Genomic DNA, 54,850 nt, shown 5'->3' on the forward strand with positions numbered 1-54,850 from the left:
CGGATTGAATGGGCTGCTGAGGGGTTCCTGGAAATAGCCCTCCACAAGACCGTACCCTAAACCGACACAGGTGGACTGGTAGAGAATACCAAGGCGCTTGAGAGAACCACATTTAAGGAACTCGGCAAAATACCTCCGTAAGTTCGCGAGAAGGAGGCCCCGTTTGTAGGCAACTATAGGCGGGGGGCACAAATCAGGGGGTGGCGACTGTTTACTAAAAACACAGGGCTCTGCGAAGTCGTAAGACGACGTATAGGGTCTGACGCCTGCCCGGTGCCGGAAGGTTAAAAGGAGGAGTGCAAGCTCTGAATTGAAGCCCCGGTAAACGGCGGCCGTAACTATAACGGTCCTAAGGTAGCGAAATTCCTTGTCGGGTAAGTTCCGACCTGCACGAATGGCGTAACGACTTCCCCGCTGTCTCAAATGTGGACTCAGCGAAATTGAATTGTCTGTGAAGATGCAGACTTCCCGCGGTTAGACGGAAAGACCCCATGCACCTTTACTATAGCTTCGCACTGGCATCAGGATTGTGATGTGCAGGATAGGTGGTAGGCGCTGAAACCGGGACGCCAGTTCCGGTGGAGCCATCCTTGAGATACCACCCTTCGCACTCTTGATGTCTAACCGCGGTCCGTTATCCGGATCCGGGACCCTGCGTGGTGGGTAGTTTGACTGGGGCGGTCGCCTCCCAAAGAGTAACGGAGGCGCGCGAAGGTTGGCTCAGAGCGGTCGGAAATCGCTCGTTGAGTGCAATGGCAGAAGCCAGCCTGACTGCAAGACTGACAAGTCGAGCAGAGACGAAAGTCGGCCATAGTGATCCGGTGGTCCCGAGTGGAAGGGCCATCGCTCAACGGATAAAAGGTACGCTGGGGATAACAGGCTGATGATGCCCAAGAGTCCATATCGACGGCATCGTTTGGCACCTCGATGTCGGCTCATCTCATCCTGGGGCTGGAGCAGGTCCCAAGGGTACGGCTGTTCGCCGTTTAAAGAGGTACGTGAGCTGGGTTTAGAACGTCGTGAGACAGTTCGGTCCCTATCTGCCGTGGGTGTAGGATACTTGAGAGGAGTTGCCCCTAGTACGAGAGGACCGGGGTGAACGTTCCACTGGTGGACCAGTTGTCGTGCCAACGGCAGTGCTGGGTAGCTATGAACGGACAGGATAAACGCTGAAGGCATCTAAGCGTGAAGCCCCCCTCAAAACAAGGTATCCCTTGAGAGCCGTGGAAGACCACCACGTCGATAGGCCAGAGGTGTAAGCGCAGCAATGCGTTCAGCTGACTGGTACTAATGGCTCGATAGGCTTGATTTGATCCGGAAGAAGACAGACCTGTCTAAACTTCCAAAAGCATCAATACTTGGACAAACCGATCCCGAAAGGGAAACGCCGATTGCTTCTTTCCTGGTCTGGTGGCCAAAGCACGAGCGAAACACCCGATCCCATCCCGAACTCGGCAGTTAAGCGCCGTCGCGCCAATGGTACTGCGTCCTAAGACGTGGGAGAGTAGGTCACCGCCAGACCTGGTAAGAAGCAAACATATCTCTCATAAACGATGATAAAAAAAAGCGCCGCAAAACCAGCAGCGCAACCGGCGCGGGGTAGAGCAGCCCGGTAGCTCGTCAGGCTCATAACCTGAAGGTCACAGGTTCAAATCCTGTCCCCGCAACCAAATCCAAATATAGATACAGAACAACCTCGCTCCGCGGGGATGTCCGCGTTCGTGGTTGCGCAGATGAGAAAACGCTCCCCAGGAGCGACGATCTCCGCGTAGCCAAGCAAAGACCCCCGCAACACAATCCCATCGGGATGCGTGACAGCCAGATCCTCCCCCTCAGCACATCCACGAAAAAGACGCCCATCCACCCGGACGGGCGCCCTCAAGGCATAGAGCACAGCCTCACACCGCCGTCAGACCATAACGCTCCCGGATCGTCTCGCCCGACCTATAGGCATCACGGAAAACGCCGCGCGACTGAAGGATCGGAATCACTTTCTCCACGAAGATCTGGGTGTCTTCCCGAATACGCGGCGGTTGGACCGTATAGCCGTCCACCGTGCCGTCCTGCCACAGATCAATGATCGCCTCGGCGACCTCTTCCGGCGTGCCGATCACCGCGCGATGGTGACCGGCCGAGCGGCGGATCGCCTGACGCGGGGTCAGCTCTTCATGGCGCAAAAGCTCGACCATGCCGAGCAGGAAACCAAGCGCGCCGCCCTGTTCTGGGTCGGGCATGACCTCCTCGGCGGTCAACACCTTATCCGGGTCGATCCGCGCCGGATCGAGGCCGAATTGACGCAGGAACTGGGCCAGAAGTTCCTCTTCATTCGCCGCGCCATGCAGCCGTTCATGCAGGCGCAAAGCTTCCTCGCGGGTGTCGGCGACAAAGGGAACCAGCCCCGGCACCAGCAGGATCTCGGCGGGATCGCGACCGAATTCCACGGCCTTCGCGTTCAGTTTTGCCCGGAACGCCTGCCCCGCCTGCCGCGACAGCACATTGGCATAGATGATCTCGCCATGACGCGCGGCGAAGGCAATGCCGCTCTCCGAGCCGCCCGCCTGCGCGATCACCGGATGGCGCTGCGGGCTGACCGGCACATTGAGCGGGCCCTTGATCGAGAAATATTCACCTTTGAAATCAATGGGCGCGCCGGTCGAGGCCTCCCAGAACTGTCCGTCGGGCGCGGGTTTTGCACCGGGCGTCCAGCTCGTCCAAAGCTGCTTGACCACATCGAGAAACTCATTCGCGCGATCATAGCGCGCCTTGCGCGGCGGCAGCGGCTCGGCGCCGAAATTGGCCGCGACATCGGGGTTGAACGAGCTGACCATATTCACGATCAGCCGCCCGCCGGACATGACATCGACGCTTTGGGCGCGGCGCGCGAGGTTATAGGGCGAGTTATAGGTGGTCGACATCGTTGCCACCAAGCCGATATCGGGCACTTGCGCCGCAAGATGGGTCAGCAGGATCAGCGGGTCGATCGTGTGGAAGGGACGGGTGTTCGCCCCGGTGCGCAGCGCCGGATGGTCTGACAGGAACAGCGCGTCAAACCGGCCCTGATGGGCCAGCCGTGCAATCTCGAGATAGAAGTTCGGGTCGTTGATATCCTCGAGCCGGGTCGCGCCGTGACGCCAGGCGGGCTCGATATAGCCCGTGGTGTTCAGGCCGATATTGAGATGGAGTTCGCGTTGGGCGCGCGCCATGGGAAGTGCCTCATTCGAAAAGTGTCGGGAAAGATCGGCGGGCCTCAGGCCCGGTGGGGCTGACAGGCCGCGCGCGACAGGGTTTGCCACGGGTTCTCGCCCTGAGCCGCGACCAGCGGCGCGCTGCCCCAAAGCTCGAGCTTGCGGCGCAACCGGGGCTGGCCGGGGCTGGTGGTGAAGCTCGGGAAGGGCAGGGGCGCGCTGCCAAGCGTCAGCCGCTCGCGCCCGTCCGAGACCTCGAGGACCGGCTGGTGGAACACCGCCGAGCCGATGCAGAGATGCAGATAGCGGGTCGAGAGATCGACCAGAACCGGCACCCAACGCCCCGCCGCGACGATATGGACCCAGGGCAGCATCTCGATCTGAGCGCGCAGCTGGTCGCTGTGAAAGCCGAGGCTGCGGCTTGGGTCGAAGAAAAGCGCCTCGTCGGCAAGGTCGAAAAGCCCCGGCTCTGGCTGATCGCAGAGCGGGTCCCAGATGATGAATCGGGGACGTGCGCAGCTCTTGTCTTGGATCGGGTCCGGCATCGGAAGCTCTTTCTGGTCTGTGGGTAACTCTACTTTTCCAATATATGAATGTCTATTTTCTACTCGGGCGCGGGCGGGGAAGATGCTTCTCGCGAGCTTCCGTGAAACACAAGGAATTTGCTCTTTTTGTGCTGAAACCGGCACGCGCGGCAAAAACTCCGAAAGATCTGTGGCATCTCTATGTGTCAAACATCTATAAACGGAGTATATATTGAAATGGTGATTCCATGGCTCTGCACGCCCAACTTCTCCCCGAGCCCATTCCGACGGCGCCGACCCTTCAGTCGATCTATGCGGCTCTTCCCGATCTGGTTCTGCGCATCCGCGAAGACGCTGCCCGGCGCGACCGCGAGCGCATTCTGCCCTTCGAGCCCTTCGACTGGATCCGCGAGGCGCGCATCGGCACGCTGCTGGTTCCGGTCGAATATGGCGGCCCCGGCGGCAAGGTGACGGATTACATCGAGGTCATTCGCCAGCTTGGCGCGGGCGATAGCAATGTGGCCCACGCCCTCCGCAGCCATTTCAACTTTGCGGAATCGATCGTGCTGCGCTCCCTTCTGCAACCGGACGGGCTCGCCTTCGAGCGGCTGCTGTCGGGCGCGATCTTTGCCGGCGCGCATACCGAGAACCAGACCAAACATCCGATCGACATCGGCACGACCCTGACGCGCGCAGGCGATCACTACATCCTGCATGGCCGCAAGCATTATGCGACCGGCACGGCTTTTGCCGATTACGGCTCGTTCAGCGCGGTCAATGAAGAGGGCGAGGCGGTTTTCGTGATGATCCCGACCGACCGCGAGGGCGTCACTGTGCTCGATGACTGGGACGGCATGGGCCAGCGGCTGACCGCCTCGGGCGGCGTGGTTCTGGATCACGTCCGGGTCGAGCCCGAAGAGATCGGCACGCGCGATCTCAGCACGCTCATCGGGCGGCACACTTCGACTTTGCGCCAGCTGCACCTCGCGGCTTCGGCGGCGGGTGCGGTGGCCGGTGCCTTGGCGGATGCGCAGGACTATGTCCTCGAACATGCGCGGGCCGCGAACCACAGCCATGCCCGCTTTGCCCGCGACGATCTCTTCGTGCAGAAGGTGCTGGGCGATGTCTCGGCGCTGGCCTACGGCGTCGATGCCGCCATCCGCGCCGCGGCGCTCGAGCAGGAAGGCGTGGCCACGGCGATCCTCGAAGGGCGGCCGAATGACGAGGTCGAGCCTCTGGTCATTCAGGCGGCGCTGAATGGCGCGCGGGCCCAGCTGGTCTCGGGGCAGTTGGCGCTGGAAGCGGCGGGCAAGATCTTCGAGCTGGGCGGCGGCTCGGCGACCTCGTCGCGGTTCAACCTCGACCGGCACTGGCGCAATATCCGCACCGTGCTGAACCACAATCCGCTGAACCATAAGGCGCGGGTGATCGGGGATTATATGCTCAACGGCACCACGACCCATCTGGAGGAGGGCCGGGTTTTCTGACCCGCCCACCCCCAGCCAGACACCATAAATGAAAACGGCCCGCGCGATGCGGGCCGTTTGCTTTTGGGGGGCTTGCGGATGCGATCAGCTCCGCGCGCGCAGGAAGGCCGGTTGGGCGTCCGAGCTGCGGGCAACGCGGCCCTCGATCGGATGGCTCGGATCGTTGAAACCATGGGTCGAGGCATGGCCGGGCGTGACCAAACCATCGACGAAAGCGTCATCCTCGGCGGTCAGGCGGGTGTCGAGCGCCTGGATATAGCCGTCCCAATGCTCTTCGGTGCGCGGACCGGCGATGGTCGAGGTCACAAGCTGGTTTTCCAGAACCCAAGCCAGCGCGAATTGCGTCGGGGTCAAGCCGCGCGAGCGGGCGTAATCGGCCACTTTCTGTGCGATTTCGACCGATTCCGGGCGCCATTCGGTTTCGAGAATCCGTTTGTCGCCGCGGCCCGCACGGGTATCGGCACCCGGCGCTTCGCCCGGCACATATTTCCCGGTCAACACACCGCGCGCCAGCGGCGAATAGGTGACGGTGCCCAGACCGAAATAGGCGGCGGCGGGCAGTTCCTCGCGCTCGGCGGCGCGGGTGACGATGTTGTAAAGCGGCTGGCTGGCGACGGGGCGGTCAATGCCCAGCTTGTCGGCCAGATGTGCGACCTCGGCAATGCGCCAGGCGCGGAAGTTCGAGACGCCGTAATAGCGCAGCTTGCCCTGCTGGATCAGATCGCCAATGGCGCGCAGCGGCTCTTCGAGCGGCGCGTCGAAAATCGCGCGGTGGAAATAGAGGATGTCGATGTAATCGGTGCCCAGACGCTTCAGCTGGCCTTCGACGTTCTGGATGATCCATTTGCGCGACTGACCGCCCAAATTCGGGCCGACGGCGCGGGAGTTGGTGAATTTCGTCGCCAGAACCCAATGATCGCGCGATTTGGCAATGCCTTTGCCGACGGTGATCTCGGAGGCGCCATCATGGTAAACATCGGCGGTGTCGATGAAGTTGATGCCCTGATCCTTGGCCTGATCGATGATGCGGAAGGCGACATCATCCGGGGTCGGGCCGCCAAACATCATGGTGCCAAGCGTGATCGGCGAAACTTTGAGGGCGCTGCGGCCCAGATAGCGATATGCGACCATTGCGGTCTCCTTTCATGGCGCGCGAACGAGGCCTTGCTGATTCGTCGCGCGGTCTTTGATTTCCTTCGGCCCGGATCAGGGCGCTCAGAGGTCGTTCCTTCTGAGGGAGAGGGCACCGGCGCGGGTTTCCTTCCACACGAAACGAGGGTGAAAGAAGGTTCCTCCTTTATTTGCTCTATGACCCGGGAGCGCCTGCTTTGGCGGCTTTATTTATTGAGTTAGTTGGTAGACATTGTCAATGAAGCTAACCCGGTCGCCTCCGACGTGACCTTCAGGCGCGACCATCAAAGGCAAATCCATTCATCATGAGCACCTCCGCAAATCTTTCCCGTCGCGGTTTTCTGTATGGTTCGGCGGCACTTGGCGCATCGCTGGGACTGAGCGCCTTGCCGTTTTCCGCGGCGCTGGCGCAAGAGATCAAGCCCGGCGGCACCGCCGTCATCGCTTTGTCCTCCGAGCCGCCGGTGATCTCGGCGCTGGGGCATACGGCCTATTACACGGTCTTCGTCTCGGGCAAGACCAACGAGGGCCTGCTGGCCTATGATTTCGACCTGACGCCGAAGCCGCAGCTTGCGACCGAATGGAAGGTCAGCGACGACGGATTGCGCTATGATTTCACTTTGCGCGACGGGGTGAAATGGCATGACGGCACGCCCTTTACCTCGAAGGATGTCGCCTTCTCGCTCAAGACGATCAAAGAGGTTCATCCGCGCGGGCGCAACACCTTCGCCAATGTGACCGATGTTCAGACCCCGGACGATCAGCATGTGACGCTGATCCTCAGCGAGCCCGCGCCCTATCTGATCCGCGCGCTCGCGGCCTCGGAAACCCCGATCGTGCCGGTCCATCTCTATGGCACCGGCGAGCCGCTGGAAAACCCTGCCCAGAATGCGCCGGTCGGCACCGGGCCTTATGTTTTCAAGGAATGGGTGCGCGGCAGCCATATCATCTATGACCGCAATCCCGACTATTGGGATCAGCCGAAGCCCGCGATTGACCGGCTGGTGATCCGCTTCCTGCCCGATGCCGCCGCCCGCGTCGCCGCGATTGAATCCGGCGAGGTCCATATCGCGCCGGGCGAGCCGATCCCGATTGCCGATCTGTCGCGGATCGAGCAGAACCCCGAGCTCGGGCTCGAGTGGAACGGCTATCAATATGCCAATGGCGTGCGCCGGGTCGAATTCAACCTCGACCGCCCGATTTTCCAGGATGTCCGAGTGCGCAAGGCCTTCGCTCAGGTCATCGACCCCGAGGTTATTCTGAACCTCACGAATTTCGGCTATGGCCATGTGCTGAACGGGCCGATCCATCCCAATCTCAAGGACTTCTATTTCGCGGATCTACCGCGCCATGAGATCAATCCGACCAAGGCCGAGGCACTTCTCGACGAAGCGGGCCATCCGCGCGGCAGTGACGGCACCCGGTTCAGCGTCCATCTCGATTATGTGCCGGGCAGCGAAGGCACGCGGCGGGGCGCGGAATATATCCGGCAGGCGCTGCAACAGATCGGGGTCGACGCCCAGATCCGCGCGCAGGATTTCGCGACCTATACCAAGCGCGTCTACACCGACCGCGATTTCGACTTCCTTTATAACGGCATGTCGAACCTCTTTGACCCGACGGTGGGCGTGCAGCGGCTTTACTGGTCGAAGAACTTCAAGCCCGGCGTGCCCTTCTCGAATGGCTCGCATTACCACAACCCCGAGGTGGATCAACTTCTGGAGGCCTCGGCGGTCGAGAATGACCACCAGAAGCGCCGCCAGCAATGGCGCCGCATCCAAGAGATCCTCTTCGAGGATATTCCCTCGATCTATACCGTCACCAGCCCCGAACACACTGTCTTCAATCGCAAGATCGCGGGCCATACGCCCGATGCGGCGGGGCTTTTCGGCAATGGCTCGGACATCCATTTCATCGCGTAAACGGAGGCAGATATGACACTGCAGAACACGGCGACCCTTTGGTATACGCGCTGCCCGGTGCCGACCCCGGTCGGGCTGGCGGCCCAGTTGGGCTGGCTCGAAAAGGCCTTCACCGAGAAGGGCGTGAAGCTTGAATCGATCATCGACAGCAATGATCGCAACATCCGCCAGAGCCATTTCAATCACACGCTGAAATGGTCCTTCCGCCATGGCGGCAATGTGCCGCCGATCCGCGCCCGCTCAGAGGGGCGCGACACCCGGCTGATCGGCGTGACCTGGACCGATGAATATCAGGCGCTGGTCACGCTGCCGGGCTCGGGGATCAAGACAGCGGCCGATCTCAAGGGGCGGCGTCTGGGCGTGCCGAAGCGGCCGCAAGAGGATGTCTTCGTCGTCGATTTCTGGCGCGCGACCGCGCTCAAGGGCTTTGAATCGGCGCTTCAGCTTGCCGGGATCGCCAAGGAGGAGGTCGACTATACCGACATTCTCTTCGACGAGGGGATTCTCGCCGCAGCCGGTGCCGAGGCCGAGCTCTTCGGGCTCAAGCGCCGCGCGCCCTATGGGCCGGAAATCCGCGCGCTCTTCCGGGGCGAGGTTGATGCGATCTATGTCAAAGGCGCGCCGGGTCTGGCCGCGGCCAATCTGATCGGCGCGCATGAGGTGATTTCCTTCGGCTTCCACGAAGATCCGGCGATCCGCATCAATTCGGGCTCGCCCCGGCTGCTGACGGTCGATGGCGCGCTGCTCGATGAGCGCCCCGATCTGGTGGCGACGCTGATCACCACGATCCGCGCCGCCGGAGACTGGGCCGCCGCTCATCCCGAGGATACCGTGCGCTTTGCTGCCAGCGAAACCGCCGCGACCGAAGAGCAGATCCGCGCGGCCCATGGCCCCCAGCTTGCGACCAGCCTTGGCCTGTCGCTTGATCCGACGCTTCTGGCGGCGGTCGAAAGCTACAAGGATTTCCTGTTCCGCAACGGTTTTCTCGATCAGGATTTCAGCATTGCCGATTGGGTCGATCACCGCGCCTGGGACGCGGCGGCAGCGGCCTAGGCCTCAACCAGCTTGGGCGGCGGTTTCGCCCCCGCCCAAGCCTTCCGGCCCGCCCATGCTCAAGACATGCTGGGCGAGCGCGCCGGAATTGCTCAGATCGCGCAGGGTGCGGTGTTCGAGGATTTCGAGCATCGCATCGCGCACATCGAGCATCAGCAGCCGGATCTCGCAGGTGGTCTGGTTGCGGCAATCGAAACACTTCTGATAGGCGGTCTTGCTGACGCAAGAAATCGGCGAGATCGGCCCGTCGAGAATGCGCAGGATCTGCGCGACAGAGATGTTTTCGGCCGGCACGCGCAGCTGATAGCCGCCGCTGCGACCTTTGCGGGTGTGGATCAGCCCGGCATTGCGCAGCTCGGAAAGGATCGTGTCCAGAAACTTCTTGGGAATGCCGTTCGCCTCGGCGATGGCCGAGGATTGCTGCATCTCGTCAGAGCTCAGCCGCGCGAGATGGATCAAGGCTTTGATCCCGTATTTCCCTTTCATCGTCAGCATATCGGTTCCGGACATTGCAAATTGGCGGTCGGTGTAACACGACCGCTCCCCAGACGAAAGCGCCGCGCCACCTGAAGGGGAGCGGCGGATGAGGCGTCAGGCGGGCTTTGTGCGCGCCTTCGCGGCGAAGGGATCGGGCAGGCTTGCCCCGTCGAGAGGCCATGCGGCGACATCGACCGGGGCCGCGACAAAGCCAGGCGCGAATAGAAAGTGGGCCTGATCCTGCAAGGCTGTCAGGCGCGAGCGGGACAGATCAGCCATCAGGCCTCCTCGGCTACGGCAAGGGGGTGATGGCAGGCGAAGGCGTGGCCGGTCGCATCGGGCTGGATCAGCGGCTCGACGCTGCGGCAAAGATCTGTCGCGAAGGGGCAGCGCGGATGGAAGCGGCACCCGCCGGGCAGGTTCTGGACACCCGGCAGATCGCCCGACAGCGGCGCGGCACCCTCGCGCGAATGGCTGGCGTCGGGGACCGCATCGATCAGCGCGCGGGTATAGGGATGGCGCGGGCTGTCCCAGACCTCTTGCGTCGGACCGCTTTCGACGATCCGGCCCAGATACATCACCAGCACCCGGTCGGCGAAATAGCGCACCACCGAGAGGTCATGGCTGATGAAGAGGTAAGACAGCCCGAATTCGCGCTTGAGACGCACCAAGAGGTTGATGATCTGCGCCTGAATCGACAGATCCAGCGCCGAGACCGGCTCGTCACAGACGATGAGCTGCGGTTGCAGGATCAGCGCGCGGGCAATGCCGATGCGCTGACGCTGCCCGCCTGAAAACTCATGCGGAAACCGGTCGAGCGAATCCGCGGGCAGGCCAACCTCCAGCACGATCTCTTGCGCAATGCGCTCGCGCTCGGCCCGGCCCTTGACGCCATGGACCTTGAGCGGACCCGTCAGGATGCGGCGGATCGAATGGCGCGGGTTCAGCGAGGCGAAAGGGTCCTGAAAGATCATCTGGAGCTTGCGCCGCGCAGGCAAAAGCGCGCGCCCGCTCGCATGGGTGATGTCCTCGTCATCCAGCCGGATCTGGCCCTGAGAGGTCGGCACCAGACGCATCAGCGTCTTGCCAAGCGTCGATTTCCCGCAGCCCGACTCGCCCACCAACCCGACGGTTTCGCCTTGCGCGATGGTCAGGCTGACATCTTCGATGGCGCGAAAGGCGCCGGTCGGACTGCGGTAGGTGGTCGAGACGTTTTCAAGCGAAAGAAGGGACATGAGCTGGCTCTGATTGGGCGGGCGGGGCCAAGGCGGGCCCGGGGAAATGGCAGGCGACGCGACGGTCGCCCGGCTCGACGGTCGAGGCCGGGATCGCCTCGGCGCAGATCGGCGCGGCGCGTTGGCAGCGCGGGCGGAAGGGACAGCCGCGCTCGCCCTTGGCCGAGGTGATCGAGCCCGGAATCTCGGTCAAAGCGGCATCGCGATAGGTCTGCTTGCCATGGAGCCGGGGCGAGGCCGCCAGCAGCCCCGAGGTATAGGGATGCGCGGGCTGCGCGAAGACGGTGTCGGGCGGGCCTTCCTCGACGTGATGGCCCGCATACATCACCACCACGCGGTCGGCCCATTGCGAGACGATGCCGAGATCATGGGTGATCAGCACCACCGCCATATCCAGCTCACGCCGCAACTGGTCGAGCAGTTGCAGGATCTGCGCCTGAATGGTCACGTCGAGCGCGGTCGTCGCCTCATCGGCGATCAAGATGCGCGGACGGCAGGCGACGGCAATTGCGATCATCACGCGCTGGCGCATCCCGCCCGAGAGCTGATGCGGATAGTCGTCAATGCGCCGCTCAGCATCGGGGATGCGCACGAGGTTCAAAAGCTCGATCACCCGTGCGCGGCGCGCGGCCTTGCCGAGATTTTCATGCGCGATCAGCACTTCGCCGATCTGATGGCCGATCGTATGGACCGGGTTGAGCGAGGTCATTGGTTCCTGAAAGACCATCGCGACCTCGCTGCCCCGAAGGCGGCGGCGCTGCTTTTCGGGCAGGGACAGCATATCGGCGGGACCGGCGGGCGTTGCAATGCGGATCGCGCCGCTGGTTTTGGCATTGCCCGGCAAAAGCCCCATCATCGCGAGCGCGGTCAGGGATTTGCCCGAGCCGGATTCGCCGACGATGGCCAAGGTCTCGCGCGGATTGACCTTGAAGCTGACGCCTGCGACCGGGCGGGCCGGGCCAAAGGCGACCGAGAGGTTTTCGACCGACAGAACAGCACTCACAGGCGATCCTCCGAAAAGCGGGGGTTGAGCGCGTCATTCAGCCCGTCCCCGATCAGATTGAGCGAAAGCACGGTGATGACAATGGCGACGCCGGGCAGGGCGGTCAGATACCAGGCGGTGCGGATCATCTCGCGCCCGGCGCCGATCATCGAGCCCCAAGAGACGACGTTCGGATCGCCGAACCCCATGAAGGAGAGCGCCGCCTCCATCAGAATGGCGCCCGCGACCATGACCGAGCTGGTCACGATGATCGGCGGCAGCGCATTCGGCAGGATCTCGCGGAAGATGATATGGCCATGACCATAGCCAAGGCTTTTCGCCGCCATGACGAAATCCTTCTGGCGCAGGCTGCGGAACTCGGCTCGGGTCAGGCGGGCGACGGTGGGCCAGGTCACGATGGCGATGGCAATGGTGATCGTGGTCGCCGAAGGGTTGGTGATCGCCACCAGCACCACGACCAGCACGAAGGCGGGAAGCGTCTGGAAGACGACGATGATGCGCGAGAGCATCCGGTCGGCCAGCCCGCCGAAATAGCCCGCGACCGCGCCGATGGTGACGCCGATCCCCAGACCGATCGCCGTCGCGAGCAGCCCGACATAAAGCGAGATCCGCGCGCCATGCATCAGCCCGGCCAGCACATCGCGGCCCATGGAATCGGTGCCAAGCGGGAAGGCAGCATCCTGCCCCGGCCACAGAAGCGGGCGCCCGACCATGGCCAGCGGATCCTTGGGATAGAACCACGGCGCGGTCAGCGCGCAGCCCGCCATAAAGAGCAGCACCGCCATACCGAACAGCGCATTCGGGTTTTTGAGAAACAGCCAGAGCTCGCGGAAACTCCGCCGCCGCTCGATATCGGTGACGCGGGCCGAGCGCGCATCCGGGGCATGGATATTGCTCCAGCCATTGGCCGGGGGCGCGGTTTTGGCGGTCTCGGAACTGCTCTGGGTCGTGCTTTGCGCCGCGGTCTGGCCGGGATCGGTCTTGTGCGGTGCGGGGACGCCATAGCCGCCGTGCAGGGAATTGGTGTGCAGGGAACTGTCTGTCGGCATGATCAGGCTCCGATCCGGGGGTCGAGCCGGGTTTGCAGCAAATCGACCAGCGCATTGACGAAGATGACGACCAGCGAGGACAGCAGCAGGATGCCGAGCAGCACCTTGAAATCGCGCGCCATCACCGCCTCGAAGGCGAGACGGCCAAGGCCGGGCCAGCTGAAGACGGTTTCGACGACGACCGCGCCGCCAAGCATATTGCCGAAATGCAGCCCCGCCATGGTCGTGACCGGGATGAGCGCATTGCGCAGCACATGCGAGAAGGTGATGCGCAGCGGCGAAAGCCCCTTGGCGCGGGCGGTGCGCACGAAGTCCTGATTGCGCATCTCGAGCATCGCGGCGCGGGTCAGCCGGGCATAGATCGCGACATAGAAAAGCGACAGCGAGGTTGCGGGCAGGATCATATAGCGCAGCCGGTCAAGCAGCCCCGGCCAGAAGGCCAGATCCGCGCCAATCGTCCCCGACCCGCCCGAGGGCAGCCAGCCAAGCTTGACCGAGAAAAGCAAGATCAGCATCAGCCCGATCCAGAAGCCCGGGATCGAATAGAAAAGGAGCGAGAGGATCGACAGCGTGCGGTCTTTGACCGTGCCGGCAAAGCTCGACATGATCGCGCCCAGAAGGACGCCCAGACCGACCGCGATCACCAAAGCCGTGCCCATCAGTGCCAGCGTGCCGGGCAGGCGTTGCAGGATCAGGTCCAGCACCGGCGCCGAATAGCGCGGTGAATAGCCCAGGTCGAGATGGGCCAGCGAGGACAGGTAATCGCCCAGCTGGATCAGCATGGCGCGGTTCAGCCCCATGCTTTCGCGCAGCGCCGACATGGTCTCTTCGGTTGCTGAACCGGCTTCGGCGGCAATGACATCCGCGGCGTCGCCTGGTGCCAGCTGCAGTAGGAAAAAGTTCAGAATGACGATTATGAGAACCGTCGGAATGGCTTGAAGGACGATCTGTCCAGCCTTGCGCAGGGAGCGCCGTATGCTCTTCACGGGCGTACCTATCCGGGTGCGTTGCGATTTATATACACTAAGTCGATAGATATTATTTGAACCGCTGGGCCAAACTGCAAGCGCAATTCGGCGAAGAAACCCAAGCCCTGTCGTGATCGGTCGAAAAAGAGCAGGTTGCTCTCTGCGCGCTGTCTGTCGGGGAAATTTTGTTCTCGGGCGGTCTGACCGAAAATCCGCTGGGCCGATTCACTTTGGGGGAATCGCGCCGGGGGAATCGCCAGGGTCGGAGTTGCCTGGAGGTCGCCCTAAGAAGGGCGCGATGATTTTGCGTGACGTAGGGTTGGGAACTTGGCAAGCTCGCGCCGCGCACCACTCAAGGGCGAGCGCGCGCCGCAGCAGCCCGGCGAAATCCGAGTCGCAAAACCAAGGGCGGAAAAGATAAAGGGCTCAGGCATTGCTGCCTAAGCCCTTGAAGAAGAAGATGGTGAGCCCAACAGGATTCGAACCTGTGACCCACTGATTAAAAGTCAGTTGCTCTACCAACTGAGCTATGGGCCCGTCGTCTTCTTGAGGCGGTGAGTAGTTTCTGGCGCCGGGAGGGTCAAGGAGAAAACGACGGTCTGGTGAAATCTTTTTTGCAGTCCTATATCGCGATCATGGAAAACACCGGGAAAACGCGCCTCCCCTTCATGAAGATGCATGGGCTGGGCAATGACTTCGTCGTCATCGATCTGCGCGCGGGGGGCGAGATGCCTTCGGCCGGGGTCGTCACACGCATCGCCGACCGTCATCGCGGGGTGGGTTTCGACCAGCTCGCGGTGATCGAGACCGATCCCGAGGCCGATGCCCGGCTGACCTTCTTCAACGCGGATGGTTCGCTCTCGGCGGCTTGCGGCAATGCGACCCGCTGCATCGCGCGCTATCTGATCGACGAGACCGGCAAGACCCATCTGCGGTTGCGCACCGATCACGCCGTGCTTCTGGTCGAAGAGGCGGGCAATGGGCTGACGCGCGTGAATATGGGGCCGCCGGTGCTTGATTGGCGCACGATCCCGATTGCCGAGGATCTCGACACGCTGCATCTGCCGATCCCCGGCGATCCGGTCGCGACCGGCATGGGCAATCCGCATATCACCTTCTTCGTGGAGGATGCCGATGCCGTCGATTTGGCGACCTTCGGTCCCGCGCATGAACATCACCCGCTTTATCCCCAGCGCACCAATGTCGAGGTCGTGCAGGTGCTCTCGGACAGCGAGATCAAACTGCGCATCTGGGAGCGTGGCACCGGGCCGACCTTGGCTTCGGGCTCGTGCTCTTGCGCCGCGGCTGTGGCTGCGGCGAGACGCGGGCTGACGGGGCGGCGCGTCAAGGTCAACGTCCCCGAGGGCGGTTCGCTTGAAATCGACTGGCGCGAGGACGGGGTCTGGATGACCGGCCCGACCGCCTATGTCTTTGATGGAGTCTGGCGCGAATGAGCGCAAATCCCCCCATTTTCGCGACACTCGGCTGCCGCCTCAATGCCTATGAGACCGAAGCCATGCGCGAAATGGCGGAGGCTGCGGGCCTGCAAGGCGCGGTCGTGGTCAACACCTGCGCGGTGACCGCCGAGGCCGTGCGCAAGGCGCGCCAGGAAATCCGCCGCCTCGCCCGCGAAAATCCCGGCGTGCCGGTGATCGTGACCGGCTGCGCGGCGCAGACCGAGCCTGAGACCTTCGCGGCCATGCCCGAAGTGACCAAGGTCATCGGCAACCACGAAAAGATGCAGCCCGCCATGTGGGAGCAGTTGCGCGCTCCGAATATGGCCCCCGATCTGATCGGCGAGACCGAGAAAATCCGCGTCGATGACATCATGTCGGTCAAGGAAACCGCGGGCCATCTGATCGACGGTTTCGGCCGCCACCGCGCCTATGTGCAGGTCCAGAACGGCTGCGATCACCGCTGCACCTTCTGCATCATCCCCTTCGGTCGCGGCAATTCTCGCTCTGTTCCGGCGGGCGTGGTGGTCGAGCAGATCAAACGTCTGCGCGATCGCGGCTTCAACGAGGTCGTGCTGACCGGCGTTGATCTCACCTCTTGGGGCGCCGATCTGCCCGGCACGCCGCGTCTCGGCGATCTCGTGATGCGGATCCTGCGGCTCATCCCTGATCTGCCGCGCCTGCGCATCAGCTCGATCGATTCGATCGAGGCCGACGACAATCTGATGCTCGCCATCGCGACAGAGCCGCGTCTGATGCCGCATCTGCATCTGAGCCTTCAGGCAGGCGATGACATGATCCTCAAGCGGATGAAGCGCCGCCATCTGCGCGATGACGCGATCCGCTTCTGCGAAGAGGCGCGCAAGCTACGTCCGGGCATCGTCTTTGGCGCCGATATCATCGCCGGTTTCCCGACCGAGACCGAAGAGATGTTCCAGAATTCGCTGAAGCTGGTCGATGATTGCGGGCTGACCTTCCTGCATGTCTTCCCCTATTCGGCGCGCAAGGGCACGCCCGCCGCCCGGATGCCGCGCGTGCAGGGCGCTGCGATCAAGGACCGCGCCGCGCGTCTGCGGGCCAAGGGCGATCAGGCGTTGCTCCTGCATCTTGAGGGGCAACTGGGTCAGACCCGCAAGATCTTGACCGAAGGCCCGCGTCTCGGCCGGACCGAGCAATTCACCGAAGTCGCCTTTGACCGCGATATGCCTGAGGGCTCGCTGATGGAGGTCACGATTTTGGGCCATGACGGGCAGCGCCTGACGGCCTGATTGCGGGCGGCCTGATCCCGCACGCCTCACCTTGCCCGCATCCGTCGCGCGTCCTAGCCTGAGCGTGACGGGCGGGGAGGGCCTGTGGCCGGTTTCGGCCCGACCTTCGCCGCGCTGCCTGACGCCACGCAAGACGAAGCCGAGGACCGCATGACGCTGCTTTACACTCACCCCTCGGCCTGGGCGCATCTGACGCCCGAAGGTCATCCCGAGCAGGTCGCGCGGATGGATGCGGTGCGCGATGCGCTGGAAAGCGCCGTGCTGGAACGCCGCGAAGCCCCGCGCGCAGGCGATGCCGATCTGCTGCGCTGCCATCCGCAAGCCTATCTCGACCGCATCCGTGATAGCCTGCCCGATGAGGGCATACGGATGCTCGATGGCGATACCTATATCTCGCAAGGCGGGTTTCAGGCCGCGCGTCATGCGGTGGGCGGTGTCTGTCAGGCGGTCGATGACGTGCTGGCCGGACGCGCGCCCAATGCCTTTGTCGCCATGCGCCCGCCGGGGCACCACGCCGAACGCGAGACGCCGATGGGCTTTTGCATCTTCGGCTCGGTCGCGATTGCGGCCAAGCGGGCGCTCGATCATCACGGGCTCGACCGGGTGGCGGTGCTCGATTTCGATGTCCATCACGGCAATGGCACGCAGGATCTGCTCTGGGACGAAAAGCGCGCCTTCTTCGCCTCGACCCATCAGATGCCGCTGTTTCCGGGGACGGGAAAGGCCAGCGAGCGCGGCGAGTTCGGCCAGATAATGAACCTGCCGCTGGCCCCCGATACCGGCGGGGCCGAAGCGCGCGCGGCATGGCGCGCGATTGCGGGGCAGGTCGAGCGGTTCCGTCCGCAGCTTGTGCTGATCTCGGCAGGTTTTGACGCCCATCGCGACGACCCGTTGGCCAGCCTGAATTGGGACGAAAGCGACTTCACCGCGATCACCCGGATGATCTGCGATGCGGCAACGGCGCATTCGGCTCCGGTGGTATCCGCGCTCGAAGGCGGTTATGATCTTGGCGCTTTGGGCCGCTCGGTGCGCGCCCATGTCGATGTTCTGACAGAGGTGGCCTGATGACCGAGATCGAAACCATGTCCTTTGAAGAGGCGATGAAAGAGCTTGAGGCGACGGTCGGCAAGCTGGAACACGGCGATGCGACGCTGGAAGATTCGATCAAGCTTTACGAGCGCGGCGCGCTTTTGCGCGCGCATTGCGAAAAGCGTCTGCGCGAGGCCGAAGAGCGGGTCGAGAAGATCACTTTGGCCGCGAATGGTCAGCCCAATGGCACGGTCCCGGTCGAGGGCCTGTAAATGCAAGCTCGTCTGGACGCGGTGAAGGCCGAGGTCGCGCTTGCGCTCGAGCAGGCGATTCTGGCTTTCCCGGCGGGGGAATTGCGCGAGGCGATGGGTTACGCCTGCACGGGCGGCAAGCGCATCCGCGCCTTTCTGGTGATGGAATCGGCGCGGCTTCACAATGTCCCCGATAGTGCCGCCTTGCCGGTCGCCGCCGCCGTCGAGGCGCTTCATGCCTATAGCCTTGTCCATGACGATCTGCCCGCGATGGATGACGACGATCTGCGGCGCGGCCAGCCCACGACCCATATCCGCTTCAACGAGGCGACCGCGATTCTCGCGGGCGATGCGCTGCAAAGCATGGCCTTCGGGCTTTTGGCCTCTGACGCGGTCGGCTCGGCTGCGGTGCGCGTCGCTTTGGTGCAGGCCTTTGCCGATGCGGTCGGCGCGCGCGGCATGGTCTATGGCCAGATGCTCGACATCGCCGCCGAAAGCGCGGACCAGCCGCTGACGCTCGAGGAAATCACCCGGCTGCAAGACGGCAAGACCGGCGCGCTGATCGCTTTTTCGGCGATGGCGGGTGCGCTTCTGGCCGGGGCCGATCCTGCGCCTTTGGCGCAATATGCGCGCAATCTGGGCCTTGCGTTTCAGATTGCCGATGACATCCTTGACGTGACCGGCGACGAGGCCGCGACCGGCAAGCGCGTCGGCAAGGATGATGCGGCGGGCAAGGCCACCTTCGTGTCGCTGCTTGGCCTGGAAGGCGCCCGGGAGATGGAGCGGGATCTGATTGCGCGCGGCAATGCCGCACTTGTGCCCTATGCAGAACGGGCGGGAAACTTGCGGGAGCTTGCGCGTTTCGTTATCGAGCGACACGCCTGACATGCCACCCGAATGGGGAAGCCAATGACCGACGACAGCCAGCAGGACCGGCCCAAGACGCCGCTGCTCGATAGGGTGAATCTGCCCTCTGACCTCAAGAGCCTCTCGGATGGCGAGCTGCATCAGCTGGCCGATGAGTTGCGCGCCGAGACGATCAGCGCGGTTTCCGTCACCGGCGGTCATCTGGGCGCGGGCTTGGGCGTGGTCGAGCTGACCGTGGCGCTTCATGCCGTCTTTGACACGCCGCGCGACAAGATCATCTGGGACGTGGGCCATCAATGTTATCCCCACAAGATCCTGACCGGCCGCCGCGACCGCATCCGCACCCTGCGGATGGAGGGCGGGCTGTCGGGTTTCACCAAACGCTCGGAAAGCCCGTTTGACCCGTTCGGGGCCGGGCATAGCTCGACCTCGATCAGCGCCGGGCTTGGCTTTGCCATGGCGCGCGAGCTTGGCGGCGATGCGGGCGATGCGATTGCCGTGATCGGCGACGGCGCCATGTCGGCGGGCATGGCCTTCGAGGCGCTCAACCATGCGGGCGATCTGGGCAAAAGGCTGTTCGTTGTCCTCAATGACAACGAGATGTCGATTGCGCCCCCGGTCGGCGCGCTCTCGCGCCATTTGACCAAGCTTTATGCCGAAGGGCCGTTTCAGGATCTGAAATCGGTGGCCAAGGGCGCGGTCAGCTTCCTGCCCTCGCCGCTGCAGGAAGGGGCGCGCCGCGCGAAGGAAATGCTCAAGGGCATGGCGGTCGGCGGGACCTTGTTCGAGGCTCTGGGCTTTTCCTATATCGGGCCGGTCGATGGCCATGATCTCGACCAGCTCCTGCCGCTCTTGCGCACGCTCAAGACGCGCGCCTCGGGGCCGGTGCTGATCCATGTCGTGACGAAAAAGGGCAAGGGCTATGCCCCCGCCGAAGCCGCCGCCGACAAGGGCCATGCCACCGCGCGCTTCAATGTGCTGACCGGCGCGCAGGCCAAGGCCAAGTCGAATGCGCCGAGCTATACCTCGGTCTTTGCCCGCGCTCTGGTCGATCAGGCCAGCCGCGACGACAAGATTGCCGCCGTGACCGCCGCCATGCCGGATGGCACCGGGCTCAACCTCTTCGCCGAGCGTTTCCCGCGCCGCTGCTTTGACGTGGGCATTGCCGAGCAACATGCCGTGACCTTTGCCGCCGGGCTTGCGGCGGGGGGGATGAAACCCTTCTGCGCGCTTTATTCGACCTTCCTGCAACGCGGTTACGACCAGATCGTCCATGATGTCGCGATCCAGCGCTTGCCGGTGCGTTTCGCCATCGACCGCGCTGGTCTGGTCGGCGCGGATGGTGCGACCCATGCGGGCGCCTATGACATTGCCTTCCTGAGCAATCTGCCCGGCATGGTGGTCATGGCCGCCGCCGATGAGGCGGATCTCGTCCATATGGTCGCCACCGCCGCCGCGCATGATGAGGGTCCGATCGCCTTCCGCTACCCGCGCGGTGAAGGCACCGGCGTCGAAATGCCCGAGCGCGGCATTCCGCTGGAGATCGGCAAGGGCCGCATGATCTCTGAGGGGCGTCGCGTCGCGATCCTGTCCTTCGGCACGCGGCTCTCGGAAGTGCTGGTCGCGCGCGAGGCCCTGGCCGCGCGCGGGATCGAGCCGACGATTGCGGATGCGCGTTTCGCCAAGCCTCTGGACCGCGAGCTGATCCTGCGGCTCGCGCGTGAGCATGAAGCGCTGATCACCATCGAAGAGGGCGCGCTCGGCGGTTTCGGCAGCCATGTCGCACAGCTTTTGCTGGAAGAAGGCGCGCTCGACGGCGGGCTCAAATTCCGCCAGATGGTCCTGCCCGACACTTTCATCGACCATGCCGATGCCAAGGCGATGTATCGCGATGCCGGGATGAACGCCGCCGATATCGAGCGCAAAGTGCTTGAGGTCATGGGAGTCGCGCAGATCGGAGAGCGACGGGCGTGAGCGCGCAGGAGCTTCCCCGCTTCGAGGAGCTGATGCTTCCGGTGCTCGAACTCATTGCCGAGCATCGGAAAACCGTCGCTGACTGCCTACCCGAGATCCAGAAGCGCTTTCACCTGACGGCGGAGCAGATGGACGAGCTGTTACCCAGTGGCAAGCAGACGACGATCAGCAATCGCATCCATTGGGCGCGCAATTATATGAAGCACGCCGGGCTGGTCGAGCCGATCGCGCGCGGGCAATATAAGATCACGCCGCTTGGCCAGCAGCTTCTGGTGCAGAAGCCAGAGAAAATCGACAAGACCGTGCTCGAAGGCTACCCGCTCTATCAAGCATGGCGCTCACAGGATGCAGAGAAAGCGCCTGCCAGCGCATCGCATGGGGTGCCTCCGGTTGAGGTCGAGACCCCAGAGGAACGGATCGAAGCGTCTTTTCGGCAGTTGGACGAGGCGCTGACCGAGGATCTTCTGACGGCAGTCCTGTCACTGACGCCCGCGCGTTTCGAGCAGTTGATCGTCGAGTTGCTCTTGGCCATGGGATATGGTGACGGGCGTGCCGAGATGGGGCAGGCGATTGGCAAATCCGGCGATGGCGGGATCGACGGTGTCGTGAACGAGGATAAGCTCGGGCTCGATGCGGTTTATATTCAGGCCAAGCGCTATGCTCCTGAAAACACCGTTGGCCGTCCCGCACTTCAGGCCTTCATCGGTTCGATGACGGGCGAAAGCGCGACCAAGGGCGTCTTCGTGACGACTTCGAGTTTCTCGAAAGAGGCGCAGGATTACGTGCGCCGCGTCCAGCAAAGGGTCGTCCTGATCGACGGGCCGCGTTTGGCGCGGCTGATGATCGATCATGGGGTCGGCGTGAAAGTCGACCAGACCTATGTTCTGCGCTCGGTTGACGCGAATTTCTTTGATATCGTCTAGCAATGACGCTCAACACGCATCCCGATGCCCATCCCGACGACCCCCATTACATCAGCCGCGCGGGATGGTTGCGGGCGGCGGTGTTGGGGGCGAATGACGGGATTGTCTCGATTGGTTCGCTGCTGATCGGCGTCGCCGCGGTGACCGCCACGCCCGAGCCGGTTCTGGTCGCCGGGGTGGCCGGATTGGTCGCCGGGGCGATGTCGATGGCGGCGGGTGAATATGTTTCGGTCTCGTCGCAGGCCGATATCGAACATGCCGACATCCGGCGCGAAAGCCGCGCCCTTCACGCCGATCCCGAGATTGAGCTCGAAGAGCTCATCCGCATCTATGAGGCGCGGGGCCTTGCCCCGGATACCGCACGTTTGGTCGCGGTCGAGCTGACCGAACATGATGCACTTGGCGCCCATCTGCGCGACGAGCTGGGCCTCAGCGAGGTGCATTCCGCCAATCCGACGCTGGCCGCTGCGGCCTCGGGCGTGACCTTCACCGTGGCCGGGCTGGTGCCGCTTTTGGGCGCGGCTCTGGCGCCCGAGGGGCAGATCATTCCGGCGGTGCTGGTGATGACGCTGATCGCGCTTGCGGCGCTTGGCGTGATCGGCGCGAAGGCCGGAGGCGCGCCGCTGCGCCGGGCGGTGATCCGGGTGCTTGTCTGGGGCGTGGCGGCCATGGCCATCACCGCGCTGGTCAGCCGTCTCTTTGGTGTAGCCGCATGAAAGGAAATCCGATGCTGCGTTCCCTGAGCCTTGCGCTTGCGCTTTTTGCGGCGGTCCCGGCCTTTGCCGCGCCCGCCGCGGTTCTGCCCGGTCTGGCCGACGTCGCCGATGTTGCGGCCAATGACGTGCTGAATGTGCGCGCCAAGCCCGATGCCAAATCCGAGATCGTGACCACGCTTGCCCCGAATGCCAAGGGCGTCGAGGTGCTCGGCTTCGATCCGACCGGCAAATGGGCCAAGGTCAGCATTTCGGAAAGCACCGGCTGGGCCTCGGGGCGGTTTTTGCGGCTGCGCAAGGATCTCTGGCCCGCCGATGGCGTGCCCGCCAGCCTGATCTGCTCGGGCACCGAGCCGTTCTGGAGCCTGCGCCGCACGCCCGCGGGCATGGAGTTTTCGAGCCCGGACAGCCCAGTCCAGCGGCTTGAGCTGCGCAAGGTCATGGCGCGCGGCATTGACGGAGATGCGACGCGCGGACTGATCGCGGGCAACAGCGAGGGCCGGGTCACGGCGGTGATCCAGCCCGAAATCTGCTCGGATGGCATGTCGGATCGCAGCTTCGGTCTCAGCGCGACGCTGATTCTCGACGGCAGTGCGAAAAGCGCGCAGATGCTGTCGGGCTGCTGCTCGGTGGTGCCGCGCTGAGGTTTAGGTCTCGACCGACCCGTTGCTGACGGCGAGGTCGAGATTCTTGCGCAGGCTTTTGAGTTCTTGCACGAGCTCGCCGACCTGACCGCGCGTCATCTGGGTCGCGGCGCCCAGACATTGCATGACCTGACCGACCTGCGGCTGCACCGCGCGGCCCGATTCGGTCAGGGACACCAGCACCCGCCGCTCATCCTGAGGATCGCGGCGGCGCTCGACCATCTCCATCTTTTCGAGACGTTTCAGCATCGGCGTCAGCGTATTGGTTTCCAGCGCAAGTTGCTCGCCAATCTCGCCAATGGTCACATTGTCCCGGTCCCACAGCACCATCAGCACCAGACATTGCGGATAGGTCAGGCCAAGCGCGTCCAAAGGCGCGCGGTAGGCCCGGTTGAAAGACAGCGCCGCAGCATAGGTCGCAAAGCAGAGCTGATGCTCTAGCCCAAACACCGGCGGATCGTCGGCAGAGATGTAATCGTTATCGCTCATGAGCAGGATATTAAATCGCACGCGATTTAATCGCAAGGCTTGACATCTCTTTGTCATGGGAATATCGCTTCCGATTAGATCGTGCGCGATATGAATGAGTAACGGCGGTTGTACGGGCCGGGTGCCGTGGGTGGTTAACGAGTAAGCTGGTTTGTTGTGGTCAGCGGTGATTGGGTCGAAACGAGTAACCTGTTGAAAAAGCGGCCTGCCCGGGATGTTCCGGGCAGGCCGCTTGTGTTTTGGGGCGCGTGATCCGCCCGCATGTCAGGGCGGGCGGGATCATGGCATTGCCGCTTTAGGCTGCGGCATTGCCCTCGGATGCGGCCAAAGCGGCCAGCCCGGCGCGGTAATCGCCATAGCGCAGATGAACCCCAAGCTCGTCGAGGATCCGGCGATTCGAGACGCGCTTGCTGTCGGCATAGAAAGAGCGCGCCATCTCGGTCATCTCGGCCGTGTCAAAGGCCTCGAGCGGGGGCGGCGGCAGGCCGATCAGCCCTGCGGCATGGGCGATGACATCCTCGGGCGGAGCCGGGTCATTGTCGCAAACATTGTAGATCCGGCCCGGTGCGGCTGCGGGATGCTCGATCGAGGCCAGCAGCACCTGCGCGATATCCTCGACATGGATGCGCGAGAAGATCTGGCCCGGTTTGACGATCCGGCGCGCGGTGCCGTTTGTCAGCTTGGCGAAGGGCCCGCGACCGGGGCCATAGATTCCGGCCAGACGGAAGATATGCAGGGGCAGGTTATGGGCCTCGGCCAGAGCCTGCCATTCCGCCTCGGCGCGAACACGTTCCGCGCCCCGCTGCGTGCTGGGGGCGAGGGCGGTCTCTTCATCGACCCAATCGCCCTGACGATCACCATAAACCCCGGTGGTCGAAAGATAGCCGATCCAACGCGCCGGGCTTGCAGCGATGCGCCCGGCGAATTCGGCCAGAACCGGATCGCCCTCGGCGCCCGGCCCGGCCGATACGAGAATCGCATCAGCCTGTCCGATTGCCTGAGCGACGGCGTCATCCTCTCCGGGCCAGAGCAGCGGAACCGCGCCCCGAGCCGAAATCCGCGCCCGGTTCGAGCGCGTCGTTCCCGTCACCTGCCAGCCTTTGGCGAGCAGAAGCGGCGACAGATAGCCAGCGGTGTAACCGTGGCCGAGGATCAGCATCCGTCCTGTGATGGCGTTCATAGGTTTCCTTTCAAGATCTCCGCAGCCATTTCGAAAGATCGAACCCGGGCTGCGGGGTCGTGGATGTTCCCGACGAGAATGAGCTCGTCGGGCTTGTAGGTCTCCACCAGTTCCGCCAGTCGGGCACGCACCGTCTCGGGTGCGCCGACTGCGCTGACCGACAAAGCTGCCTCGACCGTACGCATGAAATGCGGCGGAATTTCGACAGCGATGTCTTCGACCGGGCGCGGCAAGAGGCCCGGCGTGCCCATGCGCAGCCGCGCGAATTGCAGCTGCTGGGAGGTGCGCAGGAAACGCGCTTCTGCATCGGTGTCAGCGATGATGACATTAACTGCCAGCATGAAATGCGGCTTGGTTCCGAAGGGCGTTTCCTGAAAACGCTGGCGATAGAGGCGCACGGCCTCGGACAGATCGCCCGGCGCGAAATGGCTCGCGAAAGAATAGGGCAGGCCGAGCGCCGCCGCAAGGCTTGCGCCATAAAGCGACGAGCCGAGGATCCAGACCTCGATCTCGCTGTCCTGACCGGGCCAGGCGTGAACAGCCGCCGCCGGGTTCGCCGGGCCGAAATAATTCAGCAGCTGGACCACGTCATCGGGGAAGTCGTCGTTGCGGCCCATGCCCCGGCGCAGCGCCTGCATCACCGCACCGTCGCCACCGGGCGCGCGGCCAAGGCCAAGGTCGATGCGCGGCCCGTGCAGCGCGTAAAGCGTGCCGAATTGCTCGGCAATCGCCAGAGGCGCGTGGTTGGGCAGCATGACGCCGCCCGCGCCGACGCGGATCGTCTTGGTGTGATTGGCAACATGGTTGAGCAGCACCGACGTCGCGGCCGAGGCGATGCCCGGCATATTGTGATGCTCGGCCATCCAATAGCGGTGATATCCTGCGGCTTCGGCAGCTTGCGCCAGCCGGACCGAGTTCTGAAGCGCTTGCGAGATATTGGAGCCTTCGCCCACCGGGGCGAGATCGAGAAGCGAATATTTCATCTGTCACTTTCCTGTCTTTGGCGATGAGATAGGGTCGCGAACCCGCGCTTGCCAGTTCTCGGACCTGCTGGCACTGTCCGGAGAAAGAAGAAGGAATGCGAAATGGAAGCCGAAGCCCGAGTCCTGCCGGTTGTGACCCCCGAGCTGACCACACGCGAGCAGTTCACTGATCCGGTGGCTGCGGTCGATCGTCTGACCGAGCTTTATGACCGCTCGACCGATTTTCTGATCACGCATTTTCTTGAGACCCTCGACGGCGGACGGCCGAAGAACCGCTACCGGGCGTTCTACCCAGAGCTGCGCCTGACCACGGCGCGCCATTCGGTGACGGATTCGCGTCTGGCCTTTGGACATGTTGCGATTCCGGGCAGTTACTCGACCTCGATCACCCGGCCCGATCTGTTCCGCGATTACCTGATCGAGCAGATTGGCCATCTCATCAAGAACCACAATGTCCCGGTGACGGTCGAATACAGCGACACGCCGATGCCGGTCCATTTCGCCGTCGCGATGCGCAGCGGGCTGGCCGTGCCGCAAGAGGGCGTGCTCGATTATTCGTTGCGCGATGTCTTTGACGTGCCCGATCTGGCGACGATGAATGACGATATCGTGAACGGCACCGCGGGCTCGAACCCCGACGGCAGCCGCCCGCTCGCGCCCTTCACGGCGCAGCGGATTGATTACTCGCTGGCGCGGATGTCGCATTACACCGCGACCCTGCCCGAGCATTTCCAGAATTTCGTGATGTTCACGAACTACCAGTTCTATGTCGACGAATTCGAGGCTTTCGCGCGTCAGGCTCTCGCCGATCCGAATTCGGGCTATACCGAATTCGTCGGCCCCGGGAACCAGATCCTGCGCGGGCCGGATGATGTGCTGACGCCGCTGGCGAAGATGCCGCAGATGCCGACCTATCACCTTAAGCGCGGCGATCACGACGGGATCACGCTGGTCAATATCGGCGTCGGCCCCTCGAACGCGAAAACCGCGACCGACCATATCGCGGTCCTGCGCCCCCATGCCTGGCTGATGGTCGGCCATTGCGCGGGGCTGAGAAACAGCCAGCAGCTTGGCGATTTCGTCCTCGCTCATGCCTATCTGCGCGAGGATCACGTCCTCGACGACGATCTGCCGATCTGGGTGCCGATCCCGCCTCTGGCCGAGGTGCAGGTCGCGCTGCAAGAGGCGGTGGCCGAAGTCACCCAGCTCGAGGGCTATGAGCTCAAGCGCATCATGCGCACCGGCACTGTCGCCACCATCGACAACCGCAACTGGGAGCTGCGCGACAACTCTGGCCCGGTCCAGCGGCTTTCGCAGTCGCGGGCGGTGGCGCTCGATATGGAAAGCGCGACGATCGCGGCCAATGGCTTCCGCTTCCGGGTGCCCTATGGCACGCTGCTTTGCGTCTCGGACAAGCCTTTGCATGGCGAGTTGAAGCTGCCCGGCATGGCAACCGAATTCTACCGCACGCAGGTCGCCAATCACCTGATGATCGGGATTCGGGCGATGGAGAAGCTGCGTCAGATGCCCTTGGATCGGATTCACTCGAGGAAGCTGCGCTCGTTTAACGAAACCGCCTTCCTCTAGGGGATTCCGTGACGAAATGCTGGGGAAAACACCGCTTTTCCGCGCAATGCTCTTGAAACTCCCAATAAAACCTTGTGTAGCGACGGGAGTGCCGCCAAGGTGGCGCCCGGAATTTCCCTTAAGGGATCAACGAGGAGACAGAGAATGGCTCAGGCCACTACGAAACCGATGACGAAGACCCAGCTCGTCGCCGCTCTGGCCGAAGAAATGGGCAGCGACAAGAAAACCGCAACCGCTGCTCTGGACGGTATCTCGGCGCTGGTCGCGCGCGTCGTCGCAGAAGGTGGCGCGGTCACGCTGCCGGGTATCGGTAAGGTCGCTTGCCGCGCTCGCCCCGAGCGTCAAGTTCGCAACCCGCAGACGCAAGAGATGATGACGAAGCCGGCCGACAAGGTCGTCAAGATCACCATCGCGAAGGCGCTGAAAGACAGCGTTAACGCCTGATCCGACAGATTTGATCTGTCAGAGATCGCGTTTGCGGGGGCCGTGCTGATCGCGCGGCCCTTTTGCTTTTCTGTCGATGCTTTTCTGGCCGCGCATTTGGGGCCGCACTCTCTGGCCCGTTCCGCCTGCGCCCGCGCCAGCTTTCCCCGCTTGACCTTTCCGCGCCAGAGGGCGACCTCTGGGGCAAGACGAAAGGGACTGACGATGGATTTCCGCGCGATTATCATGGGCGTGGCTTTTGCCCTCATGTGGGCCTCGGCCTTCACCACCACGCGGATCATCGTCACGGCGGCGCCGCCGCTGCTGGCCCTGGTGATCCGCTTTGCCTTGTCGGCGGGCGTCGCCATCGCTTTGGCCTTCGCACTTGGCCAGAGCTGGCGTCTGAGCCGCGCCGAGTGGCGCGCGGTCATCCTTTTCGGGATCTGCCAGAACGTGCTTTACCTCGGGCTGAACTGGGTCGCGATGCAATGGGTCGAGGCCTCGGCGGCGGCGATCATCGCCTCGATGATGCCGCTACTCGTCGCGGTCATGGGCTGGGCGCTGATGGGCGACCGGCTGAAACCGATGGCGGTCGCCGGGCTGGTCATCGGCATGGTCGGCGTCGCGATCATCATGGGCGTGCGCCTGCAACATGGCCTGAACATTCCCGGCACGATCCTGTGCCTGATCGGCGCGGTGGCTTTGGCCGCGGCGACGCTCAGCGCGCGCGGGGCCGGGGGCAGCCCGAATATGATGATGATCGTCGGGCTGCAGATGGCGGTCGGCGCGGTGGTGCTCGTCGTTCCGGCGCTGGCGCTTGAATGGGGCGAGCCGGTCCAGTGGAGCGCGCGCCTGCTTTGGACCTTCGCCTATACCGCGATCGTGCCGGGCATTCTCGCGACCTGGATCTGGTTCCAACTCGTGCACCGGGTCGGCGCGGTGCGGGCCGCCACCTATCACTTCCTGTCGCCCTTCTTCGGGGTGACCATTGCCGCGCTGATGCTGGGCGAGCGCTTCGGTTTCACCGATGTCGCTGGCGCCCTGATCATCGCGGCAGGGATCTTGATGGTGCAGCTCGCGCGGCTTCCCGCCCCAGATCAGGCGTCGAAATCGCGCGCCCAGAGCATCGCCGGCCGCGACTGAATCCGCGCGACCCAATCGGCGATGGCGGGCGTCTTGGGCATTGCCTCGCCAAAGAAGATGAAGGGCGAGGCGATCAGCAGATCGGCGGCCGAGAAGCTGTCACCCAGCAGATAGGGCTGACTGCGCAGCACCTCATCCAGACGTTGCACGGCGGTGTCGTAATCGCGGAAGGTCGCGGCCAACGCGGGATGGATGATCTCGCAGACATTGAAGACCATGACCGGCTCGAGAACGCCCTGATACCACGCGAGCCAGCCGAGATATTGCCCGCGCTTGGGCTGGCCGGGCAGGGGGCCAAGTCTGGCGGCGGGGAACATATCGGTGAGATAGAGCATGATCGCGCCACGCTCGCGGACGTGATCCTCGCCATTTGTCAGATAGGGCACCTTGCCCTCCGGGTGGGGGTTGGACGGGTCGCGGCGGCCAGAGCCATCTTGCCGCGGCACGTCGACCTTGCGGATCTCGACCTCCGTGTCGATCCCCAGCTCTTTGAGCAGGACAAGCACGCTTGAGGAGCGGCTTTGGGGGGCGTGATAAAAGGTCAGCATGTTGTCTCCTTGCGTCTTCTGTGGTCCCATCATACGAGGCTCTGCTGACAGATCGTGACAGGAGCACGCATGGCCCGCACCGACCGTCTCATGCGGCTGATGGACAGCCTGCGCCGCCTGCCTGCGCCGGTCACGGCGCAGCGGCTGGCCGAGGAAACCGGCGTGAGCCCGCGTCAGCTTTACCGCGACATTGCCACGCTCCGCGCCGGAGGGGCGCTGATCGACGGCGAGGCCGGGCTCGGCTATCGCCTGACCGAAGATACTGCTCTGCCACCGCAAAGCTTCTCGCGCCTGGAGATCGAGGCGTTGCAGCTTGCCGTCGGCATTCTCAGCCAGACCGGCGATGGCGATTTGGCTCGCGCCGGAGAAGGGGCGCTTGCCCGGATCATCGCGACGCTGCCCGAGCGGCAAAGCCAGCAGGCGATGCACGCGGTCACGCGCAGCTTTCGCCGTCCTTTGGGGATCGCGGCGCCGCTGATCGACATGGATAGCCTGCGCGCCGCCTGCTGGGACGAGCAAGAGATCCGCATCGCCTATTGCGATCTGCAGGGCCGGGTGACCACCCGGGAGATCTGGCCGCTTGGCCTCTCATATGGCGAGGCCGCACTGATCTTGCTGGCGCGCTGTCAGCTTCGGGGGGATTTCCGGATTTTTCACGTCAATCGCATTCAGACGCTGGCCCTGACCGGCAACAGCTTCCGCCCGCGCCGGGTCAGCCTGTTGCGAGACTATCAGCGTCGGTGGCGCGAGGATCGCGACGCGGCCTGCACCCAGCAGTCGGCAGCAGAGTGACCGGCAAGCCGCAAGGCGCCCAGAGGGCAGGCCGACGGCACGCAAGCGGGCGGGCATGAAAAAAGGGCCGCTTGCTGCGGCCCTTCCTGTCTCGTGTTTCTTGTTGGATCAGAACTGGAAGTTCAGACCGACGCGAACATTGTTGTATTTCGGGGTCGCTTTGGTGATCCCGGCACCGGTATCAAGCGTCTCTTTGCCGAAGTTGGCGTATTCATATTCGCCGGTCAGCGACATACGCTCGGTCAGTTTCTTTTCAACGCCCAGACCGACAACATAGCCGCTGCGGTTGAACGACGTGTCCATCGTGGTCGTCGGGGTGTCGACGGTGTAGTCAACTTTGGCGCGAGCTGCACCGGCCGAACCGTAGATCAGAAGGTCGGGCTGAACAGCGTAGCCAACTTTGGCGCGCAGAGCGAAGACGTTCTTGATTTTCGAGCTGGCGCTGTAGCCATCGTCGGTTGCAAGATCGTTCTTGATGTTGCCGCCTTCGAACGAAACTTCCGGGCCGAACACCCAGTTGCCGTTCTGCCAGCGGTAACCGCCGCGAACGCCGCCGTTGACGCCTTTGAGCTTCAGCTCGCCGAGGTCACGCATGCCGCCAGGGCCATCTTCGTTCAGGCCGACGCGGTCTTTGCCTTGGAAGGCATAGCCGAGCGTGACACCTGCATAGGCGCCCTGCCAGTCACCGACGACCGGAGCAACTTCGATCACCGGGGCAACGACCGGCTCGACGACCGGAGCGTTGTAGCCGCCTGCGTTGGCAGCAAAGCCCGCAACGAGCGCCAGCGGCGCGGAGAGGGCGAGGGTCTTAAGAACTTGGCCACGTTTCATAGTGTGCCTCCGTTTGTTTCTTGCCAGACAATTAGTCCGTTCACGATTTTCAGACAAGGATTCCCGATCTGAAGGGAAGAACCTAGCCGATTGCCGCGGCAAAAACGCAACAATAAACCATAGCGGTCGTCACAAAGAGGATACTCATTCGTCATTAAAATGTGAGCAATTAAATGTCGAGATTTTCGACACTTAGCGCATTTTGTTGAATGAACTCACGGCGCGGTTCAACCACATCCCCCATCAATTTGGTGAATATGTCGTCGGCGTCGCTTAAATCCTCAATACGAACTTGGAGCATGGTTCTTGCTGCGGGATCCAGAGTCGTTTCCCAGAGTTGTTCGGGATTCATTTCACCCAAACCTTTATAACGCTGAAGAGAAAGCCCCTTCTCTCCCTCAAGGAAGATCGCCTGCAAAAGCCCCAGCGGGCCAAAGATCGGCGTGTCGCGGTCCTTGCGGATCAGATGGGCGGGCTTGCTGTAGATCTCCTGCAGCGTCTCTGTCATCGCACCAAGGCGACGGCTTTCGGCGCTGCGCAGCATCTGCCCATCGAGCAGGCGCGATTCCTCGACCCCGCGCAGGATGCGCGACAGACGGATCCCGGCGTCCTGAGTCGGACGACCGCTCCAGCCGCGCTCATATTCCTCGGCAACCAGATCCAGACGGGCCGCGACATCCGAGGCGACGCGCTGCGCATCGGCATCGACGCGACCGGGCAGCAGCGCCCCGGCGATCGCCGCCTGTTCGGTGATCGAGACCGGGTAATGGGTCGGATAGGCGCGCAGGATGCGGCGCACCAGACGCGCCTCATCGACGACGCGGGCCAGATCCTGCCCGATGATCTCCTCGCCCGAGCCAAGCCGCAGCGAGGCGCCCTCGATGCCCTGCTGGATCAAGTAATCCTCCAGCGCGGCCTCGTCCTTCAGATAGACCTCAGACCGGCCCCGCGCGACTTTGTAGAGCGGCGGCTGGGCGATATAGAGATGGCCCGCCTCGATCAGCTGCGGCATCTGACGGAAGAAGAAGGTCAGAAGCAGCGTGCGGATATGCGCGCCGTCGACGTCGGCATCGGTCATGATGACGATCTTGTGGTAGCGCAGTTTGTTCAGATTGAACTCGTCGCGGCCAATGCCGGTGCCAAGCGCGGTGATCAGCGTGCCGATCATCTCTGACGACAGCATCCGGTCAAAGCGCGCGCGCTCGACGTTCAGGATTTTGCCGCGCAGGGGCAGCACGGCCTGATTCTGGCGCGAGCGGCCCTGTTTCGCCGAACCACCTGCCGAGTCACCCTCGACGATGAAAAGCTCGGACAGAGCCGGGTCTTTTTCCTGACAGTCGGCCAGCTTCCCGGGCAGCGAGGCCACGTCCATCGCGGTCTTGCGCCGCGTCAGCTCGCGCGCTTTGCGGGCGGCTTCGCGGGCCAGAGCGGCTTCGATGATCTTGCCGACGATCTGCTTGGCCTCGGTCGGGTTCTCTTCGAACCATTCCGAGAGCTTTTCGTTGACCAGCCCCTCGACCGCCGGACGCACCTCGGACGAGACCAGCTTGTCCTTGGTCTGCGACGAGAACTTCGGATCGGGCACTTTCACCGACAGCACGCAGGTCAGGCCTTCGCGCGCGTCATCGCCGGTAAAGTCGATCTTTTCCTTCTTCGCGATCCCCGAGGTCTGCGCGTAATTGTTGATGACGCGGGTCAGCGCGCCGCGGAAGCCGGCAAGGTGGGTGCCGCCGTCCCGCTGGGGGATGTTGTTGGTGAAGGGCAGCACGGTCTCGTGGTAGCTGTCGTTCCACCACATCGCGACTTCGACGCCGATGCCGCTTTTCTCGCCGGTGATGAAGATCGGGTCTTTCATCACCGCGGTTTTCGAGCGGTCGATGTAGCGCACGAATTCACGCACGCCGCCGTCGTAATGCAGCTCGGTGCGGATCGGCTCGGCGGGGCGCTCGTCTTCCAGAATGATGCGAACGCCCGAGTTCAGGAAGGCCAGCTCGCGCAGGCGGTTTTCCAGCGTCTTGAAGACGTAATCGAGGTTCGAGAAGGTACCGTCCTTGCCGTCTTCCTTGGTCGAGGCGAGAAAGCGCACCTCGGTCCCGGTCTCGCCGGGCTCGGAATCGCCGACGACGCGCAGATGCTCGACCGTATCGCCATGTTCAAAGCGAACGTAATGCTCTTTGCCGTTGCGCCAGATGCGCAGCTCCAGCCAATCCGAAAGCGCGTTCACGACCGAGACGCCGACCCCGTGCAGACCGCCCGAGACCTTATAGCTGTTCTGGTCAAATTTCCCGCCCGCGTGCAGCTGGGTCATGATGACCTCGGCTGCCGAGACGCCCTCGGACGGGTGCATGTCGACCGGGATGCCGCGACCGTTGTCGCGCACCGAAACCGAGCTGTCGGAATGGATTTTCACCCGCACGAAATCGGCGTGACCGGCCAGAGCTTCGTCGATGCCGTTATCGACGACCTCATAGACCATGTGGTGAAGGCCAGAGCCGTCATCGGTGTCGCCGATATACATGCCGGGCCGCTTGCGCACCGCCTCCAGGCCTTTGAGAACCTTGATGGAATCGGCGCCATATTCGGCCGGTGCAATGCTGTCGTCGCTCATGCGGAAATCATCCTGCCTTGGTCTGGCATCTTATAGGGGAAAGGCCCGGCAATGTCACGGGAGAGACCCAAGATTTGGTAATTCCCGGGCGTTTTTTCAAGGATTTGGCCTAAATCAGCCCGTCCTGATCCAGAAGCGTGCGCCCATCCCGGCTTTCGATCTCGATCACCCAGAGATCGGGGTCGAAACCGGCCTGCCGGGCGATGGCTTGATCGACCTCGCGCTCGGGGGCGTCGAGCTGCAAAACCCACGGACGGGTGTCGCTGTCCATATCCCATTCGCGCGACCATAGGCGCGCGCGCCCGTCGAGCGTCGCGCATTTCACCATGATCGCGCCCGCCGTCGCATCGCCCTTGCGCGCGATATAGGCGGGGATATTCGCGAGCCCCAGCCGGGTCAGATAGGCCGAGACCCAAATCCCGGCCGCCAGGCGCGCCTCGGTCAAGGCGCGCGCCGTTCGTGCGCGGTCGGTCTGTCGCGGCTCAGATCGAGATCAGGCATTGCCGTCTTTGAAGTCGAGGCCCATCTCGGTATAGCGCTCGGCCTCGTCCAGCCAGTTCTCGCGGACCTTGACGGTCAGGAAGAGATGGACCGGACGGCCCATGAATTCCTGCAACTCTTGGCGCGCGGCCTGACCGACGGATTTGATCGTCTCGCCGCCCTTGCCCAGCACGATGCCCTTGTGACCGGCGCGGGAGACATAGACGATCTGATCGACGCGGGCCGATCCGTCTTTCTTTTCTTCCCATTTCTCGGTCTCAACGGTGAGCTGATAGGGGATTTCCTCATGCAGCCGCAGCGTCAGCTTTTCGCGGGTGATTTCGGCGGCGATCATGCGCATCGGCAGATCGGCAACCTGATCCTCGGGATAAAGCCAGGCGCTTTCCGGCACGGTCTCCGCGAGCCAATCCAGCAGATCGTCGCAACCATAGCCCTTTTCGGCCGAGATCATGAAGGTGCGCAGGAAAGGGAAGGCCTCGTTTGCCTCATGCGACAGCGCCAGAAGCTGCTCGGCTTTGACGCGGTCGATCTTGTTGATCGCCAGCGCGACCGGGCGGCCCTCGGCCAAGCCCTTGAGCGACTCGATGATGCTTTTCGCGCCTTCGGTCAGGCCGCGATGGGCCTCGATCAGCAAGACGATGACATCGGCATCCGAAGCCCCGCCCCAAGCGGCGGCGACCATCGAGCGGTCGAGACGGCGGCGCGGGCGGAAGATGCCGGGGGTGTCGACGAAGACGACCTGACTGTCGCCCCGCATGGCAATGCCGCGGATGCGCGCGCGCGTCGTCTGGACCTTGTGGGTGACGATCGAGACCTTGGCCCCGACCATCCGGTTGAGCAAGGTCGATTTGCCGGCGTTCGGTTCCCCGATCAGGGCGACGAAACCGGCGCGGGTGTTGGCGGTGTCTGCGGTCATGCTTGAGACTCGATCTGGCCGAGCAGGACCGATGCGGCCGCTTGCTCGATGCTGCGTTTGGTTCCGGCGCCTTGGGCGATGGCGCTGCGGCCATCGTCAAGCTTGACGGTGATTTCGAATTCGGGCGCATGGTCAGGGCCACTGCGTCCGGTCTGGAGATATTGCGGCGGCTTCATCCCCTGCGCCTGCGCCCATTCCTGAAGCGCGGTTTTGGGGTCGCGGGCATCGTCGTCCACGGTTTCAAGGCGGCTTTCCCACAAGCGCAGGATCACGGCCTTGGCAGTCTCGAACCCGGCGTCGAGATAGATCGCGGCCAGAACCGCCTCCATCGCATCGGCCAGAAGCGCTTCTTTGCGCCGCCCGCCAGAGACCATTTCCGAGCGCCCGAGCTTCAGCACATCGCCAAGCCCGATTTCCCGCGCCACGGCGGCACAGGTCTCGCCGCGCACCAGCGCATTATAGCGCGGCGCAAGCTGGCCTTCGGTCGCCTTGCGGTCGGCCAGCACCAAAGCCTCGGCCATGGTCAGGCCCAGCACGCGGTCGCCCAGAAATTCAAGCCGTTGGTTGTCGGGCCGGGTCGGGCTGCCGACAGAGCCATGAGTCAGCGCCCGGATCAGCAGATCGGGGCGCTTGAAGTCATGGCCAAGCTTTGCCGAGAAGGCGCGAATGTCGTCCGAAATCTTCAATGAACCGCCTTGAGGAAACGGTCGGGCCGCCAGGTCCAGAAGGACAGGAGCGATTTCCCGGCCGAGGAGAAGAGGATAAGATCGGCGCGGCCGACCAGATATTCCGCCGGCACGAAACCCACCCCGCCCGAGGCTTGCGAGAAACGCGAATCCTCGGAATTGTCGCGGTTGTCGCCCATGAAGAAATACTGGCCCTCGGGGACCGAGAATTCGGGCGTGTTGTCGACGATCCAGCCATCGGTGATGTTGAGCACATCATGCTGGCGACCGTTCGGCAGGGTCTCGATATAGCGGTCGACCTTGCATTCGCCGCCCGGCGGGACCGGGTCGTTGGTGCAGGTCGGAACCAGACCTTGCGGGCCTTGCGGCTCTTTCTTTTCAATGAACTGGCCGTCGGGCTGCTGCGGCGCCGCGGTGCCGTTGATGTAAAGAATGCCGTCCTTCATCTGGATCGTGTCGCCGGGCAGGCCGACGAGACGCTTGATGAAATCGACGCCCTTGGTCGGGTGGCGGAAGACGACGACATCGCCGCGCTCGGGGTCAGAACCCAGGATGCGGCCCGAGATCGGGCAGGCCGAGAAGGGGCAGGAATGTTTCGAATAGCCATAGGCCATCTTGTTGACGAACAGGAAGTCGCCGATCAGCAGCGTGTCCTTCATCGAGCCCGAGGGAATCCAGAAGGGCTGGAAGAACAGCGTCCGGAACAGGGCCGCGATGACAAGCGCCCAGAAGATCGTCTTCACGGTTTCCCAGATACCGCCTTGCTTCTTCGCCGTGCTGTCGGCCATGTTCTGCGTTTCCTGTGTCAGGGTGTCCGGCTGTTCATGGTCCCGTGACAGGGGCAAAGTCAAGCGTGGCAGGGCACGCGCGCGCAGGCGTTACCCGGCAAAAGGGCTCTTTTCGCCCTCTCGCAGCGCCTCGATCACCACGAAAGCCTGCGCCCAAGGGTGGTCGTCGGTCAGGGTGACATGGATCACCGCGTGATGACCTTCCGGGGTCATGGCGGCCAGACGCTCGGCCGCCCAGCCGGTCAGATGCATCACCGGCTGTCCCGAATGCAGATTGCCGACCGCCATATCCTTCCACGAAATCCCCATCGCGAGCCCGGTGCCGAGCGCCTTCGAACAGGCCTCTTTCGCGGCCCATCGTTTCGCCAGAGTTCCGGCCTCGTCCTTGCGGCGCGCGGCCTTGGCCAGTTCGGTTTCGGTGAAGACGCGATTGCGGAAACGGTCGCCGTGGCGGGCAAGAACCCCGGCGATCCGCTCGATATTGGCCAGATCAGTGCCGATGCCAAGGATCATGGCGCGTCCTCAGTCCAGACTGCGCGCCAGATCCATGCGGCGGCGCATCTCGCGGATGGCCTCGCCAAGACCGGTGAACAGCGCCTCCGAGATCAGGAAATGGCCGATGTTCAGCTCTTTGATCTGCGGCATGATCGCGATCGGCCCCACGGTGTCGAAGGTCAGCCCATGGCCCGCGTGAACCTCGAGCCCCAGCTCATGCGCCAGTTCCGCCCCGCGCTTGAGGCCCTCAAGCTCGGCGTCACGTTCCGCAATGCGGCCCTCGGTGTCGAAATCGCAATAGGCGCCGGTGTGCAGCTCGACCACCGCCGCGCCGATCCGCGCAGCTGCCTCGATCTGGCGCGGCTCGTGGCCGATGAACAGCGACACCCGGCTGCCCGCCTCGCGCAAAGGCGCGATGTAATCGGCCAGCCGCGCTTCGTCCTTGGCGACATCAAGTCCGCCCTCGGTCGTGCGCTCTTCGCGCTTTTCCGGGACCAGACAGACCGCATGGGGCCGGTGGCGCAGCGCAATCGCCTGCATTTCGGCGGTCGCGGCCATTTCTAGGTTCAAGGGCAAGCGCAGATGCGCGACGAGATTGTCGATATCGGCATCGGTGATATGGCGGCGGTCTTCGCGCAGATGGGCGGTGATGCCGTCGGCCCCCGCGGCTTCGGCGATCTGAGCGGCGCGCAACGGATCGGGCCAAGGCGTGCCGCGCGCATTACGGACGGTTGCGACGTGATCGATATTGACGCCAAGGCGAAGCATGAGTTCCTCCGGAATTTCGGCGCAGTCTAGCCGATGGTTTGGGGGGAGGCGAGGGTGGTCGGCACCACCCACCAGCCCGGCCGGGCCAGCGCCTCGGCGGCCGTAGCTGCGGCCTCGGCATCGGGGAAAATCCCGAAACAGGTCGCGCCCGAGCCCGACATCCGCGCCAATTCGGCCCCCGCATCCCGTAGGGCGTTCAGGCAATCGGCGATCTCGGGCAGAAGCGAGATCGCGGGCGCCTCAAGATCGTTGCGGCAGGCGGCGACGAAGGCCAGAAGCCCGGCGCGATCGAAGAACTCGGGCAGGTCGGGCATGGCGGGATTGTCGCGCTGGGTCAGCGCGCGAAAGACATCGGGCGTGGCAAGGCCCTTGCCCGGATTGACCAGCACCACCGCAAGCGGCGGCAGATCGGGCACCGGCTCCAGAATCTCGCCCAAACCGCGCATCCGCAGCGGGCGACCGGCGAGACAGACCGGGACATCCGCGCCCAGCATCTCGGGGCGCTCGGGCCAGACGCGAAAGGCGCGCAGCACCGCCGCCGCATCGGCCGAGCCGCCGCCGATGCCTGACGCAAGTGGCAGGTTCTTGGTCAACCGGATCGCGCCTTCGCTTCCCGCTAGACGGGCCGCGCGCAGGCACAGATTGTCGGCATCCGCCGAGAGCCCCGCCGCGAAGGGGCCGTCGATGGTGAGCGACAGCGGACCGGGCGAGATTTCGACCCGGTCGCCAACCCCGGCGAAAACCACCAGCGAATCAAGCAGATGATAGCCATCGGCGCGCTGGCCGGTGACATGCAGCGTCAGATTGATCTTGGCGGGGGCGAATTCCGCCGCTTCGCCCGCACCGCTTTGCGCGGTCGGGGTCATTGCCCCGCCGCGCTGTCGCGCGGTTTGCCTTTTTCCGAGGCCAGCACCGCGTCGAGCCCAAGCTCAAGCTTGTCCTTGATGCGCTTTTCTTCGGCCTCGGTTTCGGGCTTGAGGCTAAGGGCGCGTTGCCACTGGATCTGGGCCTCGCGCTTGCGCCCGGCCATCCAATAGATATCGCCCATATGGTCGTTGACGAGTGGGTCTTCCGACATCGAGGACACCGCGCGCTCCATCGGCGCGACCGCGTCCTGATAGCGGCCCAGCCGGTAATAGGCCCAAGCCAGCGAATCGAGGATATAGCCGTCATTGGGGCTCAGCTCGACCGCGCGCTGGATCAGCTTCAGCGCCTCGTCCAGCTTGATGTTGCGATCAACCAGCGAATAGCCAAGGTAGTTCAGCACCGGCGCGGAATCGGGCTGGATCTTCAGCGCGGCGCGCAGATCGGCCTCGGCCTTGTCGAACTGGTTCGAGCGTTCCAGCGCGATGCCGCGGGCGTAAAGCGGGAACCATTGCGCATTGCCGCGATCCTTGAGCAGATCGAGCGCCTTGTCATAGGCGGGCACGGCATCGGCGAATTTCTCTTGCTGACGCAAGAGATCGCCAAGCGCGATCCAGCCCTGTGCAAGCTCGGGATGAGCGGCGGTCAGTGCGAGCGCCGCCTTTTCAGCATCTTCGGGACGGTCGGCGCGGGCCAAAGCGTCGATGCGCGACAGCTCGGCCACCGGGCGCATATCGCCCAACTCGCGCAGGCGCTCGAATTCCTGCTCGGCCAGATCGAACTGCCCGACGCTTTGCAAAAGCTGCGCCGACAGAAGATGCGCCTCGCCGAGATTGGGCGACAGATATTCCGCGATCCGGGCTTGAATGAGCGCCAACGGATCGGGCTCTTCCGACGAGGCCAGCGCGCTCGCGAAGGTCATGAAGACCTGCGCAATGCCGTCGGCGGGGGTGCGGATCGAATCGAAGGGCAGGGTCTCGCCCTTTTCCAGCCGGGCGCGCAAGGCCAGCAGCGCGGGCTCTTCGCCGACGCGCGGCAGCGCATCGAGCATGGCGATTGCGTCCTTGTTGCGCTCCAGCTGCGAAAGCACTTCGGCGCGGGCGATGATCCCGAGGATATGACCGCTGGCGGCATCTTGCGACAGCAGCTTGTCGGCGGCCTCGAAGTCGCCGACCTTGGCCTTGGCCAGCGCCAGATGATATTGCACCATCGCCTGCGCGCCGGGGATCTTGGCGAGCTTCTCGAAAGCCGCGATGGAATCGCTGGCCTTGCCCGCGCCCAGAAGCGCCCAAGCCTCGATCATCCCATCCAGCAGCTTGTCCTCGCCGTTCTGATCCCCGGCTTTGTCCGGCTGAGCCAGAATCTCGGCCCCCAGCGCCATCAGCTCGGTCCATTTGCCGTCTTTGGCGAATTCGGCGCGGCGCATGAGATTGGCGAGATCGGTCGCCTTGCTTTCGGTCGAGGTGCGGTTGGCCAGCTTGACGGCGGCCTCCATCTGCCCCGAGGAAATCAGCGAGACGAGCGCGCTGTCTTGCAGATAGGGATCGGTGCCGTCTTTCCCCAAAGCCTCGCCGTAATAATGCGCAGCCTCGCCGAAATCGCTGTCGAGCGCGGCCTGACGCGCGGCCAGATAGGGGCCGGCGATGCCGAGGCTGAGCGGGACCTGCGGGTGATTGCTGTCGTCCGCGCCTCCGCTTTCGGCCTGCGCGGGGCGATCAGAGGCCTTGGCCGCCGGAGCGTCCTGCGCGTGAAGCGGGGTGGTGAAGAGCGCGATGAGCGCCAGCGGGAGCAGTCTCTTGGTCACGAACTTTGGCCCGGTCAGTCACAATATCGATACGACCCTAGCGGGGGCTGCCCGGATGAGCAACGGCAGGCGACGCTTCGCGTGCCTGCCGTGGATCACTTATTCGGGTAATGTCACATATTCGGATAGTTGGGCCCGTCGCCACCCTGCGGCGTGGTCCAGTTGATGTTCTGCGACGGGTCCTTGATGTCGCAGGTTTTGCAATGGACGCAGTTCTGGAAGTTGATCTGGAAGCGCGGCCCGTCCGGGCCCTCCAGCACCTCATAGACGCCCGCCGGGCAATAGCGCTGCGCCGGTTCGTCGAACTCGGGCAGGTTCACGCGGATCGGCACCGAGGCGTCTTTCAGGCGCAGGTGACAGGGCTGGCTTTCCTCGTGGTTGGTGAAGGAAAACGCCACGTTGGTCAGGCGGTCGAACGAGAGTTTGCCGTCCGGGCGCGGATAGTCGATCTTCTTGTAATCCTTGGCCTTGCCGGTTGCGGCGGCATCGGTCTTGCCGTGATGCCAGGTCCCCAAGGGGTTCCAGCCGGTCAGGTTCGCGACCCACATGTCGAAACCGCCAAGCGCGAGGCTCGCCGTCAGGCCCAGCTTCGACCACAGCGGCTTGACGTTGCGCACCGGCTTCAGATCCTTGGCGATCGGCCCCGTGCGGACCGCTTTTTCGTAATCGGTGAGCTCGTCGCCCTCGCGACCGGCTGCAATCGCCGCCGCCGCCGCCTCTGCCGCCGCAATCCCCGACAGCATGGCATTGTGGTTGCCCTTGATGCGCGGCACGTTCACCAGACCGGCCGAGCAACCCAGCAGCGTGCCGCCCGGGAAGGTCAGTTTCGGGATCGACTGCCAGCCGCCCTCGGAAATCGCGCGCGCGCCGTAAGCCACGCGCTTGCCGCCTTCAAGCAGCTCGGCGACCAGCGGATGGTGCTTGAAGCGCTGGAATTCCATGTAGGGATAGAGATGCGGGTTGGCGTAATTCAGGTGAACGACGAAGCCGACCAGAACCTGATTGCCCTCAAGGTGATAGACGAACGAGCCGCCACCGGCATTCTTGCCCAGAGGCCAGCCCATCGTATGGGTCACGGTGCCGGGCTTGGCTTTGGCCGGGTCGATTTCCCAGATCTCTTTCATGCCAAGGCCGAATTTCTGCGGATCATGGCCGTCCGAGAGATTGTATTTCGCGATCACCTCTTTCGAGAGCGAACCGCGCACGCCTTCGGCCAGCATGACATATTTGCCGCGCAGCTCCATGCCGGGCTCGTATTGCGGGCCGGGGGTGCCATCGGCCTCAAGGCCCATCTCGCCCGCGACGACGCCCGCGACGCGGTTGCCGTCCATCACCAGCTGCGAGCAGGACATGCCCGGGAAAATCTCGACCTCGAGCGCCTCGGCCTGTTCGGCGAGCCAGCGGCAAACATTGCCCATCGAGACGATATATTTGCCGTGGTTCGACATCAAAGGCGGCATCGGCCAGTTCGGCACGCGCATCTGGCCGCCTTCGCCGAGGATGTAGAAGTTGTCTTCCTTGACCTCGGTGTGGATCGGCGCGCCCTTGGCCTTCCAATCGGGGATCAGCTTGTCGAGGCCCGAAGTGTCCAGCACTGCGCCCGACAGGATATGGGCGCCGACTTCCGAGCCCTTTTCCAGCACGACGACGGAAAGCTCGGGATTGATCTGCTTCAGCCGAATCGCCGCCGAAAGACCGGCAGGACCGCCGCCCACGATTACGACGTCATATTCCATCGACTCGCGTTCGATCTGATCCATGCTTGGTCTCCTCCCTGGCATTGCTGGTTCTTCGCGCGTAATAATTCGCGAACAGCAGTAGCGTGAATTATTATTGCTCGCAATCATGTCGCAGCGCAGCAATGCGACCTTTGCGTTGTATTCTCGGGATACGCGGCGGATTGCCCGTGGACTGCCCAATGCGTCGAGGCGTCTTGCAAGACGTGTCGGAACCAGCCACGATACCGCGTGTTTTCAGCAGAGCGCCCCCGGCCACTCGGTCGGGGGCGTTCCTACAGCATTGGCGTGATGCCGCCGGAAGGACTGGAATGGAGAAGATCCTGATTACCCGCTCGGGTTACGAACAGCTTGAAGAAGAGCTGCGCGTGCTGCGTTCGGAAGAGCGCCCCGCTGTGATCCGTGCCATCGCCGAAGCCCGCGAGCACGGCGATCTTTCGGAAAATGCCGAATATCATTCCGCCCGTGAAAAGCAGAGCTTCGTCGAGGGACGCATCAAGGAACTCGAAGGGCTGATCTCGCGCGCGGATGTCATCGACCCGGCCAAACTGTCGGGCAGCGTCAAATTTGGCGCGACCGTGAACCTCGTCGATGAAGATACCGACGAGGAAAAGACCTATCAGATCGTTGGCGAGGCCGAGGCCGATCTGGAGCGCGGCCTGCTGAACATCCGCTCGCCGCTGGCGCGCGCGCTGATCGGCAAGGATGAGGGCGACAGCGTCAAGGTCGTGACGCCGGGCGGCGGCAAATCCTATGAGATCCTCTCGGTGCGTTTCGTGTAACCGCGCCGGACCCAGGGCAGATGAACGATTTTCGTGACAGCTTTCGCCGCTTTGCCCATCAGCAGAGCAAGGATGGTCTGACAGTGCTTGGCGCTGTGGCGACCGTGGTCTGGCTTGTGCTGATCCTGCTGTTCTGGCTGTTCGGCACGCCAGCCGACGAGACGGTCGGGGGCGGGGTTGCGGGGCTGCTGCGGTGGGTCGGCCTTGTGACGCCCATCGCGCTGATCTGGATGGCGGTCTGGCAGGGGCGCGCGATTGCCGCGCTCCGGCTCGAGGCGATCCAGCTGCGCACGACGCTGGACATTCTGCGCAAGGGAGGCCAGGCCGTCCCCGCAGACGAGATCCCTGCGGCGCCTTCGGTTGCGCGCACGATCCCGACGCCGCCCGCGAGCTCGGGCGCGGCGGCTGCTCGGCGCAACGAGCCCGACGATCAGGGGCAGGCCAGCCTCGGGCTGGAAACGCCGCCCCCGCTCGAGCTTGACGAATACGAGCTGATCGCCGCGCTGAACTTCCCCGACGGTCCCGATGATGTCGAGGCGGTGGCCGCTTTGCGCAAGGCCTTGGCCGACCGCGAATTGGCGCGGCTGATCCGGGCGGCGCAGGATGTGGTCACGCTGCTGGCCAAGCGCGGCATCTTCATGGACGATCTTTACGCGGGCGATGCCCAGCCCGGGCTTTGGCGTCAGTTTGCCGATGGCCTGCGCGGGGCGGCTTTGACCTCGCTGGCGCTGGATGTCGACGAGCCGGTTCTGGAAGCGACGGCGAAGCTTTTGCGCAGCGACGAGGTCTTCCGCGACACCGCCCAGCATTTCCTGCGCCATTTCGACAAGCTCGTCAGCCGCGCCGCGCCCGAGCTGGACGACCGGCTGCTGCTTGCGCTGACCTATACCCGCTCGGGGCGCGCCTTCACGCTTCTGGCACAGGTGGCCGGGATGATCGGCTCTTATGTGCCGCAGGAATCTCCAGACGCATGATCTCGGCCGGGCCGCTCCACGGCCAGCCGATGCGGCTTTGCCCGAGGGGCTGAAAGCCAAGCGACAGATAAAGGGCGCGCGCCGCCGCATTGGCGCGAGCCACCTCGGCGCGCAGCCCGTGATAGCCGCGCCGCGCCGCCCGATGCGAGGCCGCCGCGATCAGTGCCCGACCATAGCCCTGACCGCGCAGATCGGGCCGCACTACCAGACCGTCCAGCACCATATCCGCGGTTTCAGGGCCACTGCGGTGCAGCGCATTCGTCACCCGCTCGAGCCCGCCGCCAAGACAGCCCCAGACCTGCGCGAACGCGCCCGCCTCGGGGGCCAGAAAGCCGCCCTCGGCGTCGCGAATACCGACCAACGCCGCCAGCGCGCCTTGCGGGTCAAGCGCCGAGAGCGCCTTCTCGGCGCGCAGGGCATGGCGGATCAGCGCGACGCCGCGCGCGGCTGAGGTCGGAAAGGGCAGGACCTCGCGCCCGAAGGCCTGCCAGAAGAGCGCCGCCGCCGCATCGAGATGCGCAGGCGCGATGCCCTCGCAAACCGGATGGTGCGCAAAACGGGAAAGATCGTTCGGCATGGCGCTCCTTTGGGCCGCGCGGCAGGGCTCCGGTTCGACGGCGGTGCGCGGCAGAGCGGGCGATCTGTCCGGGCTCCCTTGCCTCTCGGCGCGGATTGGCGTCAATCTGCGGGAAATTCCGCATCGCTTTCTTTGGTTCCAACTCCGTATCCTGCCTTGTCTTCGAATTCGCAACCCTCTGTCGGCCCCGAGCCGTCGCCGCTCACCCCCGCCCAGATCCGCGCATTGGCCCGAAGCCCGGCCCAATGCTTTGGACATGGCATGATCCAATCCATGCCCTTCCTGCTGGTCGTGCTGCCCTTTGCCGTGCTGTTTGGCGTGGTCGCGAGCAACGCCGGGCTGGATCTCGCCAAGATCGCCGGTTTTTCGCTGCTGGTGCTGGCGGGCGCCTCGCAATTCACCGCGCTGCAGCTGATCGGCGATCATGCCTCGATGGTGCTGATCATCGTCTCGGCCTTGGCGGTCAATCTGCGGCTGGCGATGTATTCGGCGGCGCTGGTGCCCTGGCTTGGCGCAACCAGCCCGCGCCAGCGCGCCTTGGTGGCCTATCTGCTGATTGACCAGACCTATGCGCTGTCGCTGCGCGAATTCGAGGAAAACCCGCAACTGAGCCTGCGCCAAAGGCTCGCTTATTTCTGCGGCACGGCGGCGCTCTTGTGCCCGCTTTGGGTGTTGGCCACGCTGGTGGGCGCGACGGCGGGCAATGCGATTCCCGACAGTTGGGCGCTGGATTTCGCGGTGCCGATCACCTTTCTGGCGATGATCGCGCCAATGCTGCGCACACCCGCGCATATTGCGGCGGCGCTGGTCTCGGTGCTGGCTTCGCTGGCCTTTGCCTTCCTGCCCTCGGGGCTGGGGCTGCTGGTCGCGGCGCCTCTGGCCATGGCCACGGGCGCGGGCGTCGAGATCCTGACCGAGCGGCTGCGTCCGCAGGTGGAGGCGCCGAATGTCTGACCTTCAGATCTGGACCGTCATCATCGCGCTGGGGCTCGGGACCTATCTGATCCGTTGGTCCTTTCTGGGCGCGATCGGCCACCGCCCGATCCCGCTTTGGGTCGAGCGGCTGTTGCGCTATACCGCCGTGGGCGTCTTGCCCGCGATGATCGCGCCGCTGGTCGTCTGGCCCGCCGCGACTGCAGGCGCGCCCGATCCGGCCCGGCTGACTGCGGCGGCGGTGACCTTGGTTGTCGGAGTGCTCAGCCGCAATACCCTGGCCGCGATCGTGACCGGGGGCGCGACGCTCTTTGCCATGCTGGCCTGGATTGGCTGAGAGGGCGGCCTGAGGGGCGCAAAGAAAAAGCCCCGGAAAACCGGGGCCGTTTCGCGATCTGTCTTTTCGGCCTGACGCTTAGACCTGACCGCTTAGGCCCCGGTGCTTAGGGCTGGGCCGCAGCCTGAGGCGACAGCGTGGCGGCGTGCAATTTGCCGTCCTTGCCATAGCCCTGAATCGAGCCGTCCTTCTGGCGCAAGAGGACGTTGTGGTTGTTGGCCGGATCGCCATCCATCCACTTCTTCGAGGTCACGTCCGGCAAGGACAGGAACCAGCGGCGCAGCTTGAGCGGCGAGAAGCCCGACGGAGCCCCCTCGAAACCCGGCACGCGGCGCAGCACCTGACCGGTCGAGACCGCGCAGAAGCTTTTGTTCGACGCACCTTGCTGTTCGGCCGAGCGGATCGCCATATCGGCGATTTCGCGGCTGACCACTTTGGTGTCCTCGGCGACCCAATAGGTCTCGCGGGCGTGGTAGTCGATGTAGAAGTTCTTGAAGTTCGGGGTGATCCCGTAAAGCACGTCATGGCGCTCGGGGATCGCGGGATGCTCCCAGCTGCCAGCGGGGTCGAAGATGACGCGCTGGCTGCCGTTGATCATCAGCGCCGAGTGGCCGCCTTCACCGCGCGGAATGCCGATCACGGTCAGCAGCGTGATCGAGGGCGGGTTCTGGGTATCGACATAGCGGGCGCGGCGAAGCTCTTCGTCGCTGGCCCATTTGTTATCCGCACCGCAAGCCGCCAGAACGGCTGGCACGGTCAGCGCGAGAAAAGTCCGCCGTTGCATCTGTAGCTCTCCGGGTCAGTCAGGCGATCAGGAATTGACCAGCGCCATGAACACCAGAACGGCGGCCGAAATGCCGCAGACCCAGGTTGCCAGACGGATGAAACCGGCAAAGGTTTTCTGGTGCACGCGGATGTCCATCTCGCCGTGAACGTGGTTGGTGATTTCCTGATGCGATGCCATGTCTCTGTCCCTGCGCGAAAGAAAGTTGAGAAACCGTTACCCTATGATGCGCGGGCTGTCACGCCCCCCAGAGCACGGCCCCGTCTTCGGTCGTGCCCACCGGCCACACCTTTCCGGCCCGGGCAAGGTGGTTGATGTGCCCGATCGCCTCGACCAGCGCCAGACCATAGGTCGCGGCGTCGATCTTGCGCCGGTAAAGGATATCGAAACAGCCCGCGACACTGCGCGGTGCCTCTTGCAGCGCCCGGGTGATTCGGCGCAGCGCGGAATGGTGGTTCTCGATCAGCTGGTCGAGCCGCTCGGGCAGGCCGAAGAACGGGATGTTATGGCCGGGCAGCACCAGCTGGTCGTCGCGGGCAAAATCCTTCAGCCGGGCACAGCTTTCCAGCCAGTCGCCGACCGTATCGGCCAGAGGCTCGGTCGGGTAGACGCCGAGATTGGGCGAGATCGACGGCAAAAGCTGATCGCCGCCGATGACCAGATGATCATCCTCGGACCAGAGCGTGAGATGCTCGGGCGCATGGCCATTGCCGATATGGACGCGCCAGCGCCGCCCGCCCATCTCCAGCGCATCGCCCTCGGCCAGACGGTGAAAGCCGGGGGGCAGGGGATGGCAGACATCGGCCATGTTGAAGGGGCGCTCGTCCAACCGGGTTTGCAGCGTCTCGGCGTCCATGCCCGCGCGGCGCCAGAAAGCGACGGCCTCGGGGGTCGGGTGCTCTTGCACGTCGAGCACCTGCATTCGCGCCATCAGCCAGGCGGTGCGGCTGGTCCAGAGCGAGGCGCCTTTCGCCTGAAACCATCCGGCAAGGCCGATATGGTCGGCGTGGTGATGGGTGGCGATGACGCGCTGGACCGGGCGGCCCTCCAGCGGGCCGTCCAGCAGCGCCTCCCATTGGGCGCGGGCGCGGCGCGAATCGAAGCCGGTGTCGATCACCGTCCAGCCATCGGTTTCCGCGAAGGCATAGACATTCACATGGTCGAGCTTCATCGGCAGCGGCAGGCGCATCCAAAGCACGCCCTCGGCCAGTTCGATCGCCTCGCCAGGGGCGGGCGGCACCGTCACGGGATAGCGCAGCATCAGGCGAAATGGCCCGAGAATGCGCCGTCGCCAAGCGCATCGAGATCGGCAGGCCCGGCCTTCGCCGCGGCGAGATCGCCGAGATATTGCGGCAAGAGCCGGGTGATATAGATCCGCGCCAATGTGACGTGATCCGCCCCGCCCGCCACCGCCGCGCGCAGGTGGAAATGCGCGCCCAGCACGCGGGCGAAGGCGGCAAGGAAGGGCACGGCTCCGGCAAAACGGTCCTGCATCTTCTGTTCGAGCAGCAGATGCGTGGCCTCGCGCAGCGTCTCGGCGGCCTGCCAAACCTCATGGGCGAGCTCGGGCTGAGCGGATTGCGCGGCTTTTGCGGTGTCGAGGATCTCGTCCAAGAGCGCCATGGCGGCGGCTCCGTCATCCATCAGCTTGCGCCCGACCAGATCCATCGCCTGAATGCCATTCGTGCCTTCATAGATCGGGGTGATGCGGACATCGCGCAGATATTGCGCCGCGCCGGTTTCCTCGATGAAGCCCATGCCGCCGTGGACCTGCACCGCGAGATCGGCGACGCGGCAGCCGACATCGGTGCCATGCGCCTTGGCAATGGGCGTCAGGAACGAGGCGCGCGCAATCCAATCCTCGGCCCCGGTCGCGCGGCCAAGATCCAGCGCCACCGCGCAGGCGAGACAGATCGCCCGGGCGGCGAAGGTTTCCGCGCGGCCAATCGCCAGCATCCGGCGGACATCGGCATGGCGGATGATCGCGCCCATCTGATTGCGCTCGGCGGCATATTCGGCGGCCTTTTGCAGCGCGGCCTCGGCAATGCCCACGCCCTGCATCCCGACATTGAGCCGCGCCGAGTTCATCATCGTGAACATCGCGGCCATGCCCTTATGCTCTTCGCCGACGAGCCAGCCGGTCGCACCCTCAAAGCTCATCACGCAGGTCGGGCTTCCGTGGATGCCCATCTTGTGCTCGAGGCTGACGACGCGCAGCTCATTGGCGAGGCCGGGGTTGCCGCTATCGTCGGGCAGGAATTTCGGCACCATGAAAAGACTGATCCCGCGCGTGCCCGCGCCGCCATCGGGCAGACGCGCCAGCACGAGATGGCAGACGTTGGCGTTGAAATCGCTGTCGCCCCAGGTGATGAAAATCTTCTGGCCGGTGATGCGGTAGGTGCCGTCCTCGGCCCGCTCGGCCCGGGTCGTGAGCGCGCCGACATCGGAACCCGCCTGCGGCTCGGTCAGGTTCATTGTCCCCGACCATTCGCCCGAATTGAGCTTGGGCAGATAGAGCGCCTTGAGCGCGTCGCTGGCGTGATGCTCCAGCGCGTCGATCTGGCCCTGCGTCAAAAGCGAGTTCAGTTGCAGCGCCAGACAGCCCGAGGCGAGCATTTCATTGATCGCGACATTCAGCGTCGAGGGCAGGCCCATGCCGCCATATTCGGGATCCGAGGACAGCCCGATCCAGCCGCCCTCGGCCAAAGCGCCAAAGGCTTCCGCATAGCCCGGAGACGAGCGCAGCTTGCCGTTTTCCAGCCGCGCCGGTTCCAGATCGCCCGCGCGATTGACCGGGGCATAGATCTCGGCGGCGATGCGCCCGGCCTCGCCCAGAACCGCGTTGACGGTGTCGGGCGTGGCCTCGGCAAACCGCTCGGTCGCGGCGACTTTCGAGAAATCCACAACCTCGTTCAGAATGAACCGGATCTGCTCGGCAGAGGCTTGGTAAGGCATGGCGCTTCTCTTTCTGTGGGAACCGGCCTAAATGCGGGCAGGTCAGACTTGAAATGACTCTGATCAGATTATCCGCGCGAGGCGGAGCGGCAACCCGGACCCAACGTCAAGAATGCAAACCCTGATCCTTCCCGCCGATGCCCAGGGCATCGCTACAGCGTGTGAGTGGCTGACGCTAGGTCAGCCGGTCGCGATTCCGACTGAAACCGTATATGGTCTGGCCGCCGATGCCCGAAACGGCGAGGCGGTCGCGCGGATCTATGCGGCCAAGGGGCGGCCCTCGTTCAACCCGCTGATCGTGCATGTGCCCGGTCTGGCCGAGGCGGAGCGCTATGTCCATCTTGGCGATCAGGCGCGCCTGTTGGCCGAGGCTTTCTGGCCGGGGCCGCTGACGATGATCCTGCCCCTGCGCGACGATTCGGGCATTGCCTCGATCACGACGGCGGGGCTGAGGACTTTGGGCGTGCGCATTCCCTCGCATCCGGCGGCGCTGGCGATCCTGCGCGCCTTCGACGGGCCGCTGGCCGCGCCTTCGGCCAATCCCTCGGGGCGGATCAGCGCGACTTCGGCCGCCCATGTCGCCGATGAGGTGACCGGGCTTGGCGGGCGTATCCCGGCCGTCGTCGATGCGGGTGCCTGTTCGGTTGGGGTCGAATCGACCATCATCGGCTGGAGCGAGGCGGGCGAGCCCGCGCTCTTGCGTCCGGGCGGTCTGCCTGCCGAGGCGATCGAGGCGGTGCTGGGCTGCGCGCTGCTGCGCCCCGAGCTGAACCCCGAAGCGCCGACCTCTCCCGGGCAATTGTCCAGCCATTACGCCCCGGCGGTTCCGGTGCGCCTTGACGCGGAAACGGCTTTGCCGGGCGAGACCTATCTGGCCTTCGGGCCGGGGGCGCTGACCTTAAGCGCAAGCCGCGATCTGACCGAGGCGGCGGCTAACCTCTTTGATCTGCTGCGCCGCGCCGATGAGCTTGGTCGTCCGATTGCGGTCGCGCCGATTCCGGAAGAGGGGCTTGGTGTGGCGATCAACGACCGCCTGCGCCGCGCCGCCGCGCCGCGTCCCTGACCTTTAAGGGCCGGACTGTCAGAAGCAAGCCTTCCGCTCAGGCATGGCCCGCCGAGGGCGAGAGCAACAGCGGGTCGATGCCCATCCGGCGCAGCGCCGCGACCCATTTGCCGGAATGATCGGCCCCGAAGATGATCTCGTCGCCGCGTTCAGCGGTGAGCCAGCCATTGTCGCGGATTTCATCATCCAGCTGACCCGGACCCCAACCGGCATAGCCAAGCGCAAGAACCGCAGGCTGCGGGCCGGCGCCCCGGGCGAAATCTTCCAGAATGTCGCGGGTGGTGGTCATGGCGAGATCCTCGCCGATGCGCATCGTGCCCTCGGCATCATCGCCGCCCTGTTTGACATGATGGAGCACGAATCCGCGTCCGGGCTCGACCGGGCCGCCCGAGCCGATCGGAATCGGGCGGGTGTCCATGCCGGTGTCGATGCCAAGCTGGTTCAGGAGGTCACTGAAATCCAGATCCGGCAAGGGGCGGTTGACCACCAATCCCATCGCACCCTCGTCGGAATGCGAGCAGATCAGGATCACGCTATGCTCGAAGCGGGGATCCTGCATACTGGGCATGGCGATCAGCAGCTTGCCGGTCAGATTGCTTTCGGACTCCATCGGGTTCTCCTTATTCTTCCCTCAAAGATCGGCCTTCGCGGCGGGCGGTGCAAGGGATTGGCGCTTTTTTGATTTCCCTCGCTGTGGCGGGAATGCCATTCAGGAGACATGAAACGCTTTATCCTTGCTCTCGCCGCCGCTTTGATTTCCGGTTCCGCTCAGGCTCAGGAGGCCGCAAGCGCGGCCCCGAAACTGCCGCCCGGTCTTGAGTCGGCCCAGCTTCGGCCCGGTTGGATCACGCCCGAGGGCCACCGCATCGTCGCGCTTGATCTGCGGCTGTTGCCGGGGTGGAAGACCTATTGGCGCAACCCCGGCGACGGTGGCGTGCCGCCGGTCTTTGATTGGCAGGGCTCGGACAATCTGGGCAAGGTGACGCTGCATTGGCCCCGGCCCGAGGTGATCGATTCCGGCGGACTACGGACTTTGGGCTTTCACGATCAGCTGGTCTTGCCGATCGAGATCGCCCCGGCCGATCCGACCAAGCCGATCCGGGTCGAGGCGCAGGTGGATCTGGGGATTTGCGAAACCATTTGCGTGCCCGCCCATGTCGATCTGACCGCCGCTGCGCCGGGCGACAAGGACCCGATCATTCAGGCCGCGCTGGCCTCGGTTCCCGACGCGGCCAAGGAGCCGGCGATCTGCAAGGTGACCGAGACCAAGGACGGAATGCGCGTCGCCGCGACCGTGCCTCTGGACGCGCGCGACGACATGGCGGCTGCGGCGATGGAGTTGGCCGATACGCCGGTCTGGGTCTCTGAGCCCGAGGTTGAGGTGCAGGACGGCAAGCTGACGGCGACTGCGGATTTCATCGACGACAGCGGCAAACCCTTCGCGCTCGATCCGGCGCAATTGCGCCTGACGCTGATCTCGGGCGAGGCTGCGGTGGAGTTCAGCGGCTGCCAGACGGCGGGGTGACAGACGGCTGGCTAAGCCGCGTCAGCCGTCGAGCCGCGCCTTGAGCGACAGAAGATCCGCCCAAGCCTCGCGTTTGGCCAGAGGCGTGCGCAGCAGATAGGCGGGGTGGGTCATCGGCAAAGCTGGGCGACCAAAGGCCGTCTGCCAATTGCCGCGCAGCCGCAAGATCCCGGCCCGACCAAGCGCCGCCTGACAGGGCGTGTTGCCCATGAGCACGATCAGATCGGGTGCCGCGAGCTCGACGTGACGTTCGAGAAACGGCAGCATCATCGCGATTTCAGCGGGCTCGGGCGTGCGGTTGCCGGTCGGGCGCCACGGCAGCACATTGGTGATGTAGAGCGCCTTTTCCGCATCGACTTGATCGCGCGCCAGCCCGATCGCCGCGAACATCCGGTCGAGAAGCTGGCCCGCGCGGCCGACGAAGGGGCGGCCCTGAATGTCCTCTTCCTCGCCCGGCGCCTCGCCGATGATCATCACCCGCGCTTTCGCATTGCCATCGGCAAAGCAGAAACTGCGCGCGCCTTTCTTGAGGTCGAGCCCGTCGAAACTGTCCTGCGCCGCCGCCAGATCGGCGAGCGTTTGCGCGCCTGCCGCAAGCGTTTGGGCGCGGGCGACGGGATCGGGACCGGCCGGACGCGGCGTGGCAGCAAGCGGGGTCGTGCCGGGATCTGCGCTCGCAACCGCGCGGGCGGCCTTTTCGGCGGCGCGGGCCGTGGCCTCGGCGCGGGCCTCGTCGTAGCGGTTGATGGGCGCGTCGAGACATGGCTCGTCCGCCCCCATCTCTGACTGCCATTGCAGCAGCGCAAGGGCCGTTTCCGCGTCGATCGCGAATCCGTGGTAGCTCAAATCGCTCATGGCGCGAAGCTATGCCCGCCGCGCCGCCAAGTCGAGACCGCCTGTCCCGAGATCCGGCGGCGGGCGTCTGTCATTGAGACTGGGTGACCGGGGTGGTGCCGCCGCCCATCGCGACCAGCTTCTGGATCAGGGGTTTCGCGCTGGGCCCGATGCGGTCGCAGGCGCCCGGATCGTCCAGAAGCTTGAAGGCGGGCGCGTAATATTGCTTGTCATAGGCCGAGGCATCCAGCCCCAGACGCGAGGCGAGCCGGTCGCCGGTGCCGGTGATCAGCGCCCATTCGCCGTTCGAGATTTCATAATCGTCGCAATTGGCGGTGATGACATTGACATTGGCCAGCTCACCGATCAGCGCCTTGGCATCGGCATCAGACAGGGTCGACACATCCGGCAGTTTCACGGTCATGCCGCCATCGGCAAAAGCCGCTCCGGTTGTCACCAGCACCACTGCCGCGCTCGTCGCGAAGGATCGCAGTCCCATCTCATAGCCTCTTTCGTTCGGATCGATGGCCCAATCGGGCCCGATGGGGCCGCCAGAGGCAACCCAAATCGCCGTGAGCGAGGGCACGAGCCGCGCACGGCTGCGTGTGCCTGCGACCGAAGCGCGGCGGTGGGGCGAGGCTGAAACGGGGCTTGGACCTGGCAAGATCCTGTTCGCAAACCAAGACTCTGCAATTGAGCTTGCGCGCGGGCATCGCCCCGGATTTCATGCGCAAATCAAACATATCCTTTCGGGAGAAACAGGAATGCGCGACTTTTTCATCCGCTCGATGGAGCAGATCATCAATGCGCTGGTGGTGCTCGGCGCGATTGCGGTCGTGATGACGGCGATTATGGTCATGGGCAGTCCGCAGGGCGGTCTGGTGCGGGGGATTGCCGTGCTGATCTTCGGGGCGATCTATCTCGTGCTGATGGCGGGCATGGTTTATCTGGGCCTTGGCATCTACAACAACACCCGCCGCACCGCCGAGGCGACCGAAGAGATCGCACGGCGCTGAGCTCCGCGGGACCGCTTGCGAGATCCCGGTTGATGAGGCGGTCCATGGCCCGGTTGGCGGCCCCTGTCGCTGATCCGGGGCAGACCGCTGAAGGCCGGGGTTTTCGTATGGGAAAGCGGGTCGGGCGCGGCTTCCTCTGACCGCTCTCTTGACGCTGCCGGGGCGCGGGGCTACGCGGGTTTTGGCATATTTTTACCGGAGGACGACCACGATGACCACCTATTCGCTCCTGATCCTGCCCGGCGACGGCATTGGTCCCGAAGTCATGGCCGAGGTGCGCAAGGTCATCGGCTGGTTTGAGGAGAACAAGGGCCTCAGCTTCGACATCAGCGAAGATCTGGTCGGCGGCGCCGCCTATGATGTGCATGGCATTCCGCTGGCCGATGCGACCATGCAGAAGGCGCAAGAGGTCGATGCCGTCCTGCTGGGCGCTGTCGGTGGCCCGAAATACGACAATCTCGATTTCAGCGTGAAGCCCGAGCGTGGCCTGCTGCGGCTGCGCAAGGAAATGGACCTGTTCGCGAACCTGCGCCCGGCGCAGTGTTTTGACGCTTTGGCCGATTTCAGCTCGCTCAAGCGCGAAGTCGTGGCCGGTCTTGATATCCTGATCGTGCGCGAGCTGACCTCGGGCGTCTATTTCGGTCAGCCGCGTGGCATTTCCGAAGACAACACCCCGGGCAATGAAGGCGGCCGCGTCGGCGTCAACACCCAGCGCTATACCTCGGGTGAAATCCGTCGCGTCGCCCGCGCCGCGTTCGAGCTGGCCCGCAA

56 protein-coding genes, 2 tRNA genes and 2 rRNA genes (2 of these 60 cut by a window edge) are annotated in these 54,850 nt (G+C 64.1%); 27 read left to right on the forward strand and 33 right to left on the reverse strand.

Features of this window, described 5'->3' with window-relative positions:
* From JCM7686_RS00800 to JCM7686_RS00810, 3 genes are all read left to right on the forward strand, one after another.
* A 23S ribosomal RNA gene (locus tag JCM7686_RS00800) occupies positions 1 to 1,312 on the forward strand; it begins 1,517 nt to the left of the window's first position.
* A 94-nt stretch (positions 1,313 to 1,406) separates the two neighbouring features.
* A 5S ribosomal RNA gene (gene rrf, locus JCM7686_RS00805) occupies positions 1,407 to 1,521 on the forward strand.
* Between the two features lie 72 nt (positions 1,522 to 1,593).
* Positions 1,594 to 1,670 (forward strand) — tRNA-Met (locus tag JCM7686_RS00810).
* Between the two features lie 228 nt (positions 1,671 to 1,898).
* Here the strand turns inward: JCM7686_RS00810 and JCM7686_RS00815 are convergent.
* Complete coding sequence (locus JCM7686_RS00815) at positions 1,899 to 3,203, reverse strand: NtaA/DmoA family FMN-dependent monooxygenase (RefSeq protein WP_020948964.1); 1,305 nt, start codon at positions 3,201 to 3,203, stop codon at positions 1,899 to 1,901.
* A 44-nt stretch (positions 3,204 to 3,247) separates the two neighbouring features.
* Positions 3,248 to 3,730 (reverse strand): hypothetical protein, encoded by a 483-nt coding sequence (locus tag JCM7686_RS00820; protein WP_041527030.1) that lies wholly within the window; start codon positions 3,728 to 3,730, stop codon positions 3,248 to 3,250.
* Positions 3,731 to 3,957: 227 nt separating this feature from the next.
* Between JCM7686_RS00820 and JCM7686_RS00825 the strand changes: the two genes are divergently transcribed.
* On the forward strand, positions 3,958 to 5,196 hold the full coding sequence (locus tag JCM7686_RS00825) for an acyl-CoA dehydrogenase family protein (RefSeq protein WP_020948966.1): 1,239 nt from the start codon (positions 3,958 to 3,960) through the stop codon (positions 5,194 to 5,196).
* 84 nt (positions 5,197 to 5,280) lie between these two features.
* Here JCM7686_RS00825 and JCM7686_RS00830 read toward each other — a convergent pair whose 3' ends face one another.
* Positions 5,281 to 6,327 (reverse strand): aldo/keto reductase, encoded by a 1,047-nt coding sequence (locus JCM7686_RS00830; RefSeq protein WP_020948967.1) that lies wholly within the window; start codon positions 6,325 to 6,327, stop codon positions 5,281 to 5,283.
* A 305-nt stretch (positions 6,328 to 6,632) separates the two neighbouring features.
* Here JCM7686_RS00830 and JCM7686_RS00835 point away from each other — a divergent pair, with 305 nt between their 5' ends.
* Both JCM7686_RS00835 and JCM7686_RS00840 read left to right on the forward strand, forming a co-directional pair.
* On the forward strand, positions 6,633 to 8,249 hold the full coding sequence (locus JCM7686_RS00835) for an ABC transporter substrate-binding protein (protein ID WP_020948968.1): 1,617 nt from the start codon (positions 6,633 to 6,635) through the stop codon (positions 8,247 to 8,249).
* Positions 8,250 to 8,261: 12 nt separating this feature from the next.
* Positions 8,262 to 9,302, forward strand: a complete 1,041-nt coding sequence (locus JCM7686_RS00840) for an ABC transporter substrate-binding protein (protein ID WP_020948969.1) — start codon at positions 8,262 to 8,264, stop codon at positions 9,300 to 9,302.
* Positions 9,303 to 9,305: 3 nt separating this feature from the next.
* On the opposite strand, the gene JCM7686_RS00845 is transcribed toward JCM7686_RS00840, so the two are convergent.
* The 7 genes from JCM7686_RS00845 to JCM7686_RS00870 form a co-directional block, all read right to left on the reverse strand.
* Entirely contained in the window at positions 9,306 to 9,797 is a 492-nt protein-coding gene (locus tag JCM7686_RS00845; RefSeq protein ID WP_041527468.1) for an RrF2 family transcriptional regulator, read from the reverse strand.
* Positions 9,798 to 9,893: 96 nt separating this feature from the next.
* Positions 9,894 to 10,058: a hypothetical protein gene (locus JCM7686_RS24615; RefSeq protein ID WP_158442332.1), complete on the reverse strand. Its 165-nt coding sequence runs from the start codon at positions 10,056 to 10,058 to the stop codon at positions 9,894 to 9,896.
* The gene (locus JCM7686_RS00850; RefSeq protein WP_020948971.1) at positions 10,058 to 11,014 is read right to left on the reverse strand and encodes an ABC transporter ATP-binding protein; all 957 of its coding nucleotides are present in this window, start codon (positions 11,012 to 11,014) and stop codon (positions 10,058 to 10,060) included. Before JCM7686_RS00850 ends, JCM7686_RS24615 begins: the two co-directional genes overlap by 1 nt.
* Positions 10,995 to 12,017 (reverse strand): ABC transporter ATP-binding protein, encoded by a 1,023-nt coding sequence (locus JCM7686_RS00855; RefSeq protein ID WP_020948972.1) that lies wholly within the window; start codon positions 12,015 to 12,017, stop codon positions 10,995 to 10,997. The genes JCM7686_RS00850 and JCM7686_RS00855 overlap by 20 nt, the downstream gene beginning before the upstream one ends.
* Complete coding sequence (locus tag JCM7686_RS00860) at positions 12,014 to 13,066, reverse strand: ABC transporter permease (protein WP_020948973.1); 1,053 nt, start codon at positions 13,064 to 13,066, stop codon at positions 12,014 to 12,016. The genes JCM7686_RS00855 and JCM7686_RS00860 overlap by 4 nt, the downstream gene beginning before the upstream one ends.
* Positions 13,067 to 13,068: 2 nt before the next feature.
* Complete coding sequence (locus tag JCM7686_RS00865; protein ID WP_020948974.1) at positions 13,069 to 14,052, reverse strand: ABC transporter permease; 984 nt, start codon at positions 14,050 to 14,052, stop codon at positions 13,069 to 13,071.
* 443 nt (positions 14,053 to 14,495) lie between these two features.
* Positions 14,496 to 14,571 (reverse strand) — tRNA-Lys (locus JCM7686_RS00870).
* Between the two features lie 98 nt (positions 14,572 to 14,669).
* On the opposite strand from JCM7686_RS00870, the gene dapF reads away from it, so the two are divergent.
* The 9 genes from dapF (at position 14,670) to JCM7686_RS00915 (ending at position 23,157) form a co-directional block, all read left to right on the forward strand.
* Entirely contained in the window at positions 14,670 to 15,488 is an 819-nt protein-coding gene (gene dapF, locus JCM7686_RS00875) for a diaminopimelate epimerase (protein WP_041527470.1), read from the forward strand.
* On the forward strand, positions 15,485 to 16,756 hold the full coding sequence (gene mtaB / locus JCM7686_RS00880; RefSeq protein ID WP_020948976.1) for a tRNA (N(6)-L-threonylcarbamoyladenosine(37)-C(2))-methylthiotransferase MtaB: 1,272 nt from the start codon (positions 15,485 to 15,487) through the stop codon (positions 16,754 to 16,756). Before dapF ends, mtaB begins: the two co-directional genes overlap by 4 nt.
* Positions 16,757 to 16,906: 150 nt before the next feature.
* Positions 16,907 to 17,821 (forward strand): histone deacetylase family protein, encoded by a 915-nt coding sequence (locus JCM7686_RS00885; RefSeq protein WP_041527471.1) that lies wholly within the window; start codon positions 16,907 to 16,909, stop codon positions 17,819 to 17,821.
* The gene (locus tag JCM7686_RS00890; RefSeq protein ID WP_020948978.1) at positions 17,821 to 18,057 is read left to right on the forward strand and encodes an exodeoxyribonuclease VII small subunit; all 237 of its coding nucleotides are present in this window, start codon (positions 17,821 to 17,823) and stop codon (positions 18,055 to 18,057) included. Before JCM7686_RS00885 ends, JCM7686_RS00890 begins: the two co-directional genes overlap by 1 nt.
* A complete protein-coding gene (locus tag JCM7686_RS00895; protein ID WP_020948979.1) occupies positions 18,058 to 18,921 on the forward strand; it encodes a polyprenyl synthetase family protein in 864 nt (287 codons plus the stop codon).
* Between the two features lie 24 nt (positions 18,922 to 18,945).
* On the forward strand, positions 18,946 to 20,877 hold the full coding sequence (gene dxs, locus JCM7686_RS00900; RefSeq protein ID WP_020948980.1) for a 1-deoxy-D-xylulose-5-phosphate synthase: 1,932 nt from the start codon (positions 18,946 to 18,948) through the stop codon (positions 20,875 to 20,877).
* Positions 20,874 to 21,800: a restriction endonuclease gene (locus tag JCM7686_RS00905; RefSeq protein WP_020948981.1), complete on the forward strand. Its 927-nt coding sequence runs from the start codon at positions 20,874 to 20,876 to the stop codon at positions 21,798 to 21,800. Before dxs ends, JCM7686_RS00905 begins: the two co-directional genes overlap by 4 nt.
* Positions 21,801 to 21,802: 2 nt before the next feature.
* Positions 21,803 to 22,516 carry a VIT1/CCC1 transporter family protein gene (locus JCM7686_RS00910; RefSeq protein WP_020948982.1) on the forward strand — a complete coding sequence of 238 codons (714 nt, stop codon included), beginning with the start codon at positions 21,803 to 21,805 and terminating at the stop codon, positions 22,514 to 22,516.
* 11 nt (positions 22,517 to 22,527) lie between these two features.
* Entirely contained in the window at positions 22,528 to 23,157 is a 630-nt protein-coding gene (locus tag JCM7686_RS00915) for a COG3650 family protein (RefSeq protein ID WP_020948983.1), read from the forward strand.
* Between the two features lie 3 nt (positions 23,158 to 23,160).
* Here JCM7686_RS00915 and JCM7686_RS00920 read toward each other — a convergent pair whose 3' ends face one another.
* The 3 genes from JCM7686_RS00920 to JCM7686_RS00930 form a co-directional block, all read right to left on the reverse strand.
* Positions 23,161 to 23,646 (reverse strand): MarR family winged helix-turn-helix transcriptional regulator, encoded by a 486-nt coding sequence (locus tag JCM7686_RS00920; protein ID WP_041527031.1) that lies wholly within the window; start codon positions 23,644 to 23,646, stop codon positions 23,161 to 23,163.
* A 295-nt stretch (positions 23,647 to 23,941) separates the two neighbouring features.
* Positions 23,942 to 24,826: an SDR family oxidoreductase gene (locus tag JCM7686_RS00925; protein WP_020948985.1), complete on the reverse strand. Its 885-nt coding sequence runs from the start codon at positions 24,824 to 24,826 to the stop codon at positions 23,942 to 23,944.
* Positions 24,823 to 25,809 (reverse strand): LLM class flavin-dependent oxidoreductase, encoded by a 987-nt coding sequence (locus JCM7686_RS00930; RefSeq protein ID WP_020948986.1) that lies wholly within the window; start codon positions 25,807 to 25,809, stop codon positions 24,823 to 24,825. Before JCM7686_RS00930 ends, JCM7686_RS00925 begins: the two co-directional genes overlap by 4 nt.
* Before the next feature lie 102 nt (positions 25,810 to 25,911).
* On the opposite strand from JCM7686_RS00930, the gene JCM7686_RS00935 reads away from it, so the two are divergent.
* The 3 genes from JCM7686_RS00935 (at position 25,912) to JCM7686_RS00945 (ending at position 28,962) form a co-directional block, all read left to right on the forward strand.
* A complete protein-coding gene (locus tag JCM7686_RS00935; RefSeq protein ID WP_020948987.1) occupies positions 25,912 to 27,396 on the forward strand; it encodes an AMP nucleosidase in 1,485 nt (494 codons plus the stop codon).
* Positions 27,397 to 27,540: 144 nt separating this feature from the next.
* Complete coding sequence (locus tag JCM7686_RS00940) at positions 27,541 to 27,840, forward strand: HU family DNA-binding protein (protein WP_020948988.1); 300 nt, start codon at positions 27,541 to 27,543, stop codon at positions 27,838 to 27,840.
* A 204-nt stretch (positions 27,841 to 28,044) separates the two neighbouring features.
* Positions 28,045 to 28,962 (forward strand): DMT family transporter, encoded by a 918-nt coding sequence (locus JCM7686_RS00945; protein ID WP_020948989.1) that lies wholly within the window; start codon positions 28,045 to 28,047, stop codon positions 28,960 to 28,962.
* Here JCM7686_RS00945 and JCM7686_RS00950 read toward each other — a convergent pair.
* Complete coding sequence (locus tag JCM7686_RS00950; protein ID WP_020948990.1) at positions 28,917 to 29,510, reverse strand: glutathione S-transferase family protein; 594 nt, start codon at positions 29,508 to 29,510, stop codon at positions 28,917 to 28,919. The two genes, JCM7686_RS00945 and JCM7686_RS00950, sit on opposite strands and share 46 nt — an antisense overlap.
* 69 nt (positions 29,511 to 29,579) lie before the next feature.
* Between JCM7686_RS00950 and JCM7686_RS00955 the strand changes: the two genes are divergently transcribed.
* Positions 29,580 to 30,302, forward strand: coding sequence for a helix-turn-helix transcriptional regulator (locus JCM7686_RS00955; protein ID WP_020948991.1), 723 nt, complete (start codon positions 29,580 to 29,582; stop codon positions 30,300 to 30,302).
* Between the two features lie 108 nt (positions 30,303 to 30,410).
* On the opposite strand, the gene JCM7686_RS00960 is transcribed toward JCM7686_RS00955, so the two are convergent.
* The 11 genes from JCM7686_RS00960 to JCM7686_RS01010 all read right to left on the reverse strand — a co-directional run bounded on the left by JCM7686_RS00960 (position 30,411) and on the right by JCM7686_RS01010 (position 42,323).
* A complete protein-coding gene (locus JCM7686_RS00960) occupies positions 30,411 to 31,133 on the reverse strand; it encodes an outer membrane protein (protein ID WP_020948992.1) in 723 nt (240 codons plus the stop codon).
* Between the two features lie 169 nt (positions 31,134 to 31,302).
* On the reverse strand, positions 31,303 to 33,741 hold the full coding sequence (gene gyrB / locus JCM7686_RS00965) for a DNA topoisomerase (ATP-hydrolyzing) subunit B (RefSeq protein WP_020948993.1): 2,439 nt from the start codon (positions 33,739 to 33,741) through the stop codon (positions 31,303 to 31,305).
* Positions 33,742 to 33,850: 109 nt separating this feature from the next.
* The gene (locus JCM7686_RS00970; protein WP_020948994.1) at positions 33,851 to 34,186 is read right to left on the reverse strand and encodes a DUF1491 family protein; all 336 of its coding nucleotides are present in this window, start codon (positions 34,184 to 34,186) and stop codon (positions 33,851 to 33,853) included.
* A gap of 48 nt (positions 34,187 to 34,234) precedes the next feature.
* Positions 34,235 to 35,158, reverse strand: coding sequence for a GTPase Era (gene era, locus JCM7686_RS00975; RefSeq protein WP_020948995.1), 924 nt, complete (start codon positions 35,156 to 35,158; stop codon positions 34,235 to 34,237).
* Positions 35,155 to 35,844, reverse strand: coding sequence for a ribonuclease III (gene rnc / locus JCM7686_RS00980; RefSeq protein WP_020948996.1), 690 nt, complete (start codon positions 35,842 to 35,844; stop codon positions 35,155 to 35,157). Before rnc ends, era begins: the two co-directional genes overlap by 4 nt.
* The gene (gene lepB / locus JCM7686_RS00985; RefSeq protein WP_020948997.1) at positions 35,841 to 36,632 is read right to left on the reverse strand and encodes a signal peptidase I; all 792 of its coding nucleotides are present in this window, start codon (positions 36,630 to 36,632) and stop codon (positions 35,841 to 35,843) included. Before lepB ends, rnc begins: the two co-directional genes overlap by 4 nt.
* A gap of 90 nt (positions 36,633 to 36,722) precedes the next feature.
* Positions 36,723 to 37,145 carry a holo-ACP synthase gene (acpS, locus tag JCM7686_RS00990; protein ID WP_020948998.1) on the reverse strand — a complete coding sequence of 141 codons (423 nt, stop codon included), beginning with the start codon at positions 37,143 to 37,145 and terminating at the stop codon, positions 36,723 to 36,725.
* Positions 37,146 to 37,154: 9 nt separating this feature from the next.
* Entirely contained in the window at positions 37,155 to 37,895 is a 741-nt protein-coding gene (locus tag JCM7686_RS00995) for a pyridoxine 5'-phosphate synthase (RefSeq protein ID WP_020948999.1), read from the reverse strand.
* A gap of 26 nt (positions 37,896 to 37,921) precedes the next feature.
* Positions 37,922 to 38,761 carry a 4-(cytidine 5'-diphospho)-2-C-methyl-D-erythritol kinase gene (locus tag JCM7686_RS01000; RefSeq protein ID WP_020949000.1) on the reverse strand — a complete coding sequence of 280 codons (840 nt, stop codon included), beginning with the start codon at positions 38,759 to 38,761 and terminating at the stop codon, positions 37,922 to 37,924.
* Positions 38,758 to 40,563, reverse strand: coding sequence for a tetratricopeptide repeat protein (locus JCM7686_RS01005; protein ID WP_020949001.1), 1,806 nt, complete (start codon positions 40,561 to 40,563; stop codon positions 38,758 to 38,760). Before JCM7686_RS01005 ends, JCM7686_RS01000 begins: the two co-directional genes overlap by 4 nt.
* Positions 40,564 to 40,676: 113 nt before the next feature.
* Entirely contained in the window at positions 40,677 to 42,323 is a 1,647-nt protein-coding gene (locus tag JCM7686_RS01010) for an electron transfer flavoprotein-ubiquinone oxidoreductase (protein WP_020949002.1), read from the reverse strand.
* A gap of 287 nt (positions 42,324 to 42,610) precedes the next feature.
* Here JCM7686_RS01010 and greA point away from each other — a divergent pair, with 287 nt between their 5' ends.
* Together greA and JCM7686_RS01020 are read left to right on the forward strand one after the other, a co-directional pair.
* Entirely contained in the window at positions 42,611 to 43,081 is a 471-nt protein-coding gene (gene greA / locus JCM7686_RS01015) for a transcription elongation factor GreA (protein ID WP_020949003.1), read from the forward strand.
* Between the two features lie 20 nt (positions 43,082 to 43,101).
* Entirely contained in the window at positions 43,102 to 44,055 is a 954-nt protein-coding gene (locus tag JCM7686_RS01020) for a hypothetical protein (RefSeq protein WP_020949004.1), read from the forward strand.
* Here JCM7686_RS01020 and JCM7686_RS01025 read toward each other — a convergent pair.
* Positions 43,988 to 44,632: a GNAT family N-acetyltransferase gene (locus tag JCM7686_RS01025; protein WP_020949005.1), complete on the reverse strand. Its 645-nt coding sequence runs from the start codon at positions 44,630 to 44,632 to the stop codon at positions 43,988 to 43,990. The two genes, JCM7686_RS01020 and JCM7686_RS01025, sit on opposite strands and share 68 nt — an antisense overlap.
* A gap of 261 nt (positions 44,633 to 44,893) precedes the next feature.
* Here JCM7686_RS01025 and JCM7686_RS01030 point away from each other — a divergent pair, with 261 nt between their 5' ends.
* The gene (locus JCM7686_RS01030) at positions 44,894 to 45,586 is read left to right on the forward strand and encodes an AzlC family ABC transporter permease (RefSeq protein ID WP_041527032.1); all 693 of its coding nucleotides are present in this window, start codon (positions 44,894 to 44,896) and stop codon (positions 45,584 to 45,586) included.
* Positions 45,579 to 45,902, forward strand: a complete 324-nt coding sequence (locus JCM7686_RS01035) for an AzlD domain-containing protein (RefSeq protein ID WP_020949007.1) — start codon at positions 45,579 to 45,581, stop codon at positions 45,900 to 45,902. The genes JCM7686_RS01030 and JCM7686_RS01035 overlap by 8 nt, the downstream gene beginning before the upstream one ends.
* Positions 45,903 to 46,008: 106 nt before the next feature.
* Here JCM7686_RS01035 and JCM7686_RS01040 read toward each other — a convergent pair whose 3' ends face one another.
* The 4 genes from JCM7686_RS01040 to JCM7686_RS01055 are packed head-to-tail and all read right to left on the reverse strand — an operon-like array spanning position 46,009 to position 49,641.
* Positions 46,009 to 46,686 carry a hypothetical protein gene (locus JCM7686_RS01040; RefSeq protein ID WP_020949008.1) on the reverse strand — a complete coding sequence of 226 codons (678 nt, stop codon included), beginning with the start codon at positions 46,684 to 46,686 and terminating at the stop codon, positions 46,009 to 46,011.
* A 27-nt stretch (positions 46,687 to 46,713) separates the two neighbouring features.
* Positions 46,714 to 46,866 (reverse strand): aa3-type cytochrome c oxidase subunit IV, encoded by a 153-nt coding sequence (locus tag JCM7686_RS01045; protein ID WP_020949009.1) that lies wholly within the window; start codon positions 46,864 to 46,866, stop codon positions 46,714 to 46,716.
* A gap of 58 nt (positions 46,867 to 46,924) precedes the next feature.
* Positions 46,925 to 47,947 carry an MBL fold metallo-hydrolase gene (locus JCM7686_RS01050; protein ID WP_020949010.1) on the reverse strand — a complete coding sequence of 341 codons (1,023 nt, stop codon included), beginning with the start codon at positions 47,945 to 47,947 and terminating at the stop codon, positions 46,925 to 46,927.
* Positions 47,947 to 49,641, reverse strand: a complete 1,695-nt coding sequence (locus JCM7686_RS01055) for an acyl-CoA dehydrogenase (RefSeq protein ID WP_020949011.1) — start codon at positions 49,639 to 49,641, stop codon at positions 47,947 to 47,949. The genes JCM7686_RS01050 and JCM7686_RS01055 overlap by 1 nt, the downstream gene beginning before the upstream one ends.
* Before the next feature lie 112 nt (positions 49,642 to 49,753).
* Here JCM7686_RS01055 and JCM7686_RS01060 point away from each other — a divergent pair, with 112 nt between their 5' ends.
* Positions 49,754 to 50,704, forward strand: coding sequence for an L-threonylcarbamoyladenylate synthase (locus tag JCM7686_RS01060; protein WP_020949012.1), 951 nt, complete (start codon positions 49,754 to 49,756; stop codon positions 50,702 to 50,704).
* Positions 50,705 to 50,741: 37 nt separating this feature from the next.
* On the opposite strand, the gene JCM7686_RS01065 is transcribed toward JCM7686_RS01060, so the two are convergent.
* The gene (locus JCM7686_RS01065) at positions 50,742 to 51,314 is read right to left on the reverse strand and encodes a YqgE/AlgH family protein (protein ID WP_020949013.1); all 573 of its coding nucleotides are present in this window, start codon (positions 51,312 to 51,314) and stop codon (positions 50,742 to 50,744) included.
* 108 nt (positions 51,315 to 51,422) lie between these two features.
* Between JCM7686_RS01065 and JCM7686_RS01070 the strand changes: the two genes are divergently transcribed.
* Positions 51,423 to 52,229 (forward strand): protein-disulfide reductase DsbD domain-containing protein, encoded by an 807-nt coding sequence (locus JCM7686_RS01070; RefSeq protein ID WP_020949014.1) that lies wholly within the window; start codon positions 51,423 to 51,425, stop codon positions 52,227 to 52,229.
* 21 nt (positions 52,230 to 52,250) lie between these two features.
* Here the strand turns inward: JCM7686_RS01070 and JCM7686_RS01075 are convergent, their stop codons facing one another.
* Positions 52,251 to 53,084: a uracil-DNA glycosylase gene (locus JCM7686_RS01075; RefSeq protein ID WP_020949015.1), complete on the reverse strand. Its 834-nt coding sequence runs from the start codon at positions 53,082 to 53,084 to the stop codon at positions 52,251 to 52,253.
* Positions 53,085 to 53,154: 70 nt separating this feature from the next.
* Positions 53,155 to 53,562, reverse strand: coding sequence for a hypothetical protein (locus JCM7686_RS01080; protein ID WP_236635861.1), 408 nt, complete (start codon positions 53,560 to 53,562; stop codon positions 53,155 to 53,157).
* Positions 53,563 to 53,827: 265 nt separating this feature from the next.
* Here JCM7686_RS01080 and JCM7686_RS01085 point away from each other — a divergent pair, with 265 nt between their 5' ends.
* Both JCM7686_RS01085 and leuB read left to right on the forward strand, forming a co-directional pair.
* A complete protein-coding gene (locus JCM7686_RS01085) occupies positions 53,828 to 54,079 on the forward strand; it encodes a hypothetical protein (RefSeq protein ID WP_020949017.1) in 252 nt (83 codons plus the stop codon).
* 211 nt (positions 54,080 to 54,290) lie between these two features.
* Positions 54,291 to 54,850 carry the beginning of a 3-isopropylmalate dehydrogenase gene (gene leuB / locus JCM7686_RS01090; protein WP_020949018.1) on the forward strand. Its footprint extends 562 nt past the window's final position, so the window shows 560 of its 1,122 coding nt (coding positions 1–560); its start codon is at positions 54,291 to 54,293; its stop codon lies beyond the right edge, outside the window.

This window comes from Paracoccus aminophilus JCM 7686, assembly GCF_000444995.1.
Taxonomy (GTDB): Bacteria; Pseudomonadota; Alphaproteobacteria; order Rhodobacterales; family Rhodobacteraceae; genus Paracoccus; species Paracoccus aminophilus.

Coding starts and splice junctions, on each gene's coding strand:
- JCM7686_RS00815 (WP_020948964.1), bottom strand. CDS start 3,203: ATGGCGCGCGCCCAACGCGAACTCCATCTCAATATCGGCCTGAACACC.
- JCM7686_RS00820 (WP_041527030.1), bottom strand. CDS start 3,730: ATGCCGGACCCGATCCAAGACAAGAGCTGCGCACGTCCCCGATTCATC.
- JCM7686_RS00825 (WP_020948966.1), top strand. CDS start 3,958: ATGGCTCTGCACGCCCAACTTCTCCCCGAGCCCATTCCGACGGCGCCG.
- JCM7686_RS00830 (WP_020948967.1), bottom strand. CDS start 6,327: ATGGTCGCATATCGCTATCTGGGCCGCAGCGCCCTCAAAGTTTCGCCG.
- JCM7686_RS00835 (WP_020948968.1), top strand. CDS start 6,633: ATGAGCACCTCCGCAAATCTTTCCCGTCGCGGTTTTCTGTATGGTTCG.
- JCM7686_RS00840 (WP_020948969.1), top strand. CDS start 8,262: ATGACACTGCAGAACACGGCGACCCTTTGGTATACGCGCTGCCCGGTG.
- JCM7686_RS00845 (WP_041527468.1), bottom strand. CDS start 9,797: ATGCTGACGATGAAAGGGAAATACGGGATCAAAGCCTTGATCCATCTC.
- JCM7686_RS24615 (WP_158442332.1), bottom strand. CDS start 10,058: ATGGCTGATCTGTCCCGCTCGCGCCTGACAGCCTTGCAGGATCAGGCC.
- JCM7686_RS00850 (WP_020948971.1), bottom strand. CDS start 11,014: ATGTCCCTTCTTTCGCTTGAAAACGTCTCGACCACCTACCGCAGTCCG.
- JCM7686_RS00860 (WP_020948973.1), bottom strand. CDS start 13,066: ATGCCGACAGACAGTTCCCTGCACACCAATTCCCTGCACGGCGGCTAT.
- dapF (WP_041527470.1), top strand. CDS start 14,670: ATGGAAAACACCGGGAAAACGCGCCTCCCCTTCATGAAGATGCATGGG.
- mtaB (WP_020948976.1), top strand. CDS start 15,485: ATGAGCGCAAATCCCCCCATTTTCGCGACACTCGGCTGCCGCCTCAAT.
- JCM7686_RS00885 (WP_041527471.1), top strand. CDS start 16,907: ATGACGCTGCTTTACACTCACCCCTCGGCCTGGGCGCATCTGACGCCC.
- JCM7686_RS00890 (WP_020948978.1), top strand. CDS start 17,821: ATGACCGAGATCGAAACCATGTCCTTTGAAGAGGCGATGAAAGAGCTT.
- JCM7686_RS00895 (WP_020948979.1), top strand. CDS start 18,058: ATGCAAGCTCGTCTGGACGCGGTGAAGGCCGAGGTCGCGCTTGCGCTC.
- dxs (WP_020948980.1), top strand. CDS start 18,946: ATGACCGACGACAGCCAGCAGGACCGGCCCAAGACGCCGCTGCTCGAT.
- JCM7686_RS00910 (WP_020948982.1), top strand. CDS start 21,803: ATGACGCTCAACACGCATCCCGATGCCCATCCCGACGACCCCCATTAC.
- JCM7686_RS00915 (WP_020948983.1), top strand. CDS start 22,528: ATGCTGCGTTCCCTGAGCCTTGCGCTTGCGCTTTTTGCGGCGGTCCCG.
- JCM7686_RS00920 (WP_041527031.1), bottom strand. CDS start 23,646: ATGAGCGATAACGATTACATCTCTGCCGACGATCCGCCGGTGTTTGGG.
- JCM7686_RS00925 (WP_020948985.1), bottom strand. CDS start 24,826: ATGAACGCCATCACAGGACGGATGCTGATCCTCGGCCACGGTTACACC.
- JCM7686_RS00930 (WP_020948986.1), bottom strand. CDS start 25,809: ATGAAATATTCGCTTCTCGATCTCGCCCCGGTGGGCGAAGGCTCCAAT.
- JCM7686_RS00935 (WP_020948987.1), top strand. CDS start 25,912: ATGGAAGCCGAAGCCCGAGTCCTGCCGGTTGTGACCCCCGAGCTGACC.
- JCM7686_RS00940 (WP_020948988.1), top strand. CDS start 27,541: ATGGCTCAGGCCACTACGAAACCGATGACGAAGACCCAGCTCGTCGCC.
- JCM7686_RS00945 (WP_020948989.1), top strand. CDS start 28,045: ATGGATTTCCGCGCGATTATCATGGGCGTGGCTTTTGCCCTCATGTGG.
- JCM7686_RS00950 (WP_020948990.1), bottom strand. CDS start 29,510: ATGCTGACCTTTTATCACGCCCCCCAAAGCCGCTCCTCAAGCGTGCTT.
- JCM7686_RS00955 (WP_020948991.1), top strand. CDS start 29,580: ATGGCCCGCACCGACCGTCTCATGCGGCTGATGGACAGCCTGCGCCGC.
- JCM7686_RS00960 (WP_020948992.1), bottom strand. CDS start 31,133: ATGAAACGTGGCCAAGTTCTTAAGACCCTCGCCCTCTCCGCGCCGCTG.
- gyrB (WP_020948993.1), bottom strand. CDS start 33,741: ATGAGCGACGACAGCATTGCACCGGCCGAATATGGCGCCGATTCCATC.
- era (WP_020948995.1), bottom strand. CDS start 35,158: ATGACCGCAGACACCGCCAACACCCGCGCCGGTTTCGTCGCCCTGATC.
- lepB (WP_020948997.1), bottom strand. CDS start 36,632: ATGGCCGACAGCACGGCGAAGAAGCAAGGCGGTATCTGGGAAACCGTG.
- acpS (WP_020948998.1), bottom strand. CDS start 37,145: ATGATCCTTGGCATCGGCACTGATCTGGCCAATATCGAGCGGATCGCC.
- JCM7686_RS00995 (WP_020948999.1), bottom strand. CDS start 37,895: ATGCTTCGCCTTGGCGTCAATATCGATCACGTCGCAACCGTCCGTAAT.
- JCM7686_RS01000 (WP_020949000.1), bottom strand. CDS start 38,761: ATGACCCCGACCGCGCAAAGCGGTGCGGGCGAAGCGGCGGAATTCGCC.
- JCM7686_RS01010 (WP_020949002.1), bottom strand. CDS start 42,323: ATGGATCAGATCGAACGCGAGTCGATGGAATATGACGTCGTAATCGTG.
- greA (WP_020949003.1), top strand. CDS start 42,611: ATGGAGAAGATCCTGATTACCCGCTCGGGTTACGAACAGCTTGAAGAA.
- JCM7686_RS01020 (WP_020949004.1), top strand. CDS start 43,102: ATGAACGATTTTCGTGACAGCTTTCGCCGCTTTGCCCATCAGCAGAGC.
- JCM7686_RS01025 (WP_020949005.1), bottom strand. CDS start 44,632: ATGCCGAACGATCTTTCCCGTTTTGCGCACCATCCGGTTTGCGAGGGC.
- JCM7686_RS01030 (WP_041527032.1), top strand. CDS start 44,894: ATGATCCAATCCATGCCCTTCCTGCTGGTCGTGCTGCCCTTTGCCGTG.
- JCM7686_RS01035 (WP_020949007.1), top strand. CDS start 45,579: ATGTCTGACCTTCAGATCTGGACCGTCATCATCGCGCTGGGGCTCGGG.
- JCM7686_RS01040 (WP_020949008.1), bottom strand. CDS start 46,686: ATGCAACGGCGGACTTTTCTCGCGCTGACCGTGCCAGCCGTTCTGGCG.
- JCM7686_RS01045 (WP_020949009.1), bottom strand. CDS start 46,866: ATGGCATCGCATCAGGAAATCACCAACCACGTTCACGGCGAGATGGAC.
- JCM7686_RS01050 (WP_020949010.1), bottom strand. CDS start 47,947: ATGCTGCGCTATCCCGTGACGGTGCCGCCCGCCCCTGGCGAGGCGATC.
- JCM7686_RS01055 (WP_020949011.1), bottom strand. CDS start 49,641: ATGCCTTACCAAGCCTCTGCCGAGCAGATCCGGTTCATTCTGAACGAG.
- JCM7686_RS01060 (WP_020949012.1), top strand. CDS start 49,754: ATGCAAACCCTGATCCTTCCCGCCGATGCCCAGGGCATCGCTACAGCG.
- JCM7686_RS01065 (WP_020949013.1), bottom strand. CDS start 51,314: ATGGAGTCCGAAAGCAATCTGACCGGCAAGCTGCTGATCGCCATGCCC.
- JCM7686_RS01070 (WP_020949014.1), top strand. CDS start 51,423: ATGAAACGCTTTATCCTTGCTCTCGCCGCCGCTTTGATTTCCGGTTCC.
- JCM7686_RS01075 (WP_020949015.1), bottom strand. CDS start 53,084: ATGAGCGATTTGAGCTACCACGGATTCGCGATCGACGCGGAAACGGCC.
- JCM7686_RS01080 (WP_236635861.1), bottom strand. CDS start 53,562: ATGGGACTGCGATCCTTCGCGACGAGCGCGGCAGTGGTGCTGGTGACA.
- JCM7686_RS01085 (WP_020949017.1), top strand. CDS start 53,828: ATGCGCGACTTTTTCATCCGCTCGATGGAGCAGATCATCAATGCGCTG.